58 protein-coding genes, 1 tRNA gene and 1 pseudogene (1 of these 60 cut by a window edge) are annotated in these 57671 nt (G+C 55.2%); 17 read left to right on the forward strand and 43 right to left on the reverse strand.

What is annotated here, in order from left to right:
* Positions 1-274 precede the first annotated feature (274 nt).
* The 3 genes and pseudogenes from HMPREF2891_RS01850 to HMPREF2891_RS09935 form a co-directional block, all read left to right on the forward strand.
* Positions 275-1246 (forward strand): Abi family protein, encoded by a 972-nt coding sequence (locus tag HMPREF2891_RS01850; RefSeq protein ID WP_070619931.1) that lies wholly within the window; start codon positions 275-277, stop codon positions 1244-1246.
* The gene (locus HMPREF2891_RS01855; protein ID WP_070619928.1) at positions 1209-1823 is read left to right on the forward strand and encodes a XamI family restriction endonuclease; all 615 of its coding nucleotides are present in this window, start codon (positions 1209-1211) and stop codon (positions 1821-1823) included. Before HMPREF2891_RS01850 ends, HMPREF2891_RS01855 begins: the two co-directional genes overlap by 38 nt.
* A gap of 10 nt (positions 1824-1833) precedes the next feature.
* A pseudogene (locus HMPREF2891_RS09935) lies at positions 1834-1941 on the forward strand (XamI family restriction endonuclease); the annotation flags it as partial.
* 274 nt (positions 1942-2215) lie between these two features.
* On the opposite strand, the gene HMPREF2891_RS09940 reads toward HMPREF2891_RS09935, so the two are convergent.
* Positions 2216-2440: a DUF3024 domain-containing protein gene (locus HMPREF2891_RS09940; RefSeq protein ID WP_222563170.1), complete on the reverse strand. Its 225-nt coding sequence runs from the start codon at positions 2438-2440 to the stop codon at positions 2216-2218.
* Here HMPREF2891_RS09940 and HMPREF2891_RS09735 point away from each other — a divergent pair.
* Positions 2366-2545 carry a hypothetical protein gene (locus tag HMPREF2891_RS09735; protein ID WP_222563167.1) on the forward strand — a complete coding sequence of 60 codons (180 nt, stop codon included), beginning with the start codon at positions 2366-2368 and terminating at the stop codon, positions 2543-2545. The genes HMPREF2891_RS09940 and HMPREF2891_RS09735 overlap by 75 nt on opposite strands.
* Positions 2546-3120: 575 nt before the next feature.
* Here HMPREF2891_RS09735 and HMPREF2891_RS01865 read toward each other — a convergent pair.
* Positions 3121-4431 (reverse strand): hypothetical protein, encoded by a 1311-nt coding sequence (locus HMPREF2891_RS01865; RefSeq protein ID WP_070619922.1) that lies wholly within the window; start codon positions 4429-4431, stop codon positions 3121-3123.
* A 695-nt stretch (positions 4432-5126) separates the two neighbouring features.
* Here HMPREF2891_RS01865 and HMPREF2891_RS01870 point away from each other — a divergent pair.
* Together HMPREF2891_RS01870 and HMPREF2891_RS09740 are read left to right on the forward strand one after the other, a co-directional pair.
* On the forward strand, positions 5127-5987 hold the full coding sequence (locus HMPREF2891_RS01870; RefSeq protein ID WP_261666830.1) for an IS3 family transposase: 861 nt from the start codon (positions 5127-5129) through the stop codon (positions 5985-5987).
* Positions 5885-6415 (forward strand): recombinase family protein, encoded by a 531-nt coding sequence (locus HMPREF2891_RS09740; protein WP_261666662.1) that lies wholly within the window; start codon positions 5885-5887, stop codon positions 6413-6415. Before HMPREF2891_RS01870 ends, HMPREF2891_RS09740 begins: the two co-directional genes overlap by 103 nt.
* Before the next feature lie 186 nt (positions 6416-6601).
* On the opposite strand, the gene HMPREF2891_RS09745 is transcribed toward HMPREF2891_RS09740, so the two are convergent.
* From HMPREF2891_RS09745 to HMPREF2891_RS01920, 9 genes are all read right to left on the reverse strand, one after another.
* Complete coding sequence (locus HMPREF2891_RS09745) at positions 6602-6973, reverse strand: hypothetical protein (protein WP_070663707.1); 372 nt, start codon at positions 6971-6973, stop codon at positions 6602-6604.
* Between the two features lie 59 nt (positions 6974-7032).
* Positions 7033-7105 (reverse strand) — tRNA-Ala (locus HMPREF2891_RS01885).
* A 94-nt stretch (positions 7106-7199) separates the two neighbouring features.
* Positions 7200-7820: a histidine phosphatase family protein gene (locus HMPREF2891_RS01890; RefSeq protein WP_070663708.1), complete on the reverse strand. Its 621-nt coding sequence runs from the start codon at positions 7818-7820 to the stop codon at positions 7200-7202.
* Between the two features lie 15 nt (positions 7821-7835).
* Positions 7836-8186: a ribosome silencing factor gene (gene rsfS / locus HMPREF2891_RS01895; protein ID WP_070663769.1), complete on the reverse strand. Its 351-nt coding sequence runs from the start codon at positions 8184-8186 to the stop codon at positions 7836-7838.
* A 26-nt stretch (positions 8187-8212) separates the two neighbouring features.
* Positions 8213-8827 carry a nicotinate-nucleotide adenylyltransferase gene (nadD, locus tag HMPREF2891_RS01900; protein ID WP_070663709.1) on the reverse strand — a complete coding sequence of 205 codons (615 nt, stop codon included), beginning with the start codon at positions 8825-8827 and terminating at the stop codon, positions 8213-8215.
* A gap of 74 nt (positions 8828-8901) precedes the next feature.
* Entirely contained in the window at positions 8902-10428 is a 1527-nt protein-coding gene (gene obgE, locus HMPREF2891_RS01905) for a GTPase ObgE (RefSeq protein WP_070663710.1), read from the reverse strand.
* Positions 10429-10522: 94 nt separating this feature from the next.
* Positions 10523-10783, reverse strand: a complete 261-nt coding sequence (gene rpmA, locus HMPREF2891_RS01910) for a 50S ribosomal protein L27 (protein WP_070663711.1) — start codon at positions 10781-10783, stop codon at positions 10523-10525.
* Between the two features lie 47 nt (positions 10784-10830).
* Positions 10831-11151, reverse strand: coding sequence for a 50S ribosomal protein L21 (rplU, locus tag HMPREF2891_RS01915; RefSeq protein WP_070663712.1), 321 nt, complete (start codon positions 11149-11151; stop codon positions 10831-10833).
* A 155-nt stretch (positions 11152-11306) separates the two neighbouring features.
* On the reverse strand, positions 11307-13898 hold the full coding sequence (locus HMPREF2891_RS01920; RefSeq protein ID WP_070663713.1) for an Rne/Rng family ribonuclease: 2592 nt from the start codon (positions 13896-13898) through the stop codon (positions 11307-11309).
* 499 nt (positions 13899-14397) lie between these two features.
* Here HMPREF2891_RS01920 and HMPREF2891_RS01925 point away from each other — a divergent pair, with 499 nt between their 5' ends.
* From HMPREF2891_RS01925 to HMPREF2891_RS01945, 5 genes are all read left to right on the forward strand, one after another.
* Positions 14398-15939 (forward strand): cytochrome ubiquinol oxidase subunit I, encoded by a 1542-nt coding sequence (locus HMPREF2891_RS01925; protein ID WP_070663714.1) that lies wholly within the window; start codon positions 14398-14400, stop codon positions 15937-15939.
* An 18-nt stretch (positions 15940-15957) separates the two neighbouring features.
* Positions 15958-17082 (forward strand): cytochrome d ubiquinol oxidase subunit II, encoded by a 1125-nt coding sequence (gene cydB / locus HMPREF2891_RS01930; protein WP_070619902.1) that lies wholly within the window; start codon positions 15958-15960, stop codon positions 17080-17082.
* Positions 17083-17209: 127 nt separating this feature from the next.
* The gene (gene cydD, locus HMPREF2891_RS01935) at positions 17210-18922 is read left to right on the forward strand and encodes a thiol reductant ABC exporter subunit CydD (RefSeq protein WP_261666827.1); all 1713 of its coding nucleotides are present in this window, start codon (positions 17210-17212) and stop codon (positions 18920-18922) included.
* Positions 18919-20697, forward strand: coding sequence for a thiol reductant ABC exporter subunit CydC (cydC, locus tag HMPREF2891_RS01940; RefSeq protein WP_070619897.1), 1779 nt, complete (start codon positions 18919-18921; stop codon positions 20695-20697). Before cydD ends, cydC begins: the two co-directional genes overlap by 4 nt.
* Positions 20698-20708: 11 nt before the next feature.
* A complete protein-coding gene (locus tag HMPREF2891_RS01945) occupies positions 20709-22358 on the forward strand; it encodes a sensor histidine kinase (RefSeq protein WP_070619894.1) in 1650 nt (549 codons plus the stop codon).
* A 37-nt stretch (positions 22359-22395) separates the two neighbouring features.
* On the opposite strand, the gene HMPREF2891_RS01950 is transcribed toward HMPREF2891_RS01945, so the two are convergent.
* The 9 genes from HMPREF2891_RS01950 to HMPREF2891_RS01990 all read right to left on the reverse strand — a co-directional run bounded on the left by HMPREF2891_RS01950 (position 22396) and on the right by HMPREF2891_RS01990 (position 30856).
* Entirely contained in the window at positions 22396-23016 is a 621-nt protein-coding gene (locus HMPREF2891_RS01950) for a response regulator (RefSeq protein ID WP_070619891.1), read from the reverse strand.
* Between the two features lie 83 nt (positions 23017-23099).
* A complete protein-coding gene (mutM, locus tag HMPREF2891_RS01955) occupies positions 23100-24008 on the reverse strand; it encodes a bifunctional DNA-formamidopyrimidine glycosylase/DNA-(apurinic or apyrimidinic site) lyase (RefSeq protein WP_070619888.1) in 909 nt (302 codons plus the stop codon).
* A gap of 12 nt (positions 24009-24020) precedes the next feature.
* Complete coding sequence (gene rnc, locus HMPREF2891_RS01960; RefSeq protein WP_070619885.1) at positions 24021-24755, reverse strand: ribonuclease III; 735 nt, start codon at positions 24753-24755, stop codon at positions 24021-24023.
* Positions 24752-25315: a YceD family protein gene (locus HMPREF2891_RS01965; RefSeq protein WP_083309399.1), complete on the reverse strand. Its 564-nt coding sequence runs from the start codon at positions 25313-25315 to the stop codon at positions 24752-24754. The genes rnc and HMPREF2891_RS01965 overlap by 4 nt, the downstream gene beginning before the upstream one ends.
* Before the next feature lie 73 nt (positions 25316-25388).
* Positions 25389-26093, reverse strand: coding sequence for a hypothetical protein (locus tag HMPREF2891_RS01970; protein ID WP_070663716.1), 705 nt, complete (start codon positions 26091-26093; stop codon positions 25389-25391).
* Between the two features lie 12 nt (positions 26094-26105).
* Positions 26106-26582 carry a pantetheine-phosphate adenylyltransferase gene (gene coaD / locus HMPREF2891_RS01975; protein WP_070619880.1) on the reverse strand — a complete coding sequence of 159 codons (477 nt, stop codon included), beginning with the start codon at positions 26580-26582 and terminating at the stop codon, positions 26106-26108.
* Entirely contained in the window at positions 26579-27142 is a 564-nt protein-coding gene (gene rsmD / locus HMPREF2891_RS01980) for a 16S rRNA (guanine(966)-N(2))-methyltransferase RsmD (protein ID WP_070619877.1), read from the reverse strand. Before rsmD ends, coaD begins: the two co-directional genes overlap by 4 nt.
* A 19-nt stretch (positions 27143-27161) precedes the next feature.
* Positions 27162-29270, reverse strand: coding sequence for an ATP-dependent DNA helicase RecG (locus HMPREF2891_RS01985; protein ID WP_070619874.1), 2109 nt, complete (start codon positions 29268-29270; stop codon positions 27162-27164).
* Complete coding sequence (locus HMPREF2891_RS01990; RefSeq protein WP_070619871.1) at positions 29267-30856, reverse strand: hypothetical protein; 1590 nt, start codon at positions 30854-30856, stop codon at positions 29267-29269. The genes HMPREF2891_RS01985 and HMPREF2891_RS01990 overlap by 4 nt, the downstream gene beginning before the upstream one ends.
* Before the next feature lie 222 nt (positions 30857-31078).
* On the opposite strand from HMPREF2891_RS01990, the gene rpmB reads away from it, so the two are divergent.
* From rpmB to HMPREF2891_RS02000, 3 genes are all read left to right on the forward strand, one after another.
* Positions 31079-31270: a 50S ribosomal protein L28 gene (rpmB, locus tag HMPREF2891_RS09340; RefSeq protein ID WP_072341093.1), complete on the forward strand. Its 192-nt coding sequence runs from the start codon at positions 31079-31081 to the stop codon at positions 31268-31270.
* Positions 31271-31502: 232 nt separating this feature from the next.
* Complete coding sequence (locus HMPREF2891_RS01995; RefSeq protein WP_083311191.1) at positions 31503-33029, forward strand: peptide MFS transporter; 1527 nt, start codon at positions 31503-31505, stop codon at positions 33027-33029.
* A gap of 14 nt (positions 33030-33043) precedes the next feature.
* Positions 33044-35101: a CocE/NonD family hydrolase gene (locus tag HMPREF2891_RS02000; protein ID WP_070663717.1), complete on the forward strand. Its 2058-nt coding sequence runs from the start codon at positions 33044-33046 to the stop codon at positions 35099-35101.
* A gap of 135 nt (positions 35102-35236) precedes the next feature.
* Here HMPREF2891_RS02000 and thiL read toward each other — a convergent pair whose 3' ends face one another.
* The 11 genes from thiL to hisD all read right to left on the reverse strand — a co-directional run bounded on the left by thiL (position 35237) and on the right by hisD (position 43700).
* On the reverse strand, positions 35237-36235 hold the full coding sequence (thiL, locus tag HMPREF2891_RS02005; protein ID WP_070663718.1) for a thiamine-phosphate kinase: 999 nt from the start codon (positions 36233-36235) through the stop codon (positions 35237-35239).
* A complete protein-coding gene (locus HMPREF2891_RS02010) occupies positions 36232-37080 on the reverse strand; it encodes a TrmH family RNA methyltransferase (protein ID WP_070663719.1) in 849 nt (282 codons plus the stop codon). Before HMPREF2891_RS02010 ends, thiL begins: the two co-directional genes overlap by 4 nt.
* Positions 37081-37082: 2 nt before the next feature.
* Entirely contained in the window at positions 37083-37463 is a 381-nt protein-coding gene (gene rplT / locus HMPREF2891_RS02015) for a 50S ribosomal protein L20 (RefSeq protein ID WP_034510308.1), read from the reverse strand.
* Between the two features lie 31 nt (positions 37464-37494).
* The gene (rpmI, locus tag HMPREF2891_RS02020) at positions 37495-37689 is read right to left on the reverse strand and encodes a 50S ribosomal protein L35 (protein ID WP_034510310.1); all 195 of its coding nucleotides are present in this window, start codon (positions 37687-37689) and stop codon (positions 37495-37497) included.
* A 36-nt stretch (positions 37690-37725) separates the two neighbouring features.
* Positions 37726-38346 carry a translation initiation factor IF-3 gene (infC, locus tag HMPREF2891_RS02025; RefSeq protein WP_070663720.1) on the reverse strand — a complete coding sequence of 207 codons (621 nt, stop codon included), beginning with the start codon at positions 38344-38346 and terminating at the stop codon, positions 37726-37728.
* Between the two features lie 259 nt (positions 38347-38605).
* A complete protein-coding gene (locus tag HMPREF2891_RS02030) occupies positions 38606-39277 on the reverse strand; it encodes an SseB family protein (protein ID WP_070619859.1) in 672 nt (223 codons plus the stop codon).
* Positions 39270-39986: a bifunctional 1-(5-phosphoribosyl)-5-((5-phosphoribosylamino)methylideneamino)imidazole-4-carboxamide isomerase/phosphoribosylanthranilate isomerase PriA gene (gene priA, locus HMPREF2891_RS02035; protein ID WP_070663721.1), complete on the reverse strand. Its 717-nt coding sequence runs from the start codon at positions 39984-39986 to the stop codon at positions 39270-39272. Before priA ends, HMPREF2891_RS02030 begins: the two co-directional genes overlap by 8 nt.
* Positions 39987-39995: 9 nt before the next feature.
* Positions 39996-40655 carry a hypothetical protein gene (locus tag HMPREF2891_RS02040; protein WP_083309396.1) on the reverse strand — a complete coding sequence of 220 codons (660 nt, stop codon included), beginning with the start codon at positions 40653-40655 and terminating at the stop codon, positions 39996-39998.
* Positions 40652-41257 (reverse strand): imidazoleglycerol-phosphate dehydratase HisB, encoded by a 606-nt coding sequence (gene hisB / locus HMPREF2891_RS02045; RefSeq protein WP_070619852.1) that lies wholly within the window; start codon positions 41255-41257, stop codon positions 40652-40654. Before hisB ends, HMPREF2891_RS02040 begins: the two co-directional genes overlap by 4 nt.
* Positions 41258-41259: 2 nt before the next feature.
* A complete protein-coding gene (locus tag HMPREF2891_RS02050) occupies positions 41260-42369 on the reverse strand; it encodes a histidinol-phosphate transaminase (protein WP_070663722.1) in 1110 nt (369 codons plus the stop codon).
* 5 nt (positions 42370-42374) lie between these two features.
* Positions 42375-43700 (reverse strand): histidinol dehydrogenase, encoded by a 1326-nt coding sequence (gene hisD / locus HMPREF2891_RS02055; RefSeq protein ID WP_070619846.1) that lies wholly within the window; start codon positions 43698-43700, stop codon positions 42375-42377.
* 90 nt (positions 43701-43790) lie between these two features.
* On the opposite strand from hisD, the gene HMPREF2891_RS02060 reads away from it, so the two are divergent.
* Both HMPREF2891_RS02060 and HMPREF2891_RS02065 read left to right on the forward strand, forming a co-directional pair.
* Positions 43791-44234 carry a VanZ family protein gene (locus tag HMPREF2891_RS02060; protein WP_070663723.1) on the forward strand — a complete coding sequence of 148 codons (444 nt, stop codon included), beginning with the start codon at positions 43791-43793 and terminating at the stop codon, positions 44232-44234.
* Positions 44227-44460 carry an RNA-binding S4 domain-containing protein gene (locus HMPREF2891_RS02065; RefSeq protein ID WP_070663724.1) on the forward strand — a complete coding sequence of 78 codons (234 nt, stop codon included), beginning with the start codon at positions 44227-44229 and terminating at the stop codon, positions 44458-44460. Before HMPREF2891_RS02060 ends, HMPREF2891_RS02065 begins: the two co-directional genes overlap by 8 nt.
* Positions 44461-44504: 44 nt before the next feature.
* On the opposite strand, the gene dnaE is transcribed toward HMPREF2891_RS02065, so the two are convergent.
* The 9 genes from dnaE to HMPREF2891_RS02110 form a co-directional block, all read right to left on the reverse strand.
* Positions 44505-48038 (reverse strand): DNA polymerase III subunit alpha, encoded by a 3534-nt coding sequence (gene dnaE, locus HMPREF2891_RS02070; RefSeq protein WP_070663725.1) that lies wholly within the window; start codon positions 48036-48038, stop codon positions 44505-44507.
* Positions 48039-48075: 37 nt separating this feature from the next.
* Complete coding sequence (locus tag HMPREF2891_RS02075; RefSeq protein WP_083311193.1) at positions 48076-48993, reverse strand: RluA family pseudouridine synthase; 918 nt, start codon at positions 48991-48993, stop codon at positions 48076-48078.
* Positions 48990-49499, reverse strand: a complete 510-nt coding sequence (gene lspA, locus HMPREF2891_RS02080; RefSeq protein ID WP_070663726.1) for a signal peptidase II — start codon at positions 49497-49499, stop codon at positions 48990-48992. Before lspA ends, HMPREF2891_RS02075 begins: the two co-directional genes overlap by 4 nt.
* A 72-nt stretch (positions 49500-49571) precedes the next feature.
* Positions 49572-50177 (reverse strand): DivIVA domain-containing protein, encoded by a 606-nt coding sequence (locus HMPREF2891_RS02085; protein WP_070663727.1) that lies wholly within the window; start codon positions 50175-50177, stop codon positions 49572-49574.
* Between the two features lie 127 nt (positions 50178-50304).
* Positions 50305-50595 carry a YggT family protein gene (locus tag HMPREF2891_RS02090; RefSeq protein ID WP_034500753.1) on the reverse strand — a complete coding sequence of 97 codons (291 nt, stop codon included), beginning with the start codon at positions 50593-50595 and terminating at the stop codon, positions 50305-50307.
* A gap of 16 nt (positions 50596-50611) precedes the next feature.
* Positions 50612-51082, reverse strand: a complete 471-nt coding sequence (locus HMPREF2891_RS02095) for a cell division protein SepF (RefSeq protein WP_083311195.1) — start codon at positions 51080-51082, stop codon at positions 50612-50614.
* A gap of 149 nt (positions 51083-51231) precedes the next feature.
* Complete coding sequence (locus HMPREF2891_RS02100) at positions 51232-51897, reverse strand: purine nucleoside phosphorylase YfiH/LACC1 family protein (RefSeq protein ID WP_070663773.1); 666 nt, start codon at positions 51895-51897, stop codon at positions 51232-51234.
* 44 nt (positions 51898-51941) lie between these two features.
* Complete coding sequence (gene ftsZ / locus HMPREF2891_RS02105) at positions 51942-53186, reverse strand: cell division protein FtsZ (RefSeq protein WP_070619829.1); 1245 nt, start codon at positions 53184-53186, stop codon at positions 51942-51944.
* A gap of 236 nt (positions 53187-53422) precedes the next feature.
* A complete protein-coding gene (locus HMPREF2891_RS02110) occupies positions 53423-54142 on the reverse strand; it encodes a cell division protein FtsQ/DivIB (RefSeq protein WP_148131692.1) in 720 nt (239 codons plus the stop codon).
* A 7-nt stretch (positions 54143-54149) separates the two neighbouring features.
* On the opposite strand from HMPREF2891_RS02110, the gene HMPREF2891_RS02115 reads away from it, so the two are divergent.
* Positions 54150-54374 (forward strand): hypothetical protein, encoded by a 225-nt coding sequence (locus tag HMPREF2891_RS02115; RefSeq protein ID WP_146002551.1) that lies wholly within the window; start codon positions 54150-54152, stop codon positions 54372-54374.
* Between the two features lie 115 nt (positions 54375-54489).
* On the opposite strand, the gene murC is transcribed toward HMPREF2891_RS02115, so the two are convergent.
* The 3 genes in view from murC to HMPREF2891_RS02130 are tightly spaced (at most 8 nt apart) and all read right to left on the reverse strand, a layout consistent with a single transcriptional unit that may run on beyond the window.
* Positions 54490-55869, reverse strand: a complete 1380-nt coding sequence (gene murC, locus HMPREF2891_RS02120; RefSeq protein ID WP_070663730.1) for a UDP-N-acetylmuramate--L-alanine ligase — start codon at positions 55867-55869, stop codon at positions 54490-54492.
* Entirely contained in the window at positions 55866-57017 is a 1152-nt protein-coding gene (gene murG / locus HMPREF2891_RS02125) for an undecaprenyldiphospho-muramoylpentapeptide beta-N-acetylglucosaminyltransferase (RefSeq protein WP_070663731.1), read from the reverse strand. The genes murC and murG overlap by 4 nt, the downstream gene beginning before the upstream one ends.
* A gap of 8 nt (positions 57018-57025) precedes the next feature.
* Positions 57026-57671, reverse strand: the 3' portion of a protein-coding gene (locus HMPREF2891_RS02130) for an FtsW/RodA/SpoVE family cell cycle protein (protein ID WP_070663732.1). Its footprint extends 581 nt past the window's final position; only the last 646 of its 1227 coding nucleotides appear in the window; the start codon falls outside the window, past its right edge; the stop codon is at positions 57026-57028.

A 57671-nucleotide genomic window follows, 5' to 3' on the forward strand; every position in this document is an offset into this window, starting at 1 on the left:
CCCCCCCCAGCGAGAGCACACACCTCATATCGTGAGTGTCACCACGGTCGGTTCCGCTGCGCCACATCGCAGTCCAGGGCCGGCCCTCAATCAGGTCCAGCACTTGGCTTCATCCGTGTCTAAGCCGAGCTGGCACACACAGCGAGCACGAGGTGGGCTCACCTCAAGGATTGGAGTTCTCGCGGAGCTCGTGGTAACGTGCAGGTAATCGTTCAGCCCGCTTCGACCACTCGGTTGCAGACGGGCTGGATTTCTATCCAGATAGCAGCACTCCATGAAGAAGATCAAGAATCCCACCACGGTTGATGAGCAGATTGCACTCATGCGCACCCGCGGGATGAAGGTCAACGAGTCGCTAGCACGGCAATGGCTATTCAGCGTCTCTTACTACCGATTGTCCGGGTACTGGTACTCATACCGAGTGCTTCCGGAGCCTGAAGATCCCAAAGAACCACAACGCGCTGATGACTTCGTGCCGGGCACAACGTTTGAGGAAGTAGTGGCGCTCTACGAGTTCGACCGCAAAATGCGCACACTTATCTACGATGGGATTGAGCGCATTGAGGTTGCGCTTCGCGCGCGGATCGGTGAACTACTCATCACTAAAGGGGCCTTGTCCTACAAGGATCCCGGCTGTTTCCGGGAGGAATTCCAGCATCAAGATTGGCTAGAAACTGCAGAGAAGCGCGTGGACCGAGCACGCAAGCGCAATCATGCTGTTGCTCACTACGCAGCCAACTATGACGACTACCCTTTCTGGGTTCTTGCTGATGTCCTAGATTTCTCCGACATTTCGATGCTCTTTGACGGCCTCATCCTGGAGGATCAGCGAAGCATCTCACACAGGTTCGGTTTCCGTCTTGACCCTGATCAGCTGAATTCGCGCCAGAAGAAGAGCTACTACAATCAAGATCCACTCGCTCGATGGTGCGAACAACTCACCGTCCTACGAAACACTTGCGCTCACCACGGCCGACTGTGGAACCGTTACTTCACTCCCGCATCCACGAACGCTTTCCGCACGATCCAAGAGTTGTCTTGTCTCCCTAAAGGGCAAAGTGAACGACTCTTCGGGGCTCTCACCATCATCGCGTTCATGCTACGAAGCGTCTCTCCTGGCTCAACCTGGGTGAATAAGGTTCGCAAGCTGGTAAAGGAAGAGTACGAGCCACTGGCATTGCGGCAAATCGATGAGATGGGGTTCCCCGATGACTGGAGGAACCTACCTGTCTGGGACCTCGACTGAACAAAAGCGTGACCGTATCTTACCTCAGGGCGAGACAACGGCCACGGCTACTCGTTATCAGGCTTTGAACACGACTTCCTCAAGTCAAAACCTGATCCAGATCATAAAAATCATCATGGAACTCCTAGACGATACCCTATTCGAGTGGGTTCAAACGAAGACTCCACCGACTCCGAAACAGATCGAACTTGCATCAGTTGCCGTGGGAGATCGCAGGCGCGGGGCTCTAACCGATCCTATTATTCGCAACGCGCAAGAAGCTCTCCAAATGGCGGTTATACGAGACTGGTTAACCGCACGCGGATACACAGGACAACGTTATTCCAGCAATCTACCTCTGAAAGGCCTTCTCGCAGGAACTTTCTCGATACACAATGTCCGCGTCCAAAACCAAGACGGCAAGATGATCAATATGCCGATCGCCCTCATTGTTCAACCACATGTACGCAGGACATCCGATTTCCCAGTCCTTATTGAAGCCAAGAGTGCTGGCGACTTCACTAACACAAACAAAAGACGTAAGGAGGAGGCAACGAAGGCACACCAGCTGAAACGTACCTACGGCGAGGAAACTTGACCATCTCCTACTTCTATGCGGTTATTGTAATGCTGGATACCTTGGCTACGAAGCTGCTGAGGGACTCGACTGGGTCTGGGAACATCGCGTGGAGGATTTGGAAATTGTAGGAATTTGATCTGTCTATATTGGAGACGAAGCGCCCGGCTGATCAGGACAGACTGGACGCCAAGCGGGGAGCCGCTGAGCATAACAAAGAAGGGCAGTTCGCCATTCCCTCCTCTCCAGCGCACTCAATTGCCAAGTTCGTTCTCCCCCTCGTTTCCGTTGTAGATTTGATGGCCTTTATGTTGAACAATTCCTGGTCAAAGCCAGCTTCCCGATGAACCCCAACTGGTTAAGTTGTATCAAGATATTCAACTCATGTTCCCTACGACGTAGTTGTTGATACGTTACGACGCTTGCCCGTGCTGGGTGCATTTAGGTTTGGGCGGGTGCAAAACCGCGTGACCAGGGATTTTAGCCGAAGAAGATGGGTTCGCTGAGTTCTCGATGTAGTCCAGCAGATCGTCAACGAGGCGTGATAGTTCGATGTCGCAGGCGTGGAATTTCAGGTTACGGTTACGCCAGTAAAGGGACCAGAGTTTGGTGGATTTGGCGTAGCGCAGACGGGCTATCGGGAAACGGGTGTGTTCACCTTGCCCGTCCCTTGGTGGGCGGACTTAAACGATGGTGACGTGACGGTCGACGACGTCGGCTTCAACCTTGACCTGTTCCCATAGGTGTTTGGGGACGCGGGCATCGCACCAGCGACGGATGCGGACGAGGTCGAGCTGCGATATTCCCATAGCCTCAAAGCTACGGGAACCGGCATGCCAATGGATCCCGCACTTCTCTGTCTATCCGACACCTTTCGGCGACACTCATACTTTTCGGCGCAAACCACACTTTTTGGCACTACCCCCTTAGAACACTATTCGCGACCCGATCGAAGCACCCACAACCTGCTCAGGCACCCGCTTCCACGCTCGATCCGCACCATGCCAGAAGCACAACAAACCCCTCGAATTCCCTGTTTTACCTAGTAAAACTCGGAACCCGAGGGGTTCGTGCCGCACTCACACTTTTGTAGCCAAAGTTGAGTACTAATGGTTATCTGTACTCAACTTTGGATACAAATCCCGGAGTGGGTGCATGACCGGGGTGGGTGGGTGGGTGCAGTTAAGCCTTAGGTGGGTACACATGACCGCCAGACTGGGTGCAAATCGCTAGGTTTGCTGCACAACCTCAAGCAAGTTCAACCACGTCCACCTGGCATGACAAGCTGGTTCTACCTGTAGAAAACAACACGCGCATATCAGACACCTGTGAAAGACGAAGGCATCCCGGTCATTCTCTCCAGGACCGCAGCATGAAGTTCCTGCATGTTAACGACATCCCTTTGTTTCATGTCTGCCCTAGACACGACCGGGAATACTCGATCGAATTCAGGAACCATGTGTCGCTCTTGTCCATGTCTAACAACGACGAATGCAAGTCCGTTTATTGCCATCGAGAAAAGAAAGTCACCCCTTCTTCTGGCAGACTCAGCAAGGGTTGTCACACTGAAGAAGTATCCGTTTATTCCTGAAACATTCTCATTCAAGTAGATCTCAAACCCCGATGGCGTTCGCCCCTGTCGCAAGGTTCTGATCCAAGTCTTGTCAACCTTCTTGCCCGAGGCAATGGAAAGCAGTAGTGCAGTCTTTAGACACCACTGGATAAGTAAATCTACTGGCTTGACTAACGTAGATAGCACCTGTGCAGTTTTATAAAACTCCTGGTATGCGGCTGCAATAGGCTTTTCCAATTTTCGACCGAAGAATCCATTGCAGGAATCACATAAAATCTCAGCTGTAACTGGAGTCACTTGCCAGTACTTGGCGAGCCAATTCGGGGAGCAGTGTTCCCTCGTGACCCCATGCACACCGCACGCAACACAAACTTCTTCCTGCCGGATTTTTTCAGGTAACTCAGTCTGTTCACGAGTGGCGATGTAGCAGAAATATGAATCGTCACGCATTTGTTCTCCCCCAATAAAGATACTGGGGTTTCCCGGAACAACGAAGTTCCAGCTATTCGACATATCGATAATCTGATCCAGTTGTTTCGATGCAAGAGATCCGGGGAACACCGCCATCAATGGCGCTGGTTCATTCGTCATGACGCTGGCGATCAACTGCCCGAGCGTCGTTTGAATGATCAACGTCAAGGTTCCTGTGCCGCTGAGGAAGTATGCGAGGCGCGGTTCTATTAAGAACTTCTGCGACCTCCATTTTCCGTTAGCGTCGCTATAGCCCAGCTCAACAGAATCGGCACCAATTTCACTAATCGCAGGCGAGAGTTCGTCAAAGACTAAGGGAAACCTTACCCGCTTGGGAGTACGACGAGCCTTTATACTCTTAAGGAAGTCCAGTGTCTCAAAGCCACTAGCTGGATCATCCACCAACCCGTTCCACTCGACAACTGGGATGGCCATGAGTCGGTCGGTAGCTCCCGAAACACTCAGAGACTGATTTCTTCCAATTTTGTCATTACTCGACCCCTCCCCTACAAATAAGTAAGATGAGTAAGATGCCGCGGTCTCATTCTGAACCGTCTTAATCAGCTTATGAGCTATAAAGGACATTTTCTCTCCAGTATTACACGCTTGGGAGCCGTCTACAGCGGTTACGCAAGTATTTGCGCAATCTCCAGATGGATTTCCAACTTGGTCTAGCTCTGGGTGCAACGTTGGCCCTACAAGAATCTCTCCATGCCTGTCGGCAACATTTAAAGCTTACCTGGGCACGCCCGTCTTAGAATTGAAATTGCGAGTGTATAGCTCGTGGCTGTTTCGAGGAGGAGACGCCAATGGTTTCAGTCAATCTCATCCAGCATAAGGTGTTGCAGTGGCACTCCAAGGTCGAGACCGATCCGCCCAATGATGAGTGGAAGACATCGGCGAGCGCTGTCGAAGGGGGGCGCAATCAGCCGCAAGACCGGCGAGTACGTCGCCACATTGACTGACGTTGGCAAGCTGTACCTGCTGGATAACCCTACTCCCCCAGCTCCGAAACTTCCGCGCAAGCCAAGGCTTCCGAAACCGGCGGCCGAAGAGCCACTATCTATCGAATCAGAGGTAGCCAAGCAGTTATCCACCGGGGTCTCTCCGACGACAGCACCTAAGCGAATAAATCGTATGAAGCGTCCTGGGTTTTGTTCCTCGGTTTTATTGAGGAGGATTTGGGTATGTCCCAGAGATATTCACAGGAATTTAGAGCTCGTGCGGTGCGGCTTGTCTAGGATCGACTCCAGGGCGATCCTGGAGTGTCGGTCAGTGCCGTGTTGACGGATACGGCAGACAAGCTCGGTATAGCGAAAGAAACACTGCGCCGGTGGTATTCCCAAGATCAGGTCGATACCGGTCGTAAACCGGGGATCATGAGCGAGGAGAACGCTAAGATTCGCCGGATTCATGCCGAGAACTATGGAGTGTATGGCGTGCGGAAAATGTGGCACGCGATGCGTCGCGAGGGCTGGGAGATCGGCCGGGACCAAACTGCCCGATTGATGAAAATCGCCGAGGTCAGTGGCGTGCGTCGAGGTAGATCCCCAATCACAACTAGGCCACCGCAAGCGCCGGACACGAGGCCAGACCTCGTCCAGCGCAACTTCCGTGCCAATGGCCCGAACCAGTTGTGGGTTGCTGACATTACCTATGTTCGCACTCGGACCGGATTCGTCTACACCGCATTCGTCACCGACGTGTTCTCGCGCATGATCGTTGGCTGGTCGACCCGCTCAACCATGCGTACTGAAGCACTACCGTTGGAAGCTCTCGATCAGGCCATCAGCCAGGCCAAAGGCAATCTTGCCTCGCTCGTCCATCACAGTGATCACGGCTCGCAATACGTCTGCATCGCATACGGTGCCATGCTCGCCGAGCATGGGATCGCCTCATCGACCGGCACGGTTGGTGATTCGTACGACAATGCACTAGCCGAGAGCGTAAACGGTCTGTATAAGACTGAGCTGATCTACTCCCAGCACTGGGCCGGGGTAACAGAGGTTGAGTTCGCGACCATGAACTGGGTCCATTGGTGGAACACCAAGCGGCTACACGAAGCACTCGGACACCGGACCCCAGCAGAGCAGGTCAACAGTTACAATCAAACTCGTGCCAGAGCGTTGGCACCCATTTAAGAAGCGGAACAAAACCCAGGACGCTTCACACTCAAATTTTCAGCAACTACGCCTCAGGTATCTCTATGCAGAAGATCTGCCACAGACTCAACGCGCAAGAGATTCGCACAACCCGTGGAGGTAAGTTTGCCCCTAAAAACCTAAACAAGATACTCAAAAACCGTGCCTACATCGGTGAGTATTCATACGGTAAACAAGTAATTAAGGACGGGATGCCCCGCCTAGTTGACGACCTCACCTTTGAGAAAGTCCAGCACCGCTTTGCCCTCAATAAACGCTTAGGAGCGAAAACCCTGGCCGAACTCACCGCCCAAGGGGACGATGCCCCCGACTATTGGCTGACCGGGCGCACTTACTGCCTGGACTGTGGCGGATCCATGGAAGGTGTCTCAGGTACCTCAAAGACAGGACGCACCTACAGGTACTAATACTGCCTGAATCAACGTAAAAAGACATGCTCTGCTAAACCAATACGTAAAGAAGAAATCGAAACGCACATCGAAGAGATTATTGAGTCTTTCCTCAGCGACCCTGAAATGCTGGCCTCACTAGCAGTAGACACGGCAGACCATTACAGGAAAGCACACGGCCAAGAAAATGAAATCCTCAAAGCCCTAGAAACCCGCCGCAAAGATGTAGAAATCCAACTCGCCAACTTCGTCAAAGCAATATCCCAAGGAATCTTCAATGACACCACTGCCGAAGCCATGCGTACACTGGAAGAACAAAAATGCGATCTCAATCAAGCCATCCAAACAGAAAACGTCAAAACCGCCCTCTTTGAGGATGAAGCTTCCATTAGCTCGTTCTACAAGCGCTTCGCCCAGGCCACGATCGACACGCCCGAGACCCGCGATCAGCTCTTCGAATACTTCGTGGACAAGGTATTCATCGGTCGCGAGCAGATCGTCATCGCGTCCTATTTCCATGACAGCGCAGCGCCCATCGAGTTCGAGGACCTCGAAGAAGCACTCGCCAGCGGACACAGAGCGGGGGAAGTGCGAACCTACGCCCGAAAGCGAGAGTTCGACAGTTCCCCCTCAGGTGGAGCTAAGGGGATTCGAACCCCTGACCTCTTCCATGCCATGGAAGCGCGCTACCAACTGCGCCATAGCCCCTTAAACAAGTAACAACTATACAGAACAACTCTGCCCTAGCCAAACCGGCACCTGTGCGACCGCTCACGGGCGCGCCGCTACCGACGAGCGTCCTTCATGCCCCGATGTTGTGGCCTACCAAGCGCCAGTACGGGGACCTATCAGCTTGCTCCAGAATCGACCAGTGACAGTTGTCCAGGCCGCGCAGACCAGACCAAGATCCCGGCGCAATCCCGAGCAATTGGGTAATCCCCTGAGTAATAGCCGACCCGTGCGACACAAACACGTACGTGCCGGGGGCAGCGTTAACGACTTCCGCAACTACCTCGGCAAAGCGCCGCCCCACATCCTCACGAGACTCGATCTGTGCTCCTGCGCAATCACCCGTTGAGCGCCACTCGCGATACCACTGCGGATGCTCAGCCAGCATCTCATCGCGGCTCAACCCCTCAAAAGCACCAAAGTTGCGTTCACGAATCCGCGGATCCGCAACCACTTCCAGGCCCGAATGCCTCGAGATTTCATGGGCCGTATCCATCGCGCGCGACAAGTCAGATGAAACAATCGCATCTGGTTGAAATGTCGCCACGATAGGCCCCATCTCGGCGGCCTGTGCTCGTCCCACCTCATTTAGCTCAATATCAATCACGCCCTGAACGCGACCTCCGATATTGAAGTCCGTCTGGCCATGGCGCACAAAAATCACACGAGACTTAACAAGAGGTGCGTCACTCATAAGCCACTCAACTCCTCAAAGCTCGAGAATCGGGCAATCTGCCCACAAACGCTCCAACGCGTAAAACTCGCGCTGCTCATCCAACTGAACGTGAACCACAAAATCGCCAAAATCCATCAGAACCCAAGAAAGCTCCTCGCCGCTCTCCACGCGCGGACGCCTGCCTCCGGCCTCCAGCACCTTATCGGTGACCTCATTTGCAATAGCCTGCACCTGGCGACCACTCGACGCAGAAACGACCAAGAATACGTCTGTAAATGGAGTGCGCTCGCCAACTAGAATCGCAACCGGGTTAACGCCCAATTTATCTTGCGCAGCCTTAACCGCAACCTGCAGGTACTGCCTCGTAGAATCACTAAGTTCCAAAATCCACCTTCCGGCCTCAAAAACCACTACTGCCTATACAGACCGTACTTATCTATGTACTGCACAACCCCGTCCGGCACCAAATACCACACCGGCTTGCCAGCCTTCACGCGCGCGCGACAATCCGTAGACGAAATTGCCATCGCGGGCACCTCCAGCAAAGACACCGACGCCGGCGGAAGCCCCCTCGCGTTCAGCTCGTGACCCGGCCTTGTCACGCCAATAAAATGTGCCATCTCAAAAAGCTTGTCTGAATCCTTCCACGTGAGGATCTGTTCCAGCGCATCCGCGCCGGTAATAAAGAAGAGGTCAGCATCCGGCCTCATTGCACGAATATCGCTCAACGTATCAATCGTGTACGTGGTGCCCCCGCGGTCAATATCAACGCGTGAAACCGTGAAGCGATTATTCGAGGCCGTTGCAATCACCGTCATCAAATAGCGATGCTCCGCAGACGTAACCCTGCGGCCCTCCTTGAACGGTTGCATCTGAGTGGGAACGAAAACCACCTGATCCAGATTGAACACGTCCATTACTTCCGAGGCCGCAACGAGGTGCCCGTGGTGAATCGGGTCAAACGTACCGCCCATCACCCCAATGGACGGCCTATGATTCAATACCTCGCCCTTCACGTGCCTCACATTCAATCCAAATACCGGCCGCTAACTACTTCCCTATCCTACGGGTTTGAAAGGATGCCGGAAGCTTATACGCATTACTCGTCCGGATCGGTCCAAACTCCGGCTTCACGGTCCATCCAAAGCTCGTCGCGAGCCGCCTGCTTTGCATCCATACGCTCGTGGAAACGCGCCTTGCGTTCGCGCCTGGTCAGGCGCTCGCCACCCTCAAACCGCATGTCTGAACCGCGTGGGCCAAGCAACTCGGCACCTGTCTCCATGGTCGGCTCCCAATCGAAAATGACACCATCCTCAATGGATCCAATCACCACGGGATCACCAGGCAACGCACCAGCCTGTGCCAAGAGGTCTTCCACTCCCGCCAAACTCAGACGATCTGCCAGGTAGCCAACCGCTTCATCATTTGCGAAATCAGTCTGCAAAATCCAACGCTCCGGCCTGCGTCCTCGAACCTGGAACAAGTCCCGCCCAGCGTGAGAGACTTTGCGAACCGTAATGACCTCATCACGTTCACGTCCGCCAATCGCCTGCGGACGCAATACCGTGGGTGCGGGCTCGATCTCGGGCATCGAGTCACGATGATCCTGCACCATCTTCGCAAGCGCGAACGACAGCTCCTTCAAACCCTCGCGCGTTACCGCAGAAACCTCAAAAACCGGCCAGCCAAACGCGTGTAGATCCTCGCTTTGCATATGTGCCATATCGCGACCATCGGGGATGTCGATCTTATTCACCACAATCGCGCGCGGACGCTCGCCCAGAGGCACATAGCCTTCCAACTCGCCCAAATCGGAACGATACTGAGCCAGCTCCTCTTCAATCGTCTTGAGGTCCGAAACTGGATCGCGCTCAGGCTCGAACGTTGCCGCGTCCAAAACGTGCACAATCACAGACGAACGTTCAATGTGTCGCAAAAACTCCAGACCAAGTCCCTTACCCTCCGAAGCTCCTGGAATCAGGCCCGGCACATCCGCAATGGTGTAGCGAATCTCGCCTGCCTGCACAACCCCCAGATTCGGGACCAGTGTTGTAAACGGGTAATCCGCAATCTTCGGACGGGCAGCCGACATGGCGGCGATAAGCGAAGATTTGCCCGCGGATGGGAAACCAACCAGCGCAACGTCAGCAACCGACTTCAGTTCCAGAATGACCGTGCGTTCCTCGCCCGGCTCACCCTTCAACGCAAAACCCGGAGCCTTGCGCTTACGAGAAGCCAATGCCGCGTTGCCAAGGCCTCCTCTACCACCCTCAGCGATGACCACGCGTGTCCCCACCTCGGTCAGGTCGGCGATGAGGGACCCATCCGCATCCTTAACCACTGTGCCCACTGGAACCGGAAGTACTACATCCTCACCGTTTCGACCCTCACCGTCTCCGCCAAGACCAGGAGTGCCATTCTCAGCCTTGCGGTGCGGAAGATGGTGGTAGTCAAGCAGAGACGTGGTTTGATCCGAAACCTCAAGAATCACGTTTCCACCATCGCCACCATTTCCCCCGTCGGGGCCGCCGAGTGGTTTGTATTTCTCACGGCGAATCGATGCGGCGCCGTGACCACCATTGCCACCGGTAACGTACAAAGTCACCCTGTCAACAAAAGACGCCATAGCTACTCCCTACGCGGCAAGCTTTTACAAATTCAGATAATAAAATTTTGAGGGTGATGGGAAACCCCAATCACCCTCAAAGCGTTAAGACTAGTTAGGCAGATGCTACCTCAACCACGTTAACGACGCGACGATTGCGCTTGTTCGCGAACTCAACATCGCCTGCAACGAGCGCGAAAAGCGTGTCATCCTTGCCGCGGCCTACGTTCTCACCAGCGTGGTAACGAGTCCCGCGCTGACGAACTAGAATCTCGCCGGCCTGTACAAACTGGCCTCCGAAGCGCTTGATGCCGAGACGCTGGGCATTAGAGTCGCGACCGTTCTTGGAAGAACCGAGTCCCTTCTTACTTGCCATCTTTCAGCTTCTTTCTGTCAGTCCTAAAACGAGTTTAGGAACACTAACTACTTGATGCCAGTTACCTTGATCTTCGTCAGGGGCTGACGATGACCTTGGCGCTTGCGGTAGCCAGTCTTGTTCTTGAACTTGATAATAGAAATCTTCGGACCCTTGGCGGGCTCAACGATTTCAGCAGTTACCTTAACCTTGTCGAGCTTCGACACGTCCGAGGTTACCTTGTCACCGTCGACCACCATTAGGGGCTGGAGTTCGACAGTATCGCCGGGTTCTCCTGCCAACTTGTCGACGACGACGACATCACCGACGGACACCTTCTCCTGTCGGCCGCCGGCCTTGACGATCGCGTAGACCACGTTGCTGCTCATCTCTTAATAGATTACGAATTAACTATGCGTTCAAAGAAACGCACCGACGATCAAGACTACTTGAAACGCGCGTAGCAATCAAACGAATTTGCTCGTTTTGCCGCTTGTAGGCGTGTGGGATTCACCACCGGAGCCGCGCGCGTGTCGTCTTGAGTTTACTTATTCTCTTCCCCACCGGCATTAGGTTGCGACATTACTGCTCGCCTAGCCTTCTTAGCAGGGCGGGAAGAAGCGTCGGGTAACTGAATGTCATCGAGGCTCACAGCCGCGGGCCTTCCAATCTTTTCAGTTTTTACCGGCTCGGGCAGATCGAGCTTGACCTTGGGGTTTCCTACCTCCATAGTGACCGCTCGCCGCGCTCGCTTGCGGGGCACTACCGCGGTTTCACCCGAATGATTTGCAGCTTCTAGAAGATTTGCGGCGCGAGGAGCCGAAGCCAACTCCTTACGTTGACTACCCGCGGACACCTTCCTGGCTAGCTTGCCTTCCGGCTCGCTCCCGTCCGTGGCCACGCCTTGGTGAGATACCTTGGCGCCGTCCCGCTTCCCTCTTGACTGCTTCGAATCGCGCTTATGCCCCGGTCCACTCTCAGACTTCTTCGGCTTGGATTCTTCGTCACCGGTTTCTTGCTCAGACAAATCTTCTAGCTCGTTAGCTCCGCTCGCATGAGGGGCGCTGGACTCACTTTCTGAATTCTTGCCATCGCGGCGTTTGCGATTTCTTTGTCCTCGCCTGCGATCAGACTTCTTCGAGTTACCCTGTGCGTCTTCCTCAGCCTCGTGATGTTTAGAAGCAGCCGAGGCGGCTATTGCCGAAAGCGCTGCCTTCACTTCCTCATGCTTCTCATCAGATTCCGGCTCTTTCACCGGCTCTGACGTCTGCTTCTTCGGCGGGATAGCGTGGCCAGACTTATCCTTCTCTACCGGACTGGAGTGAACGATGAAGCCCCTGCCCTCACAGCACTCACACGGGGTAGAGAAGGCTTCAACTAACCCTTCGCCAACCCGCTTTCGAGTCATTTGCACAAGGCCTAGAGCCGTAATCTCCGTAACCTGATGACGGGTACGGTCGCGTCCTAAGCACTCCACCAGCCTGCGTAGCACGAGGTCGCGGTTAGACTCGAGCACCATGTCAACAAAGTCAATGACGATGATTCCGCCAATATCGCGAAGCCGAAGCTGCCGAACAATCTCTTCAGCAGCCTCCAGGTTGTTCATGGTGACCGTTTCTTCAAGAGTGCCACCTGAGCCAATAAACTTGCCCGTGTTCACATCGATGACGGTCATTGCCTCCGTGCGGTCGATAATCAAGGAACCACCCGAGGGAAGCCAGACCTTATTATCCATTCCCTTCGCAAGCTGCTCATCAACGCGATGCGAGTGGAACACGTCCTCGCGCTTGGTCCAGTGAACCAAACGATCTTCCAGGTCCGGTGACAGCTTTGACACGTACTCGCTGATGGTCTTCCACGTACCCGAGCCCTGCACCGTTAGCGAAGAAAAATCCTCGTTAAAGACATCGCGAACCACGCGAACAGCGAGCTCTGGCTCTGATCGCAGCATCACCGGAGCTTTCTGCCCCTTCTTCTGCTTCTGTACGACCTCGTCCCACTGCGCCTGCAGGCGATTCACATCATCGCGCAACTGCGCTTCCGTCGCCCCCTCCGCAGCGGTACGGACGATTACTCCCGAATCCTTCGGAACGATCTTAGACAGTAGCTTCTTCAGGCGCGCCCGCTCCTTCTCGGGAAGCTTGCGCGAAATACCAGTCATCTGCCCGTCCGGCACCAGCACCAAGAAGCGGCCTGCCAAAGTGATTTGCGAGGTCAGACGGGCACCCTTGTGCCCGATCGGATCCTTCGTGACCTGCACCAGAACTGTGTCACCCGACTTCAAAGCCTGTTCGATCCGACGCGGTCTGCCTTGGAATCCGAGCGCTTCCCAGTTCACTTCACCGGCATACAAAACCGCGTTACGACCCTTTCCAAGGTCAACGAACGCCGCCTCCATTGACGGCAAAACGTTCTGCACGCGACCGAGGTAAATGTTGCCCACCATTGTCTGCTGGGTGCGGCGCGCAACGTAATGCTCCACAAGCAACCCATCTTCAAGAACGGCGATCTGGTTTAAACCATTCTTCTCGCGCACGATCATCTCGCGCTTCACAGACTCACGCCGGGCCAAGAACTCCGATTCGGTTACAACCTGACGGCGACGGTTCTCTCGACGCCCCTCACGCCTACGCTGACGTTTAGCCTCTAGACGCGTTGAACCCTTGACACCCTCAACCTCATTAGATAGTTCAGACGAATCATCATCTTCTGTCGAGGAACGCCTGCGCCTACGCCTGCGCACCGTAGTGACCTGCTCTTCATTCGCGTCGTCACCAGCGCGTTCTGAGTGCTCACCGTCTTGCTCTCCATCATCGAATAAGGACGAGTCCGCAACCTCTTCTTCCAATTCCTCTACGCGCCTGCGAGACCTTTGTTTACGAGCGGGACGCTCATCATCATTCCCGCTTGTGTCGGGGTGAGAAATCGTCGGAGCTTGGAATAGCAGCGTCGCTGCAGCAGCCACAGGGACCTTTGTCCCTTGCGGGACCTCCTCATTCGCTTTGCGCGAGCCCGAGAAAACCGGGGCGCCTACACCGGGCGAAAACAGATCGGTTTCGACCCCTTTTTCACCGCGATCAGCCTCATTATTATTTTCTTTTGTCACAAGCCTTCTCCAGTTAGCGCAGGACTTCATACCAAGCTCCTGCAGCAGCCGTCTTACGCAGACGGAAACCTAAACGGTGTAGCCCAAGCGGCTAACACAAGCGCCATACAGGGAGAAAACATCACCTGCTTGCGCCACTTTCACGGTATGGCGAAAGTATCTCCAAGAGGAATTATCGCACAATATACGAAGATCGGACGAATACGGCGGCACAGGGGACGAAAATGCGTCCTTTGACACCATTTTCACCACCTCAAACTTGGACCGAAAACAGCCTCGTCAATTCTTGACAAAATCTTTTTAGAAACAATAATTTTGTCTAATTATTTTTTTTGTTTACCGTTTCGTTACCAAAAACGGCACTTGTGAGCGGCCTAACATGCGCGTTATTACACGCTTTGTCAGATAGAATCTCGATTTGGAGATAAATCTTCCGCACACACCTTGTATTCATGCATAAAGTGGTGTCTAAGAGGGGTCGTCGAAAATCGCCGACCTCATTTACCTATCAACTCGGAAAGGCGGAAACATGACCGTCCTCCCAGCAGCACTCGACGCAGTGTTTCTGGCGCGGTGGCAGTTTGCAATCACAACTGTCTACCACTTCCTACAGGTACCCCTAACCATTGGCCTGGGTCTCCTGGTTGCAATCATGCAAACCAAGTGGCACAGAAGCGGTAATGAGGTCTGGCTGCAGGCAACGCGATTCTTCGGAAAACTGTTCCTTATTAACTTCGCGCTAGGCGTCGCCACCGGCATCGTGCAGGAGTTCCAGTTCGGCATGAACTGGTCCGAATACTCCCGCTTCGTTGGCGACATCTTCGGCGCACCGCTAGCAGTTGAAGCACTGCTCGCATTCTTTATGGAATCGACCTTCCTTGGCCTATGGATCTTCGGCTGGGGCCGCATCTCAAAGCGGATGCACCTCGTTGCCATCTGGCTTGTAGCCATTGGCTCCACGCTTTCAGCCGTATGGATCCTTGCTGCAAACTCTTGGATGCAGCATCCTGTAGGTGCCTTCTACAACCCGGCCACCGGCCGCGCAGAACTTGACGGAGCCGGCGGCTTCTTCAAGGTCATCTCCAACCCCGTGCTATTCCTTGGATTCACACACGTCCTCTTCACCTCCCTGTTCGTAGCTGGCACCTTCGTTGCCGGTATCGCAGTGTGGTGGACAGTGCGCTGCGCAAATGCTGGGGAGCACGGCGAACGCGAAGCACGCGAAATCTGGAAGCCGATCGCTAAGTTCGGCGCTTGGGCCCTCATCATCGCTGGCCTTGGCACCGTAGCAACCGGCCACTTCCAGGGCGTAGAAATGGTCAAACTCCAGCCAATGAAGATGGCTGTTGCTGAAGGCATCTGTATGGATACCGAAGGCGCCGCCTTCACCGTCGCGGGCTTTGGCGAATGCCCCCTCGACGATTCTGGCGATATGACCCGCTTCATCACGGTTCCTGGACTCGCATCGTTCCTGTCGCACAACTCCTTCAACGCTGAAGTAGAAGGCGTGCGCGACATCCAAGACCGTATGGTCGAGATGCTTAACGCCAACGAGTCGTTCACTTCGCGCTACGGTGATGCATCGCAGTACGACTTCCGCCCACCATCGATGCCAGTGTTCTACTCCTTCCGCATCATGGTTACGCTTGGCCTCATTTCGATGCTGCTGGGCCTAGGAATCCTCTACTGGTACCGCGGCGATAAGCTCGCCCGTTCCAAGTGGATGGCTAACTTCGCCCTCTTCTGCCTGCCCTGGCCGTTCATCGGCGCATCCGCAGGTTGGATCTTCACCGAAATTGGCCGCCAGCCATGGGTGGTATACCCGAACATTGCTGGCGCGCTGAACCAAGATCCAGTTGGTGGTGTTCTCCAGCTCACTGAGTTCGCCGCATCGGGTACGGTCCCGGCGGGACAGGTGCTGGTAACCACGGTGCTGTTCACCCTCCTATACGGCGGGCTCGGCGTCATCTGGTTCCTCCTGTTGCGTCGCTGGGTACGCGAAGGCATGCATGTGCCCTACTCGAAGACGAATGAAGTAACCCCCGACACGCACCTGTCGTTCGGATACTGAGGAAGGTTGGTATAAACAATGAGTTGGCTCAGTATCGTTTGGTTCATTCTCATCGCCGTCCTCTGGACCGGCTACCTGATTCTGGAAGGCTTCGACCTTGGCGTTGGTGCCCTCCTCCCGTTCGTCGCTAAGAACGACGAAGAACGCTCCCAAGCTGTGAAGACCATTGGCCCTCACTGGGACGGCAACGAAGTTTGGCTCCTCACCGCAGGTGGCGCAACCTTCGCAGCATTCCCAGAGTGGTACGCCACCATGTTCTCCGGCATGTACCTAGCACTGTTCCTCATCCTTGTGCTCCTCATCCTGCGTATCGCAGCGATCGAGTGGCGCAAGATGATTGACTCCGTTAAATGGCGCTCCACCTGGGACACCATCCACACGGTTGCAGGTTTCGGCGTTCCCCTACTTTTCGGCGTTGCATTTGCAAACCTCGTACAGGGCATGAAGATCGAGGTCGTAGACCCGATGACCCTTGAGGCCGTGACGCCCCCAATCACCGATGATGTGCTCGTACACTCCGTACACCACCTGACGGGCGGTTTCTTCTCGCTCCTCACGGTGTTCACACTCCTTGGTGGTGCAGCTGTTCTGCTCCTCGCCCTCTCCCAGGGCGCACAGTTCCTGTCGCTCAAGACTGCTGGCCCGGTGCACGACCGCGCGGAGGCTCTGTCCTCCAAGCTTTCGATCATTGCCGCTGGCGTTACCGCGATCTGGGCACTGTGGGCAGTAATCGCCTACGCCGGATCCGTCTGGGCGTGGCTACCACTCGTGGTTGCCGCAATCGCCCTCATCGTGTCCGCCGCACTATCGCAGAAGGCGCTCAACAATTCGATGGGCTCGTTCCTCGCGTCCTCGGTTGGAATTGCCGGCGCTGTCTCCTTCATCTTCGTTGCAATGGCACCGAACGTGATGAAGTCCAGCATCGACCCGGCATACTCTCTCACCATCGCGCAAGCGTCGTCCTCACACTCGACGCTCGTTGTGATGCTGACCGTAGCGATCGTGATGGTACCGATCGTCCTCGCATACACGGCATACTCCTACTGGGTATTCCGCAAGCGCGTCTCGCCTGATGACGTCGCAGAGAACCAGGGTCTACTACCCAAGCAGATCCGCGTTGGAGCGAACTTCCTCAAAGGCTAGATGAAGCACCAAGATGCGGGGCTGACCAATGCACGGTCAGCCCCGCATCTCTAATATAAGATGTGTATTCCACTTGAATCCGTATGAAAGTGCAGGACGGGTAAGCGTGAAACCCCTGGATAAACGATTGCTGACATACGCGGCAGCGGCCAAGAAATACATCATCTTCATTACTATTTTTGGCACGCTCACGGCAGTCCTCGTACTTGCACAGGCAATTTCAATATCCTCGGCCATCTCCCCCGTTATTTCCGAAGGCAAAACCCTTACGGACGTCTTCCCGTGGGTGATTACGTTGCTGGTAATCGTGACCGTGCGAGCCGGCCTGGTCTATCTTCTAAACTCACGTGCACACCGCGCAGCAAATGACGCCATTATTGAACTTCGCGAGCAGGTGCTTGACCACGTCACCAAGCTCGGCCCCCGCTGGCTAGCCCGCAAAGGCACCGACACAATCACGCTCATAACCCGCGGCCTAGATGACCTAGGACCATACTTCGTGTCCTATCTACCGCAACTACTCATGACTATGACGGTAACTCCCGTGGCTCTAGCCGTCATGCTTTACTACGACTTCCTCTCCGCCCTCATCGCAGTACTCACCATCCCTCTTATCCCTATCTTCATGATCTTGGTCGGCAAACTCACCCAGGAGTATTCCGACCAGAAACTGAAGACCATGGAGCGGCTTGGGTCCCAGCTTCTTGACCTCATCGCCGGCCTCGCCACCCTAAAAGCCCTCGGTCGCGAGAAAGCGCCTAACAAACACGTGCATCAGCTGGGACAAACCCACGCGAAAACCTCCATGCAAACCCTTCGCGTTGCATTCCTCTCTGGCGCAATCTTGGAGTTCATCGCCACCCTGTCCGTCGCACTTGTTGCCGTTGAGGTTGGCATGCGCCTGGTTTACGGCAACATTTCTCTATACGCCGGATTGATCGTAATTATGCTTGCCCCCGAGGTGTACCTGCCCCTGCGCGAAGTTGGCAAGCAGTTCCATAACTCGGCAGACGGTGTAGCCGCGGCAAACGCCGCCTTCGAGATTCTCGAAGAGCCCGTTCAAGCGGAGGGTAGCACCGAGGCACCAAACCTTGCCCAGGACCTCGTTCAGATTGAAGATCTCCACGTCGCCGCACGCGGCGCATGGGCTCCCGCCGGACTTAAAGCATCCATCCAAAGAGGGAAGATCACTGCCCTCGTAGGCCCGTCAGGCGCCGGCAAAACTACGACCGTTATGGTTCTTCTAGGGTTGCTCAAACCAACTCGCGGACGCGTGTTAGTGGGCGGAATTGACCTAGCCGAAATCGATCCGTCTTCCTGGTGGCGGCAACACACGTGGGTTCCCCAAGCACCCGCCATACTGCCGGGAACTATCCGAGAAAACATATCCTTCGGTCTTGACGTCTCACAAGACAAACTTGAAGAAGCAGCGCGCGCAACCGGTTTTCTTGAAGTCGTGGAAAAACTCCCGGCCAAATGGGACACCCCGATTGGTCAAGGAGGCATCGGACTATCGGTTGGGCAACGCCAGCGCCTTGCCCTAACTCGCGCCCTTCTGGAACAAACTCCCTGGGTAATACTCGACGAGCCAACCGCGCACCTGGACGCCCTCACCGAATCACAGGTCATCGACACAATGATTCGCCTTCGCGACATGGGACGAACCGTTATCGTCATCGCGCACCGCAAAGCCGTAGTTGATGCAGCCGACTCCATCGTCCAAATCGAATCAGGCCCCGCCACCGAACAGGAGATTCTGGACTACCCACAGCTTGCGGAAAAGACTATTGAACAGTTCTTCCTTACCGAACAGCCCCGACTGTTGGAGGAAACCCGATGAGACTCTTCATTACCAAGCCAGAACGCGCCGCACTCAAGCGACTCATGCCCATGCTGCAGGTAAACAAGGCGCAATTTGCCCTCGCTGTACTACTCGGCGCACTCGGACTTGGCGCCACCATCGGCCTGGGAGCCACATCTGCGTGGCTCATCGCTCGCGCTTCACAAATGCCACCCGTCCTCTTCCTCACCGTGGCCACCGTCGGCGTACGCTTCTTTGGCGTATCCAAGGCAGTTTTGCGCTACGTACAACGCCTCGCATCACATACCGTTGCAATCTATGGCATCGCAGATCTTCGCGAAAATGTCTACCGCACGCTCTCCACGCGCAAAACCGATGCCATCACCAAACTGAAACGAGGTGACCTCTTAGAGCGCACCGGAGCCGACGTGGACGCCTTGGGCGACCTGCTTGTAAAATCGGTACTCCCCGCTTGGATCGCGGCAGTAGCAGGCATCGGTACCGTGATAGGCATTGCGTTCCTGTCACTTCCCGTAGCGCTAGTGTTAGCCGTCTGCCTACTCCTATCAGGTGTAGTTGGTCCCCTCCTCACCGCCCGGTCCGCCAGAATCGCGCAGCTTGCCGAAGAAAAGGCCCGAACCGAATTAGCCAGTGAGGCCCTGACCCTCACCGACCACTACGCTGAACTTGCCGTATCCGGAAAAATGCAAGGCGTTCGCGACGCCATTCGCAAAACCCAAAACGACCTTACCTTGGCCAAAGATCAGGCCGCGCGTCCCGCAGCATTCGCTGCCGCCATCGACGCAATAGCCATGGGCCTTGCCGTGGCCGGAGCAATAGCGCTTGGCATCCCAGAAGTGCACGCCGGCCTCGTCTCCGCCGTTGCGCTTGCCGTGCTTGTACTCACGCCGCTATCGTCCTTTGAAGGAACCGCCGAACTTGGCCCTGCAGCCGTTCAACTTATCCGCTCCGCACGCGCGGCTACCCGCATCGACGAAATCCTCAACACCGACGAGATGCCAAGACGAGTGGACATTCCGAAAGCAAAAGGCCCAGTGTTGAAGGCGGAAAATCTCTCCGTAGGATGGCCGGGCGGTCCGATTGTTGCAACCGACATAAACCTCGAGCTAAAACCCGGCTCTCACCTGGCACTCGTAGGCCCGTCGGGCATTGGGAAATCCACTATTTTATTCACTCTGGCCGGCATGCTTGAACCAAAGGCTGGACGCGTAACCTTAAATGGCGTGGACATCTACGGTGCCGACCGCGCAGAAGTGGGTAAGCGAGTCTCCCTAACCGCTGAGGACGCACACATCTTCGCAACCTCAGTACTGGAAAACCTGCGCGTAGCTAACCCCTCGTTGACCGAAGATGACGTGATCGCGCTCCTAGACCGCTCGGGCCTACACGAATGGAGGACCAATCTACCAGAAGGACTGGAAACCATCCTCGGCTCTGGCGGCACCACCGTTTCTGGAGGTGAAAGGCGACGCCTGCTACTTGCGCGGGCCCTTGCCGCACCAGCTCCTCTCCTGCTTATTGATGAGCCGGGCGAACACGTTGACAACCGGACTGCCGACAGACTCATCCGCGACCTTTTGACCGTAGATGGGGAAAGCCAAGACCTGGGCGTTTTAGTAGTGACACACCGTCTAACTCCTCTAGATCACGCCCAGCAGGCAATGGTTATCTCCGCAAATGAAGGAGAGCCAGCGACCATAACCGCACGTGGCACGCATGCCGAGCTCGTCGCGGGCAACAACGCTTACCGCTGGGCGCTTACACGCGAAGGCAGTCTGGAAATCTCCAACTAGAGGAAGTCGCTATGTTTGATCTTTTCCAAGCGGATTCCCCCGGGGCGATGGTGAGCGCAAACTCATCCCTTAAAGCCGACCCCGAGCTCAAAGCCACACTCGAAGCACTCGTCCACGAAGTATGCGACCTCACGCAATCTCCCCAGGGACTGTTCGTTATCCAAGACGTGTGGGGAGCTCCCTCGCTTCTCATTTCAAATAACGACCGGTTCGAGAACATGGACGTCCCCGCAAAAACGTTTTTGCGACTCATAGCCGCGAACATTCATCCGAACTCCCCCGTTGTTCTCAATGAGATCAGCCCGCAAGTTCTCCAGGCCGGTATCACTTTTGACATTAAGAGGGCCGTTGGAGTACCCGTACTACAGCGCGGGCAACTGCTTGGCCGCCTCGTGGTTTTCGACAAATCTGATCCTTACAGCGAATACGACCTGCGCATCGCCACTCACTTTGCGAAAATGATCAGCCTTGAAGTAGAAGTTTCTGAACTTTCCAGGCGCGTAAGTCAAGACGAGCAGTGGATAGAAACCAGCCAAGGAGTAACCCAAGCTCTCTTCGATGCAACAGATGATGAGGGGCTAGAGCCCGTAGTTAGCGCTATCAAAAATGGGTTGCAGGTGGACACCGTTTTGGTGATCCTCCCATCTGTGGCGGGCACTTGGGCGTGCGAATTTGCCAGTGGACATATGGCCGAAGAGCTGCTGGGCGCCGTCTTCCCAGAAGGAGGGCGCGCCCTCTTTGTGATCTCGGAGAAGGCGGGCATGATCGTTGAGTCGTTCGATTCTGCTCTCAACGTTAAGCTCGCTCCCCTGCGACACTTCGGCCCCGCCCTATACGCGCCCCTCATGAACCGCAATGAAGCAGTTGGCGTGCTCGTGCTACTTCGCAAAAAAGGCGCCATGCCCTTCGATATGCCCGACCTTCGTTTTGCTGAAAGCGTCTCACTGCAAGCGGCATTCGGCCTAGAAATATTCGAGGCGCGACACATCATCGAAATGACCGCGCTTGCTAACGAGCGTGAACGCATCAGCGCTGACCTGCATGACTTCGCTATTCAGGAGCTTTTTGCCGCCGGCATTCAAATAACTGCCGCTAAGAACGAACTTGAGAAAATCAATGCGCCAGATGACGCCAAACAATACCTAGATGGAGCCCTCGACGCCATCGACAACTCCGTTGTACAGGTTCGGTCAATCGTGCAAAACCTCAAGGATGATGTTGAAGGAACAAACGTCTTTGAGCGAATCTGCCAGGTGACTTCGGCGGCAAGAAGATCGCTCGGCTTCGCCCCCTCTTGCCTTCTGAATATCGACGGCCGCGCGGTAACTGACGTGCAAGATCCAGTCGTAGAACAGGCCCTATCCCTATTCGGCGATGAGCTAGCCAGCGATATTACCGCCTTCGTTCGCGAAGGCCTCTCCAACGTCGCCAGACACGCGCAAGCAGATGTAGTGACCGTTAATATCGACCTAAAAACTCAAGGTGAACCGCAGATCGATATTGAAATCGAGGACGACGGGATTGGGATCGATCCGAATAGGACCCGCAACTCGGGGCTCGCTAATCTAGACAAGCGCGTGAAAAAACACGGCGGCACAATGAGCATCGATAAACGCACCGACAAGGGCACCACCCTAAAATGCGAACTACCGATCGCGTAACGCTGCTGCTCGACTTCGAAGCGGACAGAGCTTAGAGCTACGACTGACCCCGCCACGGAGCTGACTGCTGCCCCGCGGCCCATGCCATAACTTGAGTGCGCCTCTTCAGTCCCATCTTAGAAAGAAGTGACGTGATGTGGTTCTTCACCGTCTTTTCAGAGATTCCTAGTGTCTCAGCGATCTCAGCATTAGACATGCCCTTTGAGATGAGTCCCACGATTCGTCGCTCCGCGGGCGTCAAAGCGGCCATCACATCATCCTGGTCGCCTGCCCGACGGGTGATTGTCTTCTCGTCCAGCAACACCTTGCCATCATGTACAAGACGGATAACGCGGCTTATTTCCGCGCCGTGGACAGTCTTAAGAATGAATGCCTTGGCTCCGGCCTTACAAGACTCCGCAAGCGCGTCATCGTCATCAAAAGAAGTAAGAACTATACATTTCGTATCGGGAAGCGATTTACGCACGTGATTCATGATGTCTATACCCGTGCCATCAGGTAGCTGCAAATCGACCAACATCACATCGGGAGTGGTCAAGTCTGCCCGGGTTATGGCGTCGTGTACACTGCCGGCTTCCGCAACTACCTCAAATCCTTCGGTACGGCCGACGAGTTCTATAATGCCGTAGCGGACAATCTCATGGTCATCCACAACCATTACGCGAATATTTGAGTCAGTACTGGAATTCTTTATAGCCACGGAATAATTATATGCGAAGCTATATAGTTTCTCAGCACCGGTTATCCTTTGGACACCCCTCGCTTACGCCGGCCAGAGCGAGGCTGGCACACGGGGCAATAATGATGTGAACGGCCACTAATACTGACCCTAGCGATAGGCGTACCGCAGTTAATACAAGCCTGCCCAGCGCGTCCATAAACCGCTAAATAGCGGGCGAAATAACCCGGCTCGCCAACCGTATTCACATACAGTTCATCGAAAGAGGTGCCTCCAGCTTTAATCGACCTGCGCATAACAGCCCGGGCCGCTTCTAAAATCTGATGAACCTCGTAGACACGGACGTTCTTACCCATTCGCTGGCCGTGCACGCCAGCTAGAAACAGAGCCTCGTCCGCATAAATATTACCTATGCCAGACACTATCTCTTGATGCAAAAGCAGGTTTTTAACCGCGCTTCTTGACGCGCGTATCTTTTGCACTACCTGGTCAGGATCAAACACCGGATCTAGCGGATCACGCGCAATGTGCGCCGCGGACTGCGGAATCGCATCCAAAGTGGCGCCTTGACCAGCGACAGCTCCGTCCAAAGTAGGAACGCAATCACACACCTCAATTCGCCCGAAGGTGCGCTGATCTACAAACGAAAGCACCTGGCCATTGCTCAAAACGATTCTGGCATGCTCATGGCGAAAACGTGGAAGGTCACCATCACTCAGCCGAAGCTGCCCGGACATGCCCAGGTGAAACACGAGGCCACGGCCACTATCTAACTCCGCCCACAAAAATTTGCCTCGGCGCGCCAGAGCCTCCACTCGTCTGCCTCGGATAGCGTCTTCCAGCGCCGCGGGCCCGCCCGGCTGGTTACGTGCCGTACGCTCACCCCAAACGGTTACGCCCGTAGCCGTCTGCCCCACGATATGGGGAGCTAAACCCATGCGGATAGTCTCTACCTCGGGAAGTTCAGGCATTGTTCACTCCAGCTATTCTGCGCTTTTCGGGTCGTCCTCACGCAAGTGGAAATAAGCTGCCTTTGCGGCGCTCGAGTTCGCGGTTTTCTTCGACGTGCCTTCCCCCTCGCCCATCACAACGCCGCCAATCGAAACGGTCGCGCTGAAAATACGCGCATGATCTGGGCCACGGCTCGTCGTTTCATACATTGGCTCGCCAAGGCCCGCCTGCGCCGTGTACTCCTGGAGCGTGGTCTTGTAATCAGACGAACGCCCAAGCTCAACCGCATCCTCCAAGAAGGGACGCAAATGTTCCTCAACAACCCTTCGCGTGGGCTCTAGGCCATGCGAAATGTAGGTCGCTCCAATTAAAGCCTCGACCGTGTCACAAAGAATGGAATCACGATCACGCCCACCCGTTAAGTTCTCGCCCTTTCCAAGCAAAATATAATCTCCCAGGCCGATGCTTCGCCCCACTTTAGCGAGCGTCACCTGCGAAACTATAGCGCCCCTCATCCGCGACAACTGGGCCTCAGTGCACGTGGGGAACTTAATGAAAAGATGCTCCGTCACGATGATCGACAAAACCGAGTCACCAAGAAACTCCAGCCGCTCATTGTGCGGCAAATCGCCCTGCTCATACGCAAACGAACGATGCGTCAAAGCAAGTATTAAAAGTTCAGGATCCAGCTGAATTCGCCAGCGTCCCAAGAGATCTAGAGGATCACCTGCCGGCCCACTGGCGTCTCGTGATTGTTGTTTACTCACTTTTCATCTTGCTCGAGCAACGCCGCAAGCTTGGCGAAACGCGGATCAATCACCTCGTGCATGTGGTCGCTCGGCAAATCCTCCCACTTCTTGCCACACACATCGCAAAGTCCCTTGCAGTCAGGCTTGCACAAAGGCTGGAACGGGAAGCTCGTCACAATCGCATCCCTAAAAATCGGCTCAAGCGCGATCTCGTCACCGTCCAAAACCTCGAGGTCTTCAACTCCCTCTTCACCATGTTCCTCTCGCATACGCGCGATAGCTTCAGCAGTGAAGAACATTTGCGATACTTCCGTAATTTCCACGCCCTCAATCGGCTCGAGGCAACGCACGCACTCCGAACGCACCTGCGAATCAGCGCGCCCTTCAAACAGCACACCTTCAACGAGGGAACGAAGCGTAATATCCACGCTCACAACAGAGCCTGGAACCACCTCCATCACAACCGTGCCAAGGTCCTGGGGCGCCACCAGATCAAGGTGAAAGCTACGCTCCTGATTCGGCTCCGCGGGGAGCGTGCGAATATCCAAGATCGCGCCATTAAACTGGCGATCAGCCATCGCTAATCCCTCCAAGAAAAGTATCTACAAATAGCTAGTGCGCCCCTCGCACAGGGCTACGCAGGAAAACATTTTAACGCCCGGCGCGACGGGCCTCTTGACGAGACTCGATTGCATCCTGGCCGGCATGAGTCTGGTGTGCAATACGATCAATCGCGATTGCGAGCGTCTCCAACGAATCCGCGCAATACTGATCGGCGTCCTCAGCAAGCTCCATGGCCTTTTGATGTGCCGAGCTAACGATTTCCTCAGCGCGCTCGCGAGCCTGAACCGAGATGTTCTCCTGCGCGATCAACCCCTCGGCCTCCGCGTGCGCCTGCTCAACTATCTGCTGGGCCTGCTCCTTGGCATTTGTAACCAGGCGCTCAGCCTCTGCCGCGGCACGCTCACGAACGGCCTCGGCGTCCTCACGCGAACGCTGCGCCAAATCATCAGCCTTTTTGCGGGCGTCCTCAACAATGCCGTCAGCCCTGGCATTTGCCTCATTAATAGTGGATTCGGCGGCCGAATCCGCGCGCCCCATTACCGCATCCGCATCTGCAACCACCGCATCCGCCGCAACCAAATCATCGGGCAGTGCCTGACGGGCCTGCTCCAGCAAGTCAAGCACCTCAGCCTTGTTAACGAGCACTGAAGCACTCATAGGCAATGCGCGCGCAATCTCAACTAGATCCTCAATCTGGTCAAGAGCAACGATCACCGTGGAAGGGCCGTACACGTCATCAATAGGCTCCCCCGCCTGCGCGCCCTGCAGATCATCCGAGTAAATATCGCTCATGATTTGGCCCCCTTAGCCACGAATCTTAATATCCAATGTTTCTTTCACGCCTGCACTAACCATAGACGAAACATCACCACCGTTAGCCGCAACTTCCTTAACAATCGTAGAAGAAATGTGAGCAAGCGCCGGGTTGGTAGCAAGCAGAATAGTCTCAATATCGCCTAGCTCGCGGTTAATCGTAGCCTGGGGAAGCTCAAATCCCGCATCAACCGCGGAGCGAAGCCCCTTCACGATCACGTTCGCGTCATTTTCAACGCACCACTTGGCCAACAGTCCGTCAAGAGCTTTAACTTGCACACCGGGCATCCCCGCCGTGCTTTGTTTAGCAAGCTCCACGCGTTCCTCGATTGAAAACCAGTACTTTTTAGACAGGTTGTCTCCCACTCCAACGATTACTTCGTCAAAGAGCTTCACGCACCTTTTAACAATGTCGAGGTGACCGTTTGTGAACGGGTCAAAGGAGCCTGGAAATACTGCGCGTATCATGCCTCCACGCTACCGGTTTGCCGCGAAAAAGTTAGGAACCACACCATGGTTTCGCCCCATTTCTTACTCGACTCACGCTGGTACGAAGATGGCCACTGCGGTTCGGGGGTGCGGGCTGACAGTTCGACTACTACAAGAGCGTCTTCCTCTAAGAATTTCTCTATATGTTCAAGCACGTTGCGTAGCAGGCCCATATCAATATCGTAAGGAGGGTCTAGGAATGCCAGGCTAAAAGAGTGAATGCTCTCAAACTTCGCTGCGTCAGCTCGAACCACCCGCACATTGGGGAAACCGTTTTTGCTCACGTTGGAGCGCAAAACCTTTAGGGCACCCGTCGAGTTATCTACCAACGTGGCGCTGGCTGCTCCTCGCGAAAGCGCCTCAAACCCCAGTGCACCCGAACCGGCAAAGAGGTCCAGCACTCTGGCTCCGCGAACCTCTCCCCAACTCTCTAAACGCGAGAATAGAGCCTCTCTTACCCGCTCAGACGTTGGTCGCGTACCGGCTGCAGGCACCTCCAGCCTGCGCCCGCCAAACGTTCCTGAAACAATCCGTGTCATACGTAAAGCCTACGCGATATCATGATCGTTCCATCCACTGGACTGCCTGGTCCATCCGGTTCGCCGCCTGCAGTAGCTGCGGGTAGGTGCTTAGGGACATGTCTTCTTCCAACAGCGTTTCCGCGTACTTGCGAGCGGCTTCAATAATCGCCCCGTCGCGCGTGACACGCAAGGCCTTCAACGAAGTGCGCGCGCCCGACTGGCTCTCGCCCAGCACGTTACCTTCCCTACGCAGCCTCAAATCTGTCTCCGCTAACGCGAACCCATCCGTAGTGGAAGCAAACGCCTCCAAACGCTTCATCGACTCTGGGGCAAGTCCCGTTCGGTGGTGGGCCATGCAGATCGCCTGCTGACCACCGCGACCAACTCGTCCTCGCAACTGGTGCAACTGAGATAGACCAAACTGTTGCGCATCCAAAATAACCATCATTGAGGCGGCAGAAATATCTACACCTACCTCGATAACCGTTGTTGTTACCAAGATAGGGGTGGTTCCATCATCAAACCGATCGATTGCCTCAGCCTTCTCTTCTACGCTCATGCGCCCGTGCAGCAACCCAACCTCAATACCCCCTAACTGCGGAAGGTTGGCCAGCATCTCGCGGCTATCCATCACGTTGGCCAACTGCGAATCATCACCATCGGCCGAATCTATTCGAGGAGCCACCACAAACACGCGGCCGCCGGCCACAACTTCTTCTTTGGCTCTCTCCCACATACGCTTGTTCCAAGCGTCATTCGCCGCATCAACGAGGAAGGTTTGAACCTCTTTGCGGCCCTTCGGTAGCTCGCGAATAGTGATCGCATCTAGATCCCCAAAAACCGTCATTGCGATTGTGCGCGGAATAGGCGTAGCCGTCATGGTTAGCATGTGTGGAGCTATTTGACCACCTTCGCGAAGTCGATCGCGTTGAGCAACCCCGAAGCGATGCTGCTCATCCACCACCACAAGCCCCAGATTAGAAAACTGGAGCGAATCCTGAATCAGCGCGTGCGTGCCAACGAAAACCGCCGGCTGGCCCGAAGATGCGAGTACAGATACATCACCACGATGTTTGGACTTAGACGAACCCGTAAGGAGCTCCACCGGGACGGGCAGCATTCTTGAAAGCGACACCGCGTGTTGAGCTGCAAGCACCTCCGTGGGAGCCAGTAAGGCTGCCTGATACCCCGCGTCCACGGTAGCCGTCATCGCAAGGCCAGCTACCACCGTCTTACCCGCACCGACATCGGCCTGCAGTAACTTTTGCATGGGATGCTCACCCGCCATATCTGACAGGATTTGTCCCAAGACCTCTTCCTGGCCGGCTGTCAAGGTGAACGGTAGCGCAGCCTTTGCAGTAGCAAATGCTTCCCCCGCTTCTATGCGAGGCGCCGTAGCATCTTTACTGCGGGCACGACGGCGAAGCAACGCCGTTTGCAAAGTGAGGGCTTCGGCCCATCTAACGGTTAGTTTGGCACGCGCAATTTCCTCATCAGATTGTGGATCATGTAACTGCCTCAGCGCCTCAACGTACGTCATGAGGTCGCGATCTTCGCGCAGTTTTGGCGGAATCGGATCGAGGACATCACCGGGCTTCAACATCGCCGCAATAATCTTCGCGGACTTGGATGTCAGCCAGCTTGGACACTTCGAGTTAGCCGAGTAAATCGGGATCGGACGATCCACGCGATCCTTCGCATCACCCTGCTCAAACCGCTCAAAATCAGGATGGGTCAACTGCAGGCGACCGCGATAGGAAGATACCTTTCCCGCAAATAAATGCGACGACCCGGGAGTAAGCATCCTCTCATGCACCGACAGCGCGCCCGGATGGCGGGCAAAAAAAGTTGCGTTGATACTCTTGTAGCCGTCCGTAAGTTCAACTGATAGACGCACTCCCCCATTGCGGTTGCGCACCATCTGCGCAGACTCCACCTGCGCGAGCAACGTCACGTCCTCTCCCTCATGAATCGCTGCGAGAGGAGTTAGCTTGCCCCAATGCCCGTAGCGCCGCGGGAAGAACATGAGCAAATCTGACGCCGTTTCCAGCCCTAGGGAGGCAATCTTCTTAGCCGTGCGCGGCCCGAGCAGACGATCCAACGGCGAATCAAGTAACTGCGGCTTGCTAGGAACGGAAGCACTCATCGATTTACCAACACCACCTGGGTGCGATTATCACGCGCATACTCCACGTACTGCGTAGCGCCGCGATCATCTAGCGCCATCTCAATAGAATGTCGAAGAAGCATGTCCGGTTCAGGCGCGATCATCACAACTCGTTCCAGCCCGTAACCAACCAATTGCTTAAGAGAGAATGACACCGTTTGTGGGTCCACTTCCTCTAGGACCGCAACGCGTGCCTTCGCAGCCCTCGCTGCTGACTCGAGCAGATCGCGAGTGATCTTGGCCGTTCGATCCCCCACCTGCGGCATGAATATGGGCGCTGCCTTCCCCGCAAGTACGCTTACCGCCACGTCCGAATAAGGCGGCGTATCACTCACCACAAAAACTTCGGCAGATTTTAGAGCAAGCCTTTTCGCGCGCATCGCAACCTCAGCGGCGTCCTCATCACCTGCCACCACAAGGCTTACCCGGGAGGGAGCTGACAGCATGAGCTCAGAAATCAAAACCGCGTCCTGACGAATCGGATTCAAAATCACGTGCGCTCCAGTAGAGGCAACCTCCTCCAAGAAATGCTCATTACGCAACAGAGCAATTACGAGCACAGTTTCGGGGCGCTGCCACGTGGGGCGAGAAAGATACAAAACGCCCGACTCTTCTTCTTGCACGGCCAGTTCGTCATATCCAATCAACTCCCCATAGCGGGCATCCTTAACTACGATATGGCGCGTCCACCCAACCTTGGGTAAAACCGCGGCGGGGTCGGATGTGTCAATGTGGAAACGCCACGTACCCATTCCAAGCTGATCCACGCTACCCTGCATCGAATACCGATAGCCCCGCTCATCCAGACTCGCCCGGAACTCCGCAAGGTCCTCCGCCATGCAATCTACGTGAAAATCAACGGAGAACTGCGCCCCCTCATGCGGAGCCTCGCTCCGTTTTGAGATCTTCGCCGACTGCGCGAGCGAACGCATCATGTCACGCGCTACCTCAAGTGGAGCAAGAGAGTTCTCGTAGACCGAATGCAGCGCCGAAATCATCACAGCGAACACGCACGCACCCGGGTTTATCCACCCGCTAGTAGCCTCTATTAGCGCATCCTGGACCACCATCGATGCGCGGCCAACCATCATGTGCGCCGCGTCAATCGGATCCGGCGTATCCAACGCCACCGCTCGTGCCGCCGTAGCCATCTCCATTAGCTCTGCGGCAGGCGTTGAAAAAGCATCCTCCAGCGCGTTTGGAAGAGACGCGAGGAATGCGCGCATATCAATCGGTCTTACCTCGTTTGCCGAGGTAGCCGATGACAATGCCGCAATAATGCTCGTTATCAGTATGCCCACATGGCCCGCGGATCCCGCCCGTGCATACACCGTTAGTGCCTGTAAGAACGTGGACGCCGAATCTACCTCTTCGCCAGAGCGTTGCATTAACCGTTTTACCGCGGCGAACGAACGAGCCGCGTTAGCTCCCGTATCAAAATCTGACCCGCCCAGAGCATTCAAGTCATCCAAGAATGGGGCGAGGGCATCAAGCGCCTCGCCGCAACGGTCGATAAACTGAACAATGTCTTCCCCGCTCAGTGCGGAACGATACTGGCTGGTCATAGACAAATGGTCTCATAAGACACGGACTAAATGAGGGAGTCTAACTGCCAGCAAAGCCCATACTGTGGTCCACTAGACACAAAAACACGCCCCGATAGTTGGCAAAGGGGCCTTCATTTCGATAGTCTAAACAGGTTGCCTGAGGTGCGCGTACCTGCGTGCCCCAGCAGTGTTCAGAAATGAACAGTTGTATGAGACTTTACTAGGAATCGGAGATAGACCGTGGCTTCTAAGTGCGACGTGTGTGGCAAGGGACCCGGCTTCGGCAAGAGCGTTTCGCACTCCCACGTGCGAACCAACCGTCGTTGGAACCCCAACATTCAGCGTGTGCGTGCAGTCGTTAATGGCACCCCTAAGCGCCTCAACGTATGCACCACCTGCATCAAGAGCGAGCGCGTTACCCGCGCTATATAACCTACCACTCTTACTGTGTTCGCCCTCGAAAGAGGGCGAATTTTTTTATACCGCCAGGCCCTGCTCATCTTGAATTCCTTAACAAGACGGCAACATCTTAGCTGTTGACGCAACGAGCTAGTTTGTTATCCTGGCGAATGATGATCCCAAGATTAGGAGGATATTTGGCACACTAATCCGTCATTTCGCGCGTGCTCCCTCGCGTATTCTCTATGGGAATTAAGGAATATTTATGTCTGACCAGAACTCTAATTCGATGGTCTCCCCTTCCACGTCTATTTCTGAAGCGCGCAAACAAGACCGAAATGTTCGCGCCGACACGTCATTTTTTGGCCATCCTCGTGGATTGGCAGCACTTTTCAATCTGGAGCTGTGGGAACGTTTCTCATATTTAGGTTTCCAAGCTATCTTGGCTCTCTACTTCGCCGACGCTATAGCCTCAGGAGGACTAGGCTACGATCAGCAAACCGCATCTTCTGTGGTAGCAGCATACGGTGCTCTAGTTTATTTGTTGGCCCTCGTCGGTGCTTGGATAGCGGACCGAGTTGTCGGTACGTATCGCTCCGTTCTATGGGGTTCCGTCCTTATTGCCAGCGGACACATTTTTATGGGAATCCCCCGAGAGTTCGCAACCTGGGTCGGTTTAGCTCTAATTATTCTCGGTACGGGCCTATTGAAGCCAAATGTCTCGACAATGGTCGGAGAGCTATACGAGCAAGGCGATAGACGGCGCGACGCAGGGTTTTCAATCTATTATTCCGGAATCAACATCGGCGCTTTCTTGGGCCCACTCGTTGCTGGCTTTCTTGGCCAAACCTACCACTGGCACCTCGGATTCGCAGCGGCCGCAGTGGGGATGATTATCGGAATATTTTTCTTTATCCGCGGACGTTCCTCGTTTGCTGGGAAGGAAAGATCACAACGAATCCAAAACTCCTTCGAATTTGATGCAAATTTTTGGAAAACCACCGCGGCTGCCACAACAGCAATTGTAATTGGCCTCGTTTTTTTCTTCGCCACCGATGCCACTTTGGGAACGCTGGTGAACCTGGTGACCGGAGTTTCTGCGTTAGTTCCTTTTGCTTTTATTATCTGGATGGGACGTTCGGATTCTGTTACCCCTACGGAAAAACGCAATCTTTTGCCTTTTTCCTTGTTGCTTATCGCCCTTGTGGCATACAACCTCACGTACTTCCAGACAGGGAACACTTTGAATTTCCTGGCCCTGGAACAAACCTCAAACACGATCGGAAGTTTTTCCTACCCATCCACCTGGTACATATCTTTAACTGCGATCGTCGAGATCATAATGGGACCTGTTCTTGCCTGGATCTGGGTAAAACTTGGCAAACGGCAGCCTCATGTGGCTTCGAAAGTCGGCATGGGTACGATGCTGGGTGGTGTCGCATTTCTAATGGTCACACTCGGTCAAACCTTAACCCCGCGTGGCGCCCTTATGTCGAGCATTTGGATGGTCTCTTGCTATGTTTTCCTCGGGCTTGGAGATTTGATCTTGCAGACCTCCGGGATGTCCGCAACCACGAAGCTCGCACCGCGCGCATTTGCCTCTCAAACTATGGCACTTTGGTTTGCCGCAATGGCGCTAGCGCAGGGTATCCAGGCACAAATCGTTAAATTCTTTACATACGAAAATGCCGCATTTTATTTCGGTATTCAAGGAATCATCATCGTGGTTTACGCAATACTACTTATGGCTCTAACACCGTGGATGCGTAAACGTATGAAGAACGTTGTCTAGGAGGCGACTCAAACATGAAATACATTGAGCAGTTCCCCTTTGAACACGAAGTGATAGAAGAGTGGATCCCCTTATCTGATGGAACAAAACTTTGGATGAAGCGTTGGATGCCACAGACCAATCATCCAGTACCTGCCATTTTGGAATATCTACCATACAGGGCCGGAGACTGGACAGCCCCACGCGATTACGAACGGCACCCTTTCTACGCCGGGCATGGCTATGCTTCGATCCGAGTCGATATTCGGGGCCACGGCAACTCCGAAGGCGTACCGGGAGACGAGTACAGCCCGCAAGAACACGCCGACGGCGTTGAAGTGATCAACTGGATCGCACAACAGGATTGGTGCACAGGCAATGTGGGAATGTTCGGCATTTCCTGGGGCGGTTTCAACTCGCTTCAGCTGGCTGCACTACACCCAGAACCGTTGAAAGCAATTGTCACCACCTGCTCAACAGACGATCGTTACGACAACGACGTGCACTACCTTGGTGGGTCGATGCTGGGTGTTGACATGCACGCATGGGCTGCCACCATGTTGGCCTTCGAGTCACGCCCCTTAGACAAACGTGTTTGGGGTGAAAAGTGGCGAGAGAAGTGGGAGTATCGACTAAACCGAATGGAGCCATACATCGACACGTGGCTGAGTCACCAAAGAAGAGACTCCTATTGGGAGCACGGCTCCGTATGCGAAGACTACTCCCAAATAAATGCTGCTGTTATGGCTGTAGGTGGTTGGTACGACCCGTATCGCGACACCGTATTGCGTCTTTGCGAACACCTTTCAGCGCTTGACAAAAATGTTAAAGGGCTACTCGGGCCTTGGTCTCACCAGTATCCCGATCGTGATCTACGTCCCGGACCACATATAGATTTTCTAAACGAGACCCTACGCTGGTGGGATCACTGGTTAAAAGAAAAGCCCAATGATGTGGTTAATGAGCCGTTGTTGCGTACTTGGATAACAGATCCGATTCCACCTCGTTCCGTCTACGATGAAATGCCCGGACGTTGGGTTGCTGAAACCAGTTGGCCGTCCCCAAACATCGTGCCAACCACTCTCAACTTCGAAAAAGGCTGTATAAACACGGTAAAAACTAATGCTGGTCATGTTCTCGTTGATTCTCCTCATGATACGGGACAAGCTGCAGGAAGGTATTTCCCCTTTGGAAATGCAGCTGATCTACCTGTAGACCAGCGAGCTGATGATGGCAGATCGGTAACGGTCGACTTCGAAGTAACTGAATCGTTCGAGATCTTGGGAAATGCGAAGTTAAAAATGCGTGTGAAAACCCCAGCTAGCAGGGGGCAACTATACGCGCGTTTGAACGACGTCTCACCCGCGGGTGAATCAACGCTGGTAACTCGTGGAGCACTGAACCTTAGCTCACGCGAAGGCCGTGACAAGGCAGTTCCAATGCCCGCGGATGAATGGGTGGACGTGGAATTCGCGATGACTGGAATTGGATATCACTTTGCGGCTGGCCACGTCCTGCGCATTGCAATCTCTAACGCGTACTGGCCGTGGATCTGGCCACAACCCGATTCGGGTGTGATAACCCTCGATCTAACCGGTTCTCATATCGAGCTACCTGTCCGGCCGATCCCCGCTGCTGGTAGCGAACGCGCGAACCTTGATGCCGCTATTCATTTCGACGAGGCAGCGCAACCCGTGCCATTGGACGTGAAATATCCGGAAGCTGGACTGGCCGGATCGCGCAGGCCAGAACGGCTTATCTGCACCGATGTAGTTGCAAAAACTACCCTACTGCAAGTGGATCCCGCATATGGCGGTACCCGCATTTACCCTGACGGGTTGCACTTTGACGAGGACTCAGTAGAACGATATTGGATACAGTGGGATGACCCCACCACGGCACGTACAGAGTCACAGTGGCGGATCAAGCTAGAACGCCCAGAACTTGACTGGCAAGCGCGGGTGGAAGCCGATACCCGTATTACTTGTGACGACGCCAATTTCTATACTGAATCAGACGTCAAATGTTACGACGGCGACGAAGAGATTTTCGCGAAAGTTTGGAAGCGTACCATTCCAAGAGAAGCTTCCTAGCCCCTACTGGACTTTAAGTTGAATAACCACCTTAGGTGGTTATTCAACTTAAAACGTGAACGTGAAAACACTGGCACTGGCACTTCAGGAACTGACCACCGTACTTGCTCTGCATGATGATTAGGAGCAAATACATCATCTTTGCAAGTGATCCCATCCACCAACCGGATACGGCTCGTCATCAAGAGTGACCGTTCCTACTTCCCCGCCGGTCACGTCACCGATAATCCTGAACGGGGGCGGCACGTTTATATCCGACGGGAACGTGGCCAGCAGCGCGTGATCCTCTCCGCGGTTGAACAGTCCTATCTTCTCGACCAGTTCCCAAGTATTAAGTTGCCCCACGTCCAGCTGTTTTAAAGCAACATCGAGCCACGGTTGGTGTTCATCGACAATATTTTTCAAAAGTGACCTAGACAATCGCATTGAAACTTTCGATGCTTTCGCAATCCGCGACAGGTCAATACCAAGACCATCTGAAACATCGATCATTGCAGTTGCGCCCGCGTTAGCAGCTACAGGTCCCGCCTGGAGCGGAACCTTAGGAACCCGATAGAACGAGAGCGGATAATGATAGAACCCAAGCGTTTCTGCGCCGCGGAGGGCGGGGTTTACCACATGGTTTTGTAGCAACGCCAATCCAACGCCACTAACCCCAATATCGCCCGCGTAAGCGATTACATCACCCGGCTTTGCTTGTGCGCGCGTCACGAGGCGGTCACAATAACCAAATGCAGTAACCGCCAGCGTGAAATCTCTCCCGCTCGTGATATCTCCTCCGATAACTCCTGCACCAGTTTTCGCTACCTCACTACCGAAGCCCGAAACAACCTCGAGGATCCAATCCTCATCGCTTCCAGGAGGGATAACCATTGCGACTACGAGGCCTGAGGCCCGGCCTCCGCACGCTGCGATATCGGCGAGATTTTGGACCGCAGCCCGCGCCCCAATCTCACGAGGAGTAGACCAATCACGTCGAAAATGCTGCCCCTCCACGAGAGCGTCTGTAGTGACGAGAAAACTCCCCTCCGGTGCCTCAACCAATGCGCAGTCATCACCTGAACCGAGCATCGTTCGCGTCCCTTCGGGGAGCACCTCGCGCATCCGCGCGATCAATTGTCCTTCGCTACTCATACCCGCATTCTATGGCGCGCCTTTGCGGTCGCAAACAGACAAATTGCGGCGGCGGCTGAGACATTCAATGACTCGGCATGCCCGCCCAGCGGAATCGACACAGAGTGATCAAAAACGGTCTCATCGAGTTGAGCGAAACCATGCGCCTCGTTACCAAATACCCAGGCAGTGGGCGCGGCAAGATCTAGCGATTCCATGCCATCTTGAGCATCAAACAAGTTCACGCTACCGTACCCGTCCGCAGCCACCAAAGACATTTTGCGGGACTTCACCCACTCCGTGACCTCATCGAAACCAACGTTCACAATCGAAGGCAAATGAAAAACAGAGCCGGCCGAAGCGCGCACAACTTTTGGAGATGAAACGTCAACCGTGCCTGAACATGCGATCACGGCATCTGCCCCAGCCGCGTCCGCCGCACGAATGATGTTACCCGCATTACCCGGATCTTGAGTCTGGCCCATGATCACGACGAAATCCCAATCAACCTTGGGCAGACCATCGGTGCGAAAATCCTTTACCACGGCGGCAACACCCTGCGCCGAAGGGGACATAGCCTTGGCTACCTGCTCCGTCATCGGGTGAACCCAACGGGTTGCCTTTAACGCGTCACGCAGAAGCTGCGGATCGCGCTGCTCCACCTCTTGCGAAATATAGACATCCACCAGGTCTTTGCCGCAAAACCGCACGGCCTCGCGCACCGCTTGCGGCCCCTCTACAAGAACTTCCCCACTACGCCTACGTGCCGAACGCCCGGCCAATGCTGCAACCTTACGAATGCGATCAGCATTCGGATTGTCCAGCAAAGCCGGGCGTTTGGAACGTGGCTGAAAATCAGCCGACATGTTTAGTTCTTCGGAGCGTTAACGTCTGCCGGAAGAGCGGCCTTCGCGGTCTCAACGAGGGCGGTGAACGCCTTCGGATCCGAAACAGCTAGGTCAGCAAGCATCTTGCGGTCAACCTCTACGCCAGCCAGGTTAAGACCCTGGATGAAGCGGTTGTACGTCATACCGTTCTCACGGACCGCAGCGTTGATGCGCTGGATCCAGAGGCGACGGAAGTCACGCTTGCGAGCGCGACGGTCGCGGTAGGAGTACACCATTGAGTGGGTAACCTGCTCCTTAGCCTTACGGTAAAGGCGGGAGCGCTGACCGCGGTAGCCGGATGCGCGCTCAAGGGTAGTGCGACGCTTCTTACGAGCGTTTACAGACCTTTTAACTCGTGCCATGAAAGTCTCCTGTTAAATCTAAAACCGCGGGTTACATACCCAGTAGGCGGCGAACGTTCTTCTCATCTGCTTTTGCAACTACCTGGTCGCGCGATAGGCGACGGGTGCGGGTAGAAGGCTTGTGCTCCAGGAGGTGACGCTTACCGGCCCTCTCACGCATAAGCTTTCCGCTTCCCGTAACGCGGAAACGCTTCTTCGCACCGGAGTGCGTCTTCATCTTCGCCATGTTTCTTCCTTTTTCTACTAGTCAAACGCGGGGGCTCTAGCTGCCAGACTTTGCTGATCTCTCAGCTTGGCGATCCCGCTTTGCTTGGCGCTCAGCTTCACGACGGCGACGCTGTTCGCTCTTTGCCTCAGACTTCTTGCGAGTTGGTGCGAGAACCATCGTCATGTTGCGACCATCCTGACGGGGTTTAGACTCGACCACGCCAAGTTCAGCAACATCCTCAGCCAAACGCTCAAGCAAACGAATACCCATTTCCGGGCGAGACTGCTCGCGGCCACGGAACATGATCATGACCTTGACCTTGTCACCACCACCCAGGAACCGCTCAACGTGACCCTTCTTGGTCTCGTAATCGTGATCGTCGATCTTTAGGCGGAAACGGATTTCCTTCAAAACCGTGTTTGCCTGGTTTCGACGAGACTCACGTGCCTTTTGCGCAAGTTCGTACTTGTACTTGCCAAAGTCCATCAGCTTCGCAACCGGTGGACGCGCATTCGGGGCAACCTCAACTAGGTCAAGGCCCGCCTCTTCAGCTAACCGGAGGGCGTCAGCCACACGCACGACGCCGACCTGTTCTCCTTCAGGTCCCACGAGGCGTACCTCTGGGACTCGGATTCGGTCATTAACACGAGGCTCGTTGATAAGTTGCTCCTTCAATAGTTCCCTGGTGACACGAAGAGGGCCTTCGCGCCGTCAGCACACGAAGACCCCGAAAATAACGGCTAAACCGCCGTAGTATTTACCCGGTTCCGGTGGCCGTAAGGCTTACCCTCGAAGAGGTTGGAACCCAGGTGGGATCACTCCGCTTGCTGTTGGCATTCATCTGAACGCCTACTGGTTGAGACTCTCGCTCAACAATCAACAGTTAGTTTAACAAATTTGCCGCGCTAATAGCGAACTGCCGGTATGGAGTCCGTCACGCCTGCGCCACGACGGTTGGTACTATTTCCACCAGTTCTGCTGCCGGACGCAACCTGGGCGTAGCCGCAATCTGTTGTAAATCACGAGTCAGACTCTCTTTAGATGCACCCTGCAAGATACCAACTGCGAGGCGCAAGGTGGCACCCGCACTGGGTAACGGCTTTACAAATGCAATGCGTGGTGTAAGGCGGCCGGCAAGCTCTTCGAGCAGCTCGCCATCCTGCCAGGCAGGAAGCCATCTATCCCCGTGTGCCAAAGCCACCGTGGCCGGCCGCGGAATACGTATGTCAGATCGGCCCTTGTCAATCACGAGGCGCCCCGAGGTTTGGGCAACCGCCAGCATAGCTACCCGGCGAGCAGGCATGGGTACCGGTCTTGCACCCGCATCCCACTCGTTCATAGCATCAGCGCTGGTAAAAGCAACAACAGCAGGCCCCTGCTTCGTTTGCGTAACCGAGACCTCACCTTCCTCACATGCTCCGCCTTCCACTACCGCGGGCACAAGCAGACGCTCATTTTCTAAAGCCTCTACTAAGGTCACCAGGCGCTGCGCCGGATCTTGAAGCGTCAAAGCAGCCGCTGTTTGTGGAAGGGTTTGGCCGGCCTCGCTGGCGTCAACCGACTGGTTTAGCCTTGCCTGCAGGCTCTCGAATGAGTGCTTAGGCACCTGCGACCTCCAGGGCCTGTTCCAAGGTGAAGGCGCCGGAATATATGGCTTTACCAACGATCACGCCCTCCACGCCCTCATCTTGAAGGGGCAAAAGCGCGCGAATGTCATCCAGCTTAGACACGCCGCCCGAAGCGATTACCGCCGCATCGGTATGTGCACACACCTGTTTTAAAAGCTCAATGTTAGGTCCAGTGAGCGTACCGTCCTTGGCAACGTCGGTAACCACGTAGCGCTCGCAACCAGCGCGGTCCAAAAGTTCAATCATCTCGAACAGATCACCACCCTGCTTGGTCCACCCGCGGGTTGCAAGCGTAGTACCACGAACGTCCAATCCTACCGCGATGCGATCGCCGTACTCACCAATAACGCGCTTGGTCCACTCGGTGTTTTCGATTGCTGCGGTGCCGAGGTTCACGCGTCTTGCTCCGGCCTGAAGCGCCCGGTTAAGCGACTCATCGTCACGAATACCGCCCGAAAGCTCAATGTTAATATCCACACTCCCGGCGATTTCGCGCGCGAGTTCCGCATTAGACCCGCGGCCAAACGCGGCATCCAAATCAACCATGTGGATCCACTGCGCGCCTTTAGCCGCAAAATCGGCGGCAATCTGTGCTGGATCACCGTAGAACGTCTCGGTTCCAGCTTCACCTTGATGCAGGCGCACAGCGCGACCGTCCACAATATCGATGGCAGGTAGAACAATCATTTTTGATTCCTAAGTTCGTTTGGGAAAACCAAAGCCGCGCCCTTTCGGAACCGGACGTTCCGTAGCGTGCACCGCGTCCGGGTAATCTTGCGGGCGAGACCTACCAAGTAGCAGGTCTTCAGCGCGGATATCGATCGAGTTGATCAATAGGCCAGCAGGAATCGCATCCTCCGGCTTGCCGTTCACATAACGCCTGGCATACACCGATCCGGAAACCAGCGAATCTTCCTCCGCGAGCGTAGATACCACAGCTACTGCCCCGAACTTCGAAAGCTTTGAAATAACCTTTGCGAAGCGGTCAACCTCTTCGGGCATGGGGCGTTCTTCGCCCAGCAGGCTCGCGAACTCCTCTTCCTCATCATCCGGGTCCAATTCTAGGTAGAGGACGATTTGGTGATCGATTGGAACGATCCACCTGGCGATCTTGTACATGCCAAGCATGCGGGCAACTGCGGAGGCTGGACGCAGGGGCGCGAAGATAAGGCCGATGCGTTGCGCGCCTTCCTCCAGGTGCAGGCTTTCATCAACCGGCTGGTCCGGATCCGCCTGCTCTACCTGATCATCTTGCCGCGCAGTCGTGTCTGGTTCTGAGGCGCCTTCGTTCGCATCCGGCTCTTCCATACCGGCAATGATGCGTTCGAATTCCTCATCAATATTGCGCTCGCTCACAGTGCGCCCTTTGTGGACGGAATGCCAGAAGCTCGCGGATCCATTTCAACAGCTGCGCGCAATGCCCTCGCCAACGCTTTAAACTGCGCTTCAACAATGTGGTGCGGGTCGCGACCGCGAATCAAGTCCACATGCAGACAGATGCCCGCGTTATATGCCAGGGACTCAAAAACATGCCGGGTCATTGCACCTGTAAAGTGACCGCCAATCAGGTGGTAAATCTGCTCGTTTGGCTCTCCCTCATGCACCACGTGCGGGCGGCCCGCAAGGTCTACCACTGCCCGGGCAAGCGCCTCATCGAGTGGCACCGTCGCATCTCCATAACGCCGAATCCCGCTCTTATCACCCAGCGCTTGCTTCAGTGCCTGACCGATACAGATAGCGGTGTCTTCAACCGTGTGGTGGACGTCTACTTCAACGTCGCCATTTGCCTCAATCGTCAGGTCGATCAGCGAATGCTTACCGAGCGCAGTCAGCATGTGGTCGTAAAAGGGAACGCCCGTATTGATCTGGGTTTTGCCAGTGCCATCCAGGTTCAATTCAACTCGAATCGTGGACTCAAATGTTGAACGCTCCACGACGGCCGTACGCGGATTCGACATTCTCACAAGATCTCCTCTAACGCCGCTCGAAAACGAGCGTCTTCTTCATCAGTACCTACACTAACCCGAAGATACCCTTCCGGGCCCACAACGCGAATCAAAACGCCTCGTTCTAAAAGTTGTTCGAATACGCGCTCACGATCCGCAAACTTACCAAAGAGAACGAAGTTTGCATCAGAATCGGCGACCTCCAGCCCCTTGTCGCGCAACCAGATTACGAGGTCATCACGGGTAGCGCGCATGTGCGCCACCTGACTCATCAGCTCTTTCGAATGTGAAAGTGCCGCGAGCGCCACCGCCTGCGTGGTAGCAGAGAGGTGGTAGGGAAGGCGAACCCGCATAACGTGGTTAACTATTTCGCGCGAGGCTGCGAAGTAACCCAGACGCAATCCGGCCATCCCAAATGCTTTCGACATGGTACGGCTGACAACGACATGCGGATACTCATCCAGGAGAGTCAGCGCAGAGGGGGTGCCTTCGCGGCGAAACTCGCCGTAGGCCTCGTCGATCACCAAAACCGTGTCGGTTTGGGCTCCCCCTATCACGGGGCCACTTCCACGCGTAGCCTCGCCAACCCGGCGTACCTCTTCTAAAGTTAGAGCTGTGCCTGTCGGGTTATTTGGAGAGGCCAGGACTAACACGGAAGGTTTCGTGCGCGCGATCTGAGCCTCAACCTGTTCGAGATCAAGTTTGAAACCAGCGCCGCGCGTGCCAGCAACCCAGTTTGTACCCGTGTCGCGAGCGTACTCGTGATACATCGAATAGGTAGGGGCAAAAGATAGTAGCGTTCTGCCCTGGCCCCCATAGGCCTGCAAAAGGTGCAGCATGACCTCGTTGGAACCGTTCGCAGCCCAAATACGTTCCTTCTCGACCATTACACCCGCTTCCGCGCGCAAATAGTTAGCCAATCCGGCACGAAGCTCCATGAAGTCGCGATCAGGATAGCGATTCATAGTAGGCAGAATCTTAGCTACTCGCTCCAAAATGGATGCGATTACCGCCGGCGAAGGCGAATACGGATTCTCGTTTACATTTAAGCGCACTGGAACGTCGAGTTGCGGTGCGCCATAGGGCTGGACACTGCCGAGTTCTTCACGAAGAGGTAAAGTCATGGCGTTTATTCCTTCATTGCAAAGCGTTCGATAGCGGCCTCGCCATGCGCTGGCAAGTCCTCACTATTGGCGAGCGCAACCAGCGGATCGGTTAGATCTCGAAGCGCCTGCTCGTTGTACTCAATCTGCTGCACCGACTTCAAGAAAGCATGCACGTTCAATCCCGACGCGAATCGCGCTGTGCCTCCGGTAGGTAGAACATGGTTAGAACCGGCAATGTAATCGCCCAGCGGCACCGGTGAGTACGGGCCCACAAAAATCGCACCCGCATTACGGATCTGCTTGGAATCCTCAAGAGCGTTCTCCGTTTGGATTTCCAAGTGCTCTGCCCCAAACGAATTTGCCACAAAAATCGAGTGTGCAACATCCTTGGTGAGTACTATCGCGGACTGAGGGCCCCCCAGTGCTGTCTCAATACGCTGCGCGTGCTTCGTTTGTGGAACCATCCGCGCCAGCTCTGCTTGGACCGCCTGGGCGTGCGCCACCGAATCTGTAATCAAAACCGAAGCAGCTGCCGGATCGTGTTCGGCCTGCGATATCAGATCGCGCGCCACGAAGCGCGGATTCGCCGCCTCGTCGGCAATAATAGCGATCTCTGTCGTACCTGCCTCCGCATCAATACCAACCACCGACTTCACGGCGCGTTTTGCAGCGGCAACAAAAATATTGCCCGGCCCCGTAACTACATCGACCGGCTCCAAAACACTGTCATCAACCTCGTCGATAAATCCATACGCGAACGCTGCTATCGCCTGCGCCCCGCCCATGGCATAGACCTCATCGATACCCAAAAGCTCGCAAGCCGCCAAAATCGTTGGATGTGGTAGACCGTCGAACTCCCTTTGCGCCGGGCTTGCAATCGCGATCGAATCGACTCCCGCAACCTTCGCGGCAACAACGTTCATGACCACCGAGGATGGGTAAACAGCCAAACCGCCCGGCACGTACAAGCCAACACGTCGCACCGGAATCCAGCGCTGTCGCACAAAACCACCCGGCACTACCTCAACCACGCGCTCCATGGGTAGCTGCGCCTCATGCCCAATCTGATTGTTACGGATTGAGATCTCCAAACCCGCGCGAACCTTTGGATCAAGCCCTGCTAATGCATCTTGCAGAGCCGACCTCGGCACGCGAATATGAGCAGGTTCCACTCCATCAAACTGAGCGGTCCACCTGCGAACAGCTTTCGCCCCGTGAGCGCGTACGTCCGCGATAATCGGCATAACTTTTTCTAAAGCGCCTTCAACGTCGAGAGAAGCGCGCGGCAGTCTTTCAGAAAGCTCTCTCGCGCTAAGCGAAATCTCACGCAGGTCAAGTATGTTCATCATGCCTTCTACTTTAGGGTTTTTACGCCCCGAATGCGCCGGCGGACAAAAACGTGGAACGCACTTGCGGGCCTTACCTGGCATAATGACCCCATGAGTATGAGGCCGCGTCACGCAAAAGACACACCCGAAATCAACTACTGGTGGGTACTCGTCTTTGCCGTAACGTTTACCGCGCTGTGCTGGGTCCTTTATATACCCGCAGACGGCTCTGCCTCAGGAATCCTAACGGCCTTGCTAAACCGCGTTAGCGAACTCGTCCCCGCACTGAACCTCACCGACTCAGCCGGATTAGACAAGATTGTTCATTCGAGCGCATTCGCCACGGTCACTGCCGCAGCGCTACTGACCGGATGGCGTAGAGACATTGTCATTGGACTCAGCGTTATCCACGCAGGCCTGTCCGAAATCATCCAGGCCTACTTCATCCGCGGGCGGACCGGGCAGGCCCTAGACATCGTGGCAGACGTGGCAGGCATCCTCATCGCGTGGCTAATAGTGGCGCTACTAGTTAAGAAAGAGGAAACACATGAATGAGCGCGAAATCCGAGTCCGCGGCGAAATTCGCCTAGGCCAGCTACTAAAACTAGCCGGATTAGTGGAAAACGGCGGAGAAGCGCGCGTGGCCATACAGGAAGGCTACGTTAGCGTAGACGGTGAAATAAACACTCGCCGCGGTGCCCGCCTCAAGGACGGTCAAGTCGTATCCATCGACTACGGTGACGAAATCGAATCAGTCATTGTCCGCGCCGAAAGCGAATAGCCTAGCAACCTGGTGGCGGCACCCAAAGCCGCCACCATTTTCTATTAGCGCAACACGCCTGCCCCAAGGGCCGCCTTCAAATCCGCAAAGAAAGACGTATTCGAATCGACGTTGAAAGACGGGTCAAACTGCACCAATGTGGGCTTCTCCCCCGGCCTCAAAATCCTTAGTTGCACCGGACACGGCCCCGGATAGCCTGAAATAATACTCTTCAAATCGGTCAGTACCGGCTCCGTGCACCTGTGAACCGGAAGCTCCAAAACCACGGGCGCATTACCGTCCTCACCCAAATCAAGCACGGTCATCGACATGCCATTAATCGTGCGCTCGCGGTCGCGTTCTTTCACCCGTCCCTCCACCTGCACTACAAGATCGGTAGCGAGGATGTGCGAGATCGACTCGTATGAGCGAGGGAAGAACAAGACGTCGATTGATCCGGATAGGTCCTCAACCGTGACTATCGCCCACAGCTCACCCTTGCGGGTAGTCTTTACATCAACTTTTGTAACGAGGCCGGCAACCTTCACATTTTGGTTATCCATGCTGCCTTCGCCGTGGACGATGCCACCAATAGTCATGTCCTGGTATCGAGCAAGCGCGCGGTGAATACCCGAGAGCGGATGGTCCGAGACGTACAGGCCGAGCATGTCGCGCTCATACTGGAGCTTCTCTCGCTTGGACCACTGCGGAATGTCGGGGATCTCCACCTGGAGAACTGACGCGCTTTCACCGCCCATCGCGCCGAAGAGGTCGAACTGGCCGATGGACTCGTTGCGCTTCAGTTTAACGGCCGAGTCCACGGCCTCCTCGTGCACTGCCACAACTGCCCTGCGGTTTTCCTCCAGAGTGTCGAACGCACCCGCCTTGATGAGGGACTCGATAGTGCGCTTGTTACACACCCGCACCGGAACCTTGTCCAAGAAGTCAGCGAAAGACGTGTACGCGCCCTTCTCATCACGCGCTTCCTCAATGCCGTCCACCACGTTCGCACCCACGTTACGGATTGCGGCAAGACCAAAACGAATATCACTACCAGCCGGGGTGAAGTTCGCAGCCGACTCATTAACGTCCGGCGGCAAAACCGTAATTCCCATGCGGCGGCACTCAGAAAGATACAGCGCGAGCTTATCCTTCTTATCCCTATTCGAAGTGAGGAGGGCAGCCATGTACTCGGTGGGATAGTTAGCTTTCAGCCAAGCCGTCCAGTAAGACACAAGACCGTATGCGGCCGAGTGAGACTTGTTGAACGCGTAGTTCGAAAACGGAACGAGAATGTCCCACAGGGTCTTCACCGCGTCCTCGGAATATCCGCGTTCAATCATGCCCTGATGGAACGGACCATATTCCTTATCGAGGATTTCCTTCTTCTTCTTGCCCATCGCGCGGCGCAACAAATCTGCTTGTCCAAGCGAGTAGCCGGCAACGCGCTGGGCAATAGCCATAACCTGCTCTTGGTAAACGATGAGGCCGTAAGTAGTGCCCAGAATATCCTCAAGAGGCTCCGCCAGCTCGGGGTGAATAGGCACGATCTGTGCGCGCCCATTCTTACGGTCCGCGTACTTATTATGCGAGTCCGCACCCATCGGACCGGGACGGTACAGGGCACCCACAGCTGAAATATCTTCGAAGTTATCCGGATGCATACGCTTAAGTAGCTTTTGCATACCGTCACCATCAAGCTGGAATACACCTAGCGTTTCACCGCGTGAAAGTAGCTTGTACGTCTTTTCATCATCGAGGCCAATATGGTTTAGGTCGGGACGCTCCTTGCCATTCTTCTCAATATTGTCGAGCGCATCAGAGATCACCGTGAGGTTGGTGAGCCCCAAGAAGTCCATCTTTAGCAGGCCCAGCGTCTCACACGTAGGATAATCAAACTGGGTGATTATGGCCCCATCCTGCGGACGCTTCATGAGTGGAATGATCTGCTGCAACGGCTCCGAGGACATGATCACCGCGCAGGCGTGCACGCCCCACTGGCGAGTCAGGCCTTCAATGCCTTTGGCAAGCTGAACCACCTCGTGGGTTTCGGCATTCTCCTGGTGGAATCGGCGGAACTCGGCGGCCTCCTCGTACCGAGGATCTTCCGGGTTGAAAATACCATTTACCGAAATGTCCTTGCCCATGACCGATGGCGGCAGCGCCTTGGTCAACTGGTCGCCCAAGTTAAACGGCTTGTCCAAAATACGCGCCGAGTCTTTCAGCGCCTGCTTGGTTTTAATCTTGCCGTAGGTAATCACCTGCGCCACGCGATCCGAACCATACTTCTCAGTCACGTAGTCGATGACCTCACCGCGCCTACGCTCATCAAAATCGACGTCGAAGTCAGGCATTGACACACGTTCTGGGTTCAAGAAGCGCTCGAACAGGAGGCCGTGGTTCAGCGGGTTCAGATCGGTGATCTGCATCGCGTATGCCACCATCGAGCCTGCGCCGGAGCCACGACCGGGCCCTACCCTAATGCCTTGTTCTTTTGCCCAGCGAATGAAGTCAGAAACGACGAGGAAGTAACCGGGAAAGCCCATTTGAGTGATGATGCCGACCTCGTACTCGGCCTGTTTGCGAACGTCTTCAGGAACACCGCCCGGGAAGCGGTAGTTCAGGCCCCGTTCAACTTCCTTTACAAACCATGAGGTCTCGTCTTCTCCGGCAGGAACCGGGAACCGGGGCATGTAGTTAGCGCCTTCGCCAACCGTGGTGAAGTGAACGTCGCAACGCTCCGCGATTTCCAACGTAGCATCGCATGCGTCAAGGGCATCTTGCCAGTCCCGACGCATCGATTCGGATGAGCGAATGTAGTAGCCCGAGCCGTCAAATCGGAAGCGGTCTGGATCTGCCAACTTCGAACCGGAGTTAATACAAAGCAGCGCATCTTGAATATCGCGATCATCAGCCGTCACGTAGTGCGCGTCATTGGTAACGATCTTCGGAGCCTTCAGATGCTCGGCGAGGCGGAATAAGTCGGTGCGAACACGGCGTTCAATCTCAATGCCGTGATCCATCAACTCGATGTAGAAGTTATCTTTACCGAAGATATCCTGCAACCGCCCAGCTGCGGCAACCGCCTCGTCCCACTGTCCTAGACGAAGACGCACCTGCACCTCGGACGAAGGGCAACCCGAGAATGCGATTAGGCCAGAGTGGTGGCGTTCCAACAGTTCCATGTCCGCGCGCGGCCACTTACCCATCTGTCCATCAAGCGAAGCACCAGATCCAAGGCGGAAAAGGTTATGCATTCCGTCCGTGGTTTCAGAAATGAGGGTCAGGTGTGTGTAGGCGCCGCGAGCGGAAACATCATCATCCTTTTGTGACTCGTCTCCCCAACGCACACGCGTTTGGTCAAAACGTGACGTGCCCGGCGTCATGTACGCCTCGAGGCCGATAATTGGTTTTACGCCATGCTTCTTCGCCGCCGCGTAAAACTCGTACGCTCCAAACAGATAGCCGTGGTCCGTGATTGCGATTGCGGGCTGACCAAGCCTTGCAGCCTCCTTAACCATGGGAACAATTTTGGAAGCCCCATCGAGCATCGAATACTCGGTGTGATTATGAAGGTGAGCAAACTGTGGAACGGACATAGGGTCAGTCTATGCTAGCTAAACTCTCGAAGAAACTTCAGGACGGGTTGCGAAGTTGCTCTAGGACCTGTTCCAGATCCGGTGGGTACGGTGCGGTAACACTCATTCTTACCGCAGTGCGCGGGTGCGTAAATTTCAGTTCCATCGCGTGCAGCCACTGCCGTTCCAACCCCAGTTCTTGGGCCTTACGTTCATCCGCACCATAAAACGTGTCGCCAATCAAGGGAGCGTCAATTGACGAAAAATGGACACGGATCTGGTGGGTACGTCCCGTCTCCAGCTCCACCTTTACCAACGTTGCACCCGGTAAATACTCCAGCACTTCAAAATGGGTAATCGCGCGGCGCCCCGAAGCCACAATGCCCATCCGCCATTCCTTTGACGGATGGCGCGCAATCGGAGCGTCAATAGTTCCTTTAGCCGGCTCCAAGTGTCCACTAACGAGGGCATGGTAGATCTTGTCCACCGTGCGCTCTTTAAATGCGTGCTTCAGCTTGGTGTAGGCAAGCTCTGACTTAGCCACCACCATCGCGCCAGAGGTGCCCACATCTAGGCGATGCACAATGCCTTGGCGCTCCGGCGGACCCGAAGTAGAAATACGATAGCCCGCGGCCTCCAGGTTTCCAATCACCGTGGGCCCATCCCAGCCAGGGCCCGTGTGTGCTGCAACCCCCACCGGTTTGTTTACAACAACTATGTCCTCGTCATCGTAAAGAATATCCATGCCCACCACCGGCGCAGGAGCCTTCTCATGCACCTGCATATTGACCGAAATCATTTGGCCAGATTCCAGGCGCTGGCCTTTCTTGGCCGCAACCGAATCAACTTCGATCTCTCCTGCTTCAATCATCTTGCCAACGGCGGAACGAGATAGGCCCAGCATCCGTGAGAGCGCAACGTCGATTCGCTCCCCTACAAGGCCATCAGGAACAGGCAAGAAACGCGTTTTGCTCACCGCTTCTCACCACCGAGATGGCGGTTGAACGGCACTTCAAAAACTGCGAGGAAGAACATTGAAGCTGCCGCAACCACAATGTAAATATCCGCGACGTTACCAACAAACCAGCCATTCCAATTCAAGAAATCAACCACGTGTCCCATTCCGAACGAAGGCGGCTGAATCAGGCGGTCAATCAAGTTTCCAATTGCCCCACCAAAAAGAAGAGCCATCGATAGCAACCACGGCGATGAAGAAACCTTGCGAACGTAGTACAAAATCACCACGATTATCGCAATAGCCAAGACCGTGAAAACCCACGTAGCGTTATCCAGCAAAGAAAAAGCGGCGCCGGGATTGTGGACGAGTTGAAAACTAATGAACGAACCAATAAAAGGGTCAATCTGATCGGTGGACAGGTTATTCAAAGCCCAGACCTTGCTCACCTGATCCGTAACCACCGCTAGAACGGCAACCACGTAAAAGATGATGCGGGTCTTAAAACTTTGTGTCACCTGTTGCATTCGATAACCCCCAAATAATAAGACAAAGCGGGGGCGACGCAAGTCGCCTCCGCTTTGTCGGAACAGTTAAAACTAGTTGGCAACTTCCGAGAGGAAGCTCTGTAGCTGTTCACGCAGACGAGTGCGGTACTCAGCCTCAAAGCTCTTCAACTCGTTGATCTTGCCCTCTAGCATGCCGCGATCAACGTCAAGCTGGTTGAGGATCGAATCGCGCTTATCTTCAGCCTCAGCGACGATCTTGCTACCCTCTTCGCGAGCCTCAGCAATAATGCGCTCGCCTTCCTCACGACCATCGCGCACGTACTCATCGTGAACGCGCTGGGCCAGAGCCAACATCGAGGTTGCATCTTCCGGCGTGGAGGTCGGAGCTGCAGCCGCCACGGGGGCGGGAGCTGGTGCCGGCTCCGGTTCGGGCTCCGGCTCGGGCTTGACTTCCTCCACTGGCTCAGCAACAACTGGCGCGGGCGCAGAGCCCGACTCAGAACCCTCAAGCTCTTCAACGCGAAGCTGCGCTGCTTCAAGCTTTTGCTTTAGCTCCGTGTTTTCAACCTGGAGAGCGTAGATGGTTTCAACTACTTCGTCGAGAAACTCATCAACCTCGACCTGGTCGTATCCCTCACGGAACTTCACCGACTGGAAAGTCTTATTCAAGACATCCTCTGTCGAAAGCAGTGCCATTTCTTCACCTCTATATCTAAATGGGATTTGTACAGCGCTAGCCTTCAGACAAGCAATTTTGTCCACAGCATACGCAGTCAAACTTTTTCTATCTCATAGACTACAGAATTTCATTGTAAGTGTGCACCTACATGAGCAATCTCGCAATTTCTCCCAAAATTACTACACCCGCAAACAGGACAATAAATCCCACGTCGAGAGAGATCTCGCCAAGCCGCAACGGAGGAATGAAACGGCGCAAAAAACGCAATGGCGGATCCGTAAGGGCGTAAATAACGTTCAGGAGTACAAGGAGCACGCCGCGAGGCTGCCACTGCGGGCTGAAGAACTGAACCCAGTCAAAAACCAGCCTAATGAGTAGCACCAGCGTGTAAATCGAGACTAATAACGATAGCGCCTGCCCAATGTACCAAGACAAGTGTTAAAACCTACCTTTAGAAACCCAAGCCCGACTTGTCTGCGAACAACGGCTCGTTTGCGAACGCGTGCTTTTGCTGACCTTCCTCAACCTTCACAGATTCTGGCGTGAGGAGTATTACTCCCTCCACTACCTGCTCCATAGAGCCACCCAGAGCGAAAGCAAGACCAGCGGTGAAATCGACGATTCGCCGGCCTTCCGCATCATTCACCTTCGAAAGGTTGATAATCACGGGAACGCCATCACGTATCGCGTGGCCAATGCCCTCAGCGTCCGCGTAGGAGGCGGGAGTCAAAGAAACAATACGGTTGATGTCCAGGCTTGCACTTCTGGAAGAAACGATCTCAGGGCGAGGTAGCGGGGTTACTGACTCCGGCTCCGAAAAAGTCGGTTGCGAGAAATCAGAATCGTCAAACATCTGATCCTCATCCTCGTCGTATCCGCGCCAGCCAAAGCGTTCCATCGCGCGGTTCAGTGCATCACCCATGTCATTCCTCCCAAGGCAACAAAAGTTTGAGCTGCTCTTAAAGTAATCGAGTTGCCGCAAAATATACGGTTTTGAGGCGGCGTGTCACATCCCCACACGCTTTTCATGCCCGATACTCAACAGGCGCTGTGACATGCCCCGCCGCGCGGTTAGTCGAGGACCACCCAACCCACTTGTCTGCCGCATCTTGGATTGCGCCTATACGAGTTCAAATCATCAGATTCGAGCGTGCATGCATCGCTCACCTCGACATCGCCCACATGTTCCAAGTCGCGTAAAACCGCTGCGCGAACGTCCAGCGCCAGAGTGCCCCATCTGGACTGCGCAGCCATTTCCGGCCGGATAGACACCGTCTGGGCAAACACATCCTCGCCCACCTCATAACACGCACCGCAAATGCTCGGACCTACCACTGCCCGTATGTTGCGGGGCGAGCAGCCCATGCTAGTCATCTGCGAGACAGTCTTTGCAACGATGAAAGCCTTCGCACCTGCTCGCCCCGCGTGTACCGCAGCTACCACGCCTGCGGCCTTGTCGAACAGCAACACGGGAACACAATCTGCTACCTGCACTGCCAGTGCGACACGGTCCCTAGTTATCACCGCATCAGCAGTGACCGAATTGTCCAGGCCGGATTCCTCCTGCCCTACCACACACACGATGTCGGAGTGAATCTGGTTCATCCACACCACCGGCGCACCAATCGAATCTGCAAGTGCCTGCCTGTCGGCCAGCACAAGGCTACGCGGCGCACCCGTATTCAATCCATAGTTGGGACTCGAAAGAGCCCGCCCTACTTGAGTCGGGTTCGTCACGGCCCTCGTAAAGCCATAACGAACCCGACCGAAGGAGCTATTCATTAACGCAAGAAGTCCGGAAGATCTAGCTGATCCTTCGAATCGTCCTCATCAAAAATGCGGGGAACTTCGAAGCGGTCCGAAGATGGCTCTTCTACCGGCTCGCTACGCCGCGGCGTTGCCGAAGGGAAGTTCGATTCACGCGTCGGGGGCTTCACCTCAGCGCGGTGCGCTGGCTGAGCCGGCTGGGCCGACTGCGCCGTGGGCAAAGAACCGAGTGGACGCTCATAAGCGGGCTTTTCTACCGGCTCCGATGTTTGCACAGTGCGAGTCGGCATTGCCGGCGCAGGCTGCGCCGATGCCTCCTCCTCGTCAAAACCAGCGGCGATAACGGTAACGCGCATCTCGTCGCCAAGCGAGTCGTCAATAACCGTACCGAAAATGATGTTGGCTTCCTCGTGGAGAGACTCACCGATGAGCGAGACAGCAGCATTGATCTCGGCAAGACCCATGTCAGAGGCGCCCTGCACGTTGATCAGAGCGCCGTGTGCGCCATCGATACGGGTTTCGAGAAGCGGGGACGAAATCGCAGCCTCAGCTGCACGCAATGCGCGATCTTCGCCCTGCGCTGTACCGATACCCATAAGAGCGGTGCCCGCACCTCGCATAATCGTATTCACGTCGCGGAAGTCTACGTTCATGTCACCGGCAACCTTGATGATGTCGGTGATGCCCTGCACGCCAGAACGGAGCACATCGTCGGCAATGCGGAACGCGTCAAGGTACGAAACATTCTTGTCGGCAATCTGGAGCAGACGATCATTTGGAATGATGATCAGAGCATCAACTTCCTTACGCAGATCCTCAATGCCCTGCTGTGCAACCTGGCCGCGACGAGGCCCCTCAAAAGCAAACGGGCGAGTAACGATACCCACGGTCAAAGCGTCGAGCGAACGCGCAACACGTGCCACAATCGGAGCCGCGCCTGTACCTGTTCCACCGCCCTCACCGGCGGTAACGAAAACCATGTCGGAGCCCTCAAGCGCCTCCCTGATGGTGTCCTCGTTCTCTTCAGCCGCCTTTCGGCCAACCATCGGATCAGAGCCGGCTCCAAGGCCGCGCGTTAGCTCATCTCCCAGGTCAATCTTGACTTCTGCGTCAGACTGCAAAAGTGCCTGCGCATCCGTGTTCATCGTGATGAATTCAGCGCCCTTAACACCGGCGCTAATCATGCGATTAACGGCGTTACAGCCGCCGCCGCCTACGCCCACGACCTTAATAACGGATTGGTAGTGTGCCTCGTTCACTCGTGATCCCCTTACGTCTGTCTCGCCTGCCTAAACCTTAAGTTGAAGGTTTAAGTTTTGGCTCATCGTTGCACGCAGAAGATAAACGCGTTTCACGTCGGTTTCAAACACTGTTATGGGCGTGTCGCAACCTATTTTCCCGGCCGCGCTAAACCCTTGATTATTCACCTTTAATGGTCCAACAATTACCGACCGATAAACCCCCGCTTAAGATCCTTGCAATGTGGGGCTTATAACTACGAAGTTACCGGGCGAGCGGGAGTAGACACGTCGTACACCTGGGCGGGACGCTGGTCCAGCAATAGCTTGAGCACCTGCGCTTTCAGCTGCGAGTCACTCTCATCGCCCCACTTGATGATGCGCCCATCCAACGTGCGCATCTCTACGCTCGTCGGGTACGCGGTATACACCGTGATCTGCTGGGAAAGTTCTGCAGGTAGTTCATCCTTCACCGTAGCCACCCGCGCAACAGCCGCCGCCCGTTGCTCCTGCGACTCGATCTTTACCTCCACGATCGGCAAGCCCTCCGGCACGTCTGACGAGGAGCGCAACACCACGCCCTCGCGATCAATCACGTTGTATCCCTCATCGCTTTTCTCAGCAGCCATGGGCGTGCGCACCGTTATTTTCACGTTGAGTCCGTCCGGCCATGCGCGGGTGATTTCGGCTGCATCCACCTGAGCGATGCTCTCCACCTCACTTCGCGCGGCATTCATCGAAATGCGTGGGAGCGGCACATCCACAAAACCCGCAAGTTTCTCTTCAACGACCTCGGCGGTCACATCTTCATTCAGACCCGAAATCTTGATTTTCGAGGCTGTTAACGCAAAGAACGGCGAGAAGAAAACTGCCCATACTACGGCGGCTACCAACAAAACCGCTGCGAATGCAATGCCCACGCGGGTGAGGATGGCACTACGGCGAGCGCGTTTCATTTCCGCGCGACGCTCATTCAAACTGATTGTGTTTTTCTGGGAACCAAAAACCTCTGTGGCGCGCCGCGACGTGAAGTACTTCTGCAAGCTAGAGCTACGCGAAGGTTTGGATTTGTTTACCGAAGGATCGAACCTGTCTTCATCTGGCGCACCCGAAGATACTTGGTTCGACTTTTTTGCACGAGTAAAGCGCGTAAGGCTTAGACGCGATGAGGACTTCGGTTCTTCTGGCGCGCCTTCTGAAGACTTTTGATAAAAACCCTCAACCGGCTTTGACGTAGAGGGATTGGACCTTCCAAGGCGCTCAGCATCGACCCCTCGGTCCGCGTGTTGGTCGGACCGAGGCGTGTTTGGCAGCCCTGGACGTTTCACTTACTGGCGCCCCAACGGTTCAAAATGACCTCACCCATCGATGTGATGCTACCGGCTCCCATAGTGATAACTAAATCGCCCTCGCGCGCTTCGTTCGCGATCGCTTGCGCAGCCTCACGCATATCCGGAATGTAGTGGGCCCCGGGAACCTGGTTAGAGATAAGTTGCGATGTTACGCCCTCCACAGGATCTTCGCGCGCCCCAAAAATATCGGTAATATACAGCCGATCAGCCAGTTGGAAAGCTTTAGCAAACTCGGCCGCAAAAGTCTTGGTACGTGAATACAAGTGCGGCTGGAATAGTACCAGCACGCGTCCGCCACCCGACTCTACGCGCGCTTGCCGCAGCGCTGCTGCAACCTCGGACGGATGGTGCGCATAATCATCCACCAGGACCTTACCCTGTGCTTTTCCGCGCAGTTCGAAGCGTCTCCCCGTGCCTTTGAACGAGTGCAAGGCGGTTGCCATACGCTCCATCGGAACGCCCAGCTCAATACCCACTAGTAGCGCGCCCGTAGCGTTCTCCAAGTTGTGCGCCCCGCCCACGTTCAACGACAATTGCGTTTCTTGTCCATCGAAGCAAACAGTTGCGCTCGCATGTGCAGGGGCCAGGTTTGCCGCGGAAACCACTGCGTGCTTTTGCCCACGCCAAAGCCCCTCGTCTTCAGTTAGCCCGCCATAGGACCATACGCGCCCGCCCAGTTCCTCATACGCCCTACCGAGCCTTGCCGCCCCCTCGTCATCGCTACACACAACCAGAAGCCCACCCGGCACTATCTTTTGCGCGAACTTCAAGAAAGTTTGTTCAAACTCTTCGCGTGAACCGTAGTTATCCAAATGATCCGGTTCAACATTCGTTACCAGCGCCACCCTGGGGCTGTAATTCAAGAAGGACTTATCGGATTCATCGGCCTCCGCTACAAACACCGAGGAGGCACCCAAGTGTGCGCCCGTGTTGAAACCTGTTACGACCCCTCCCACCGCAAACGATGGGTCCATTCCCGCCTGGGACAGGGCCGCCGCTAGCATTCCCGATGAAGTCGTCTTGCCATGAGCGCCGGCAACAGCAACAAAATCCAATCCCTTAGCCGCCAACGCAAGCGCCTGGGAACGATGGAGCACCTCCTGACCGCGCTCGCGCGCAATCACCAACTCAGGATTTGACTCACGCACCGCCGTGGAAATCACCACGCGGGCGTCAGCCGGCACGTGAGCAGCGTCGTGCCCCACAAAAACCTCAATCCCAAGCGAACGCAAATGATCGAGATTCTTCGAATCCTTCGCATCTGATCCGCCCACTACCTCACCCTTAGCGTGAAGCAGCTCCGCAACCACGGACATACCTGCCCCGCCAATACCGATCAGATAGAAACTCATTTGACCTGCCCCCTGCATAGGACCGATTCAACCAAATCTGCCATGCGATAGGCGGCGTCCACGTGACCGAGCTTCGCGGACTCCTTGGCCATATCCTCCAAGCGCTGGGAAGAATCAAGCAGAGGTACCACAAAGGAGCGGACAATCTTTTCTGAAAAATCACTGTCGTCGAACAGCATTGCCCCACCCTTGCGCACCTGCTCTAGTGCGTTCAGCTTCTGCTCGCCATTTCCAATCGGAAGCGGAACATAAACGGCCGGCAGTCCCAAGGCCGTGAGCTCGGCAACCATACCTGCACCCGCCCTGCCAATAACCAGGTCTGCGGCCGCGAAGTACGTCTCCATATCCATCGCGTATTCGCGCAGGGTCCAAGTACCGGCAAAACCGCTCGCCGCGACTTCGTCAGCAATCCCTTCGGATTTTCCCTTGCCCGTCAAATGCAAAACCTGATGATCTGGCCCAAATGCCGAGGCCGCCTGCACCATCACCTGATTCAAATGTAGGGCTCCAAGAGAGCCGCCCGTGATCAGCACAGTTGGTTTACTCGGGTCGAGTCCGAGCTGCGCGCAAGCCTGCTCCCGCCGCTTTGCCCTTCCCTCTTCACTAACCCGATCCTCGGCAAGCTGCCTAATAGCAGGGCGTAGGGGAAGTCCCGTAACTTCCGTTATCCCCCGGCGAGCTTTCAAACTAGTTTGCGAAAATGTCAGAGCAAGTGCCGCCGCAAAACGAGCACCCAGCTTATTTGCTAAACCCGCGCGAGCGTTTTGCTCGTGGATCACCACGGGGATTCCTTGCGCTCGAGCCGCCAAATACGCAGGCGCTGAAACGTAACCGCCAAAACCAACTACGGCCTCGACTCCCCCACTCTTGATCAAACGCTCAACGTCGCGCACCGTCTTTGCTAAGTCCGGCGCAAATGTCAAAGCCGCCTTGTTCGGGCGACGCGGCGCCGCAACCTTCTTAATGGTGTGAAGCGTAATACCAGCTTGTGGCACTAGGTCCATTTCGAGGCCCGAAGCCGTTCCCAGAGCCTGCACTTCGATATCGCGATCACGCAAAACCGAAGCCACAGCCAGCAATGGATTCACGTGCCCCGCGGATCCACCTCCCGCTAAAAGGACTCTTGCACCCGCGTTAACCGAAGTCATCTCTACACCTACTTTTTCGAAGGCCTGCGAAATAGCGTACGCAAACCAAACGCCTTTTCCATACCCGAATCTTTTCGAGCAAAGCTCAATACTATTCCCAGGCCAGCACAAGTGGCCACAAACGCCGAACCGCCCGTTGAAATCAGAGGTAGCGGAACACCAATCACGGGCAAAACCGCCACCACTGCACCCATGTTAATGATTGCCTGCGCCCCGATCCACATGGTTACACCGCCCGACACAATGCGCGAAAAATCATCGGAGTGGTACAGCGACAGGCGCGTGAGGCCATAGATCAGCACTGCAAACGTGACAACAACGAACACCGTGCCAATCAAGCCAAGTTCTTCACCCAAAATCGCAAAGATAAAGTCCGTGTGGGCCTCGGCCAGATAGTTCCATTTCTCTTTCGAAGCACCGGGCCCTACACCGGTTAGACCGCCCGATCCTAGAGCCCACAACGCGTGGTCAATCTGTTCGGGTGCCGCGGGATTAGGAGGCTGCCTAAACCCCGGTATAACGGAAATAACGCGTTGCAAGCGCGACTGGTTCTGAAACACTGCAAATGCGGCAACCGGGATAAAAGCGAGTACCGCAATACCAAACCACTTACCGGGTACACGTGCAGCAGCTAGAGCTCCCGCGGCCAGTGCC

Source organism: Actinomyces sp. HMSC065F11 (genome assembly GCF_001813085.1).
In the GTDB taxonomy this organism is placed as follows: domain Bacteria; phylum Actinomycetota; class Actinomycetes; order Actinomycetales; family Actinomycetaceae; genus Gleimia; species Gleimia europaea.

Bases quoted from the DNA above. Each gene is read 5' to 3' on its own strand.
- HMPREF2891_RS01850 (WP_070619931.1), top strand. From the start codon at position 275: ATGAAGAAGATCAAGAATCCCACCACGGTTGATGAGCAGATTGCACTC.
- HMPREF2891_RS01855 (WP_070619928.1), top strand. From the start codon at position 1,209: ATGACTGGAGGAACCTACCTGTCTGGGACCTCGACTGAACAAAAGCGT.
- HMPREF2891_RS01865 (WP_070619922.1), bottom strand. From the start codon at position 4,431: ATGTCCTTTATAGCTCATAAGCTGATTAAGACGGTTCAGAATGAGACC.
- HMPREF2891_RS01890 (WP_070663708.1), bottom strand. From the start codon at position 7,820: ATGAGTGACGCACCTCTTGTTAAGTCTCGTGTGATTTTTGTGCGCCAT.
- obgE (WP_070663710.1), bottom strand. From the start codon at position 10,428: ATGGCGTCTTTTGTTGACAGGGTGACTTTGTACGTTACCGGTGGCAAT.
- rpmA (WP_070663711.1), bottom strand. From the start codon at position 10,783: ATGGCAAGTAAGAAGGGACTCGGTTCTTCCAAGAACGGTCGCGACTCT.
- rplU (WP_070663712.1), bottom strand. From the start codon at position 11,151: ATGAGCAGCAACGTGGTCTACGCGATCGTCAAGGCCGGCGGCCGACAG.
- HMPREF2891_RS01920 (WP_070663713.1), bottom strand. From the start codon at position 13,898: ATGAAGTCCTGCGCTAACTGGAGAAGGCTTGTGACAAAAGAAAATAAT.
- HMPREF2891_RS01925 (WP_070663714.1), top strand. From the start codon at position 14,398: ATGACCGTCCTCCCAGCAGCACTCGACGCAGTGTTTCTGGCGCGGTGG.
- cydB (WP_070619902.1), top strand. From the start codon at position 15,958: ATGAGTTGGCTCAGTATCGTTTGGTTCATTCTCATCGCCGTCCTCTGG.
- cydC (WP_070619897.1), top strand. From the start codon at position 18,919: ATGAGACTCTTCATTACCAAGCCAGAACGCGCCGCACTCAAGCGACTC.
- HMPREF2891_RS01945 (WP_070619894.1), top strand. From the start codon at position 20,709: ATGTTTGATCTTTTCCAAGCGGATTCCCCCGGGGCGATGGTGAGCGCA.
- HMPREF2891_RS01950 (WP_070619891.1), bottom strand. From the start codon at position 23,016: ATGGTTGTGGATGACCATGAGATTGTCCGCTACGGCATTATAGAACTC.
- mutM (WP_070619888.1), bottom strand. From the start codon at position 24,008: ATGCCTGAACTTCCCGAGGTAGAGACTATCCGCATGGGTTTAGCTCCC.
- HMPREF2891_RS01965 (WP_083309399.1), bottom strand. From the start codon at position 25,315: ATGGCTGATCGCCAGTTTAATGGCGCGATCTTGGATATTCGCACGCTC.
- HMPREF2891_RS01970 (WP_070663716.1), bottom strand. From the start codon at position 26,093: ATGAGCGATATTTACTCGGATGATCTGCAGGGCGCGCAGGCGGGGGAG.
- coaD (WP_070619880.1), bottom strand. From the start codon at position 26,582: ATGATACGCGCAGTATTTCCAGGCTCCTTTGACCCGTTCACAAACGGT.
- rsmD (WP_070619877.1), bottom strand. From the start codon at position 27,142: ATGACACGGATTGTTTCAGGAACGTTTGGCGGGCGCAGGCTGGAGGTG.
- HMPREF2891_RS01985 (WP_070619874.1), bottom strand. From the start codon at position 29,270: ATGAGTGCTTCCGTTCCTAGCAAGCCGCAGTTACTTGATTCGCCGTTG.
- HMPREF2891_RS01990 (WP_070619871.1), bottom strand. From the start codon at position 30,856: ATGACCAGCCAGTATCGTTCCGCACTGAGCGGGGAAGACATTGTTCAG.
- HMPREF2891_RS01995 (WP_083311191.1), top strand. From the start codon at position 31,503: ATGTCTGACCAGAACTCTAATTCGATGGTCTCCCCTTCCACGTCTATT.
- HMPREF2891_RS02000 (WP_070663717.1), top strand. From the start codon at position 33,044: ATGAAATACATTGAGCAGTTCCCCTTTGAACACGAAGTGATAGAAGAG.
- thiL (WP_070663718.1), bottom strand. From the start codon at position 36,235: ATGAGTAGCGAAGGACAATTGATCGCGCGGATGCGCGAGGTGCTCCCC.
- HMPREF2891_RS02010 (WP_070663719.1), bottom strand. From the start codon at position 37,080: ATGTCGGCTGATTTTCAGCCACGTTCCAAACGCCCGGCTTTGCTGGAC.
- rplT (WP_034510308.1), bottom strand. From the start codon at position 37,463: ATGGCACGAGTTAAAAGGTCTGTAAACGCTCGTAAGAAGCGTCGCACT.
- rpmI (WP_034510310.1), bottom strand. From the start codon at position 37,689: ATGGCGAAGATGAAGACGCACTCCGGTGCGAAGAAGCGTTTCCGCGTT.
- priA (WP_070663721.1), bottom strand. From the start codon at position 39,986: ATGATTGTTCTACCTGCCATCGATATTGTGGACGGTCGCGCTGTGCGC.
- hisB (WP_070619852.1), bottom strand. From the start codon at position 41,257: ATGTCGAATCCGCGTACGGCCGTCGTGGAGCGTTCAACATTTGAGTCC.
- HMPREF2891_RS02050 (WP_070663722.1), bottom strand. From the start codon at position 42,369: ATGACTTTACCTCTTCGTGAAGAACTCGGCAGTGTCCAGCCCTATGGC.
- hisD (WP_070619846.1), bottom strand. From the start codon at position 43,700: ATGATGAACATACTTGACCTGCGTGAGATTTCGCTTAGCGCGAGAGAG.
- HMPREF2891_RS02060 (WP_070663723.1), top strand. From the start codon at position 43,791: ATGAGTATGAGGCCGCGTCACGCAAAAGACACACCCGAAATCAACTAC.
- HMPREF2891_RS02065 (WP_070663724.1), top strand. From the start codon at position 44,227: ATGAATGAGCGCGAAATCCGAGTCCGCGGCGAAATTCGCCTAGGCCAG.
- dnaE (WP_070663725.1), bottom strand. From the start codon at position 48,038: ATGTCCGTTCCACAGTTTGCTCACCTTCATAATCACACCGAGTATTCG.
- lspA (WP_070663726.1), bottom strand. From the start codon at position 49,499: ATGCAACAGGTGACACAAAGTTTTAAGACCCGCATCATCTTTTACGTG.
- HMPREF2891_RS02085 (WP_070663727.1), bottom strand. From the start codon at position 50,177: ATGGCACTGCTTTCGACAGAGGATGTCTTGAATAAGACTTTCCAGTCG.
- HMPREF2891_RS02095 (WP_083311195.1), bottom strand. From the start codon at position 51,082: ATGGGTGATGCACTGAACCGCGCGATGGAACGCTTTGGCTGGCGCGGA.
- murC (WP_070663730.1), bottom strand. From the start codon at position 55,869: ATGAGTTTCTATCTGATCGGTATTGGCGGGGCAGGTATGTCCGTGGTT.
- murG (WP_070663731.1), bottom strand. From the start codon at position 57,017: ATGACTTCGGTTAACGCGGGTGCAAGAGTCCTTTTAGCGGGAGGTGGA.